We start from the raw sequence: 57671 nt of genomic DNA on the forward strand, positions 1-57671 counted from the left end.
GCTAAAAATCCACTATTCTTTTATATAAAAACAAGATATGAAGAAGATAGCTTACAAAATCGTCCAGAAAAAATTTACTTAAAACATGATCTAGATGGGCACCATTATCTATTAATTAAACTTCCCTGGGCAGATAAGGTTTTAGAAACTGAAGAAAATAGCTTAACTCTAAATAATCATCACATCAGTGTTTATGAAAAAGAAAATGAAAAAATACCTCAGTTAAGTGAGTATCACTATACAGCTAATTTTACTGATCTTTTAGGCGAAACTTATTCACTGCATGTGTACTTCAATTCTAATGACTCACTTACAACCTTACCAATTCTTAGAAGAATCTCGGATTCAGAAATCGTTTTAACTCAATTAAATCCTACCTTAAAATCGTTAGCTATAGAACAATGTTCTTCCTTCATTTCTTCGATAAGAAATGATTTAGAACTAACCATTAAAGAACTTGAAAAAGTTTATTACACTATTGAGAAACAGGCTTCTGAATTATCAGACGCAAAAGACATTTCTAAGCGAACAGAATACCTAAACAAACTTTCAGAACTAAAATCTGCTGCCAAGCACTTAATTCCATTAGTGCCGCATTATAACTATGAAAAAACTGTAAAATTTATTGCAAAAATGGAACGGTCTGTTCAAGATTCTTTGGTAGAACAAACTAAACTAAAGAGCTTAAAAGAAGCTGAGGAACAGCCGAAAGCAAGCATGCCAGCTACTACAAAAAGAAAGAAAAAACATAAAAAAAAGAAGAAGAACCTACCCTCTGCACGGTTTAATAGAGAAGTAGATGAATTAATAAATTTTTATCAGACGCTAGTAAAGGGTGTTAATTTAAAACAAATATCTGACACAGACATTGAAAATGTTATGCAAATTCAGGAAAAGGCTAATGATTTATTTTTTACGTTATATGATAAATACCCAAATAATGTAGAAATATTACATAGGTTACGCCTGATAGATACCAAAATTAGAAAGCTAGGTGAAAGTATGCTTGAAAAATTACTTTTAGATGGCCAATTTACCCAAGCAGCAAAACTTACTTTATTTCATAGGAACTTTAAAAAAGAAAAGTATGCTCGGAAAGCAATAGAAGAAAACAACACTGAGCTATTAGAATTTTTAGCTAATTACTGTGGCCTAAAATTGCAACAACCTATGACTACAGCATCCAAAGCCCAACCTATGCTTAGATTTTTTCATGATAGCTTCATTAACGCTCTTAATACATTCGCTAAAGAAGAGATTGAAGAGGACGAAGAACAAGAAGAAAGTGATGATGATATAAGCCCAGAACTAGAAATGGTTGCAGAATTATTTCAACAAGAATTTGAGAAAAACCTCAAAAAAGAATTAAGTTTTTTCGCTGCCCCAAAAGCTCAGCCAAAAGGCAAAAAAATTGCTCAAAAAGAGGAAAACTGTCTTATCATGTAATCAAAATTTTTAATATCACTGTAGTATATTAGGCGGATACCGTGGTTAAGCCCTGGTTGTTCCCCACAAAATTGCTCATAAAATACACCGAAGAGGTTGATTATGAGAAGCAAGAGAGGCAAGCAAGGTAATAACGGAAAGGAAGGCTTGTAAGGATAAGTCAAGCTTATACTTCAAGACTTGGCGTCCTAAGAAGACAAGAGATAGAGCATTGCATTTGGCAGACTGGGCAAACAAGAAAAAACCAAGGCGTGCGAAATCCAGCGTCAGTTACAATAATAGGATGTACCCCAGCGGGTAAGAGCGCGCACAAACGCTTTAAAAAAGCACGATGTGTCGCTTGATGATTATGCTTTGAGGCAGGGTGACATTCTTTATAAAGGACAAATCCACGACCTGACAAAGACAACATCGCACTTAAAACATAAAGCCTTATTAAGGAGCAGATACAGCTCCAATCAAATATAAATCCATGGCCGACTTTGGCAAGATAATACCTGACCGGATAGATAACGATAAATTGAAAAGGCTTCTCGATGCAAATGCCAATTGCCCAATAACCTACCCATCTTCTTAATGCTTCGAACCTTAATTGAGTATAGATGCCATGCAACTCTTCCTGACCTTTCTTTTTTCTTGCAATCCTTTAGATGCTAATTTTCTGTCTATCTTTCAGGGTCAAGCCACGGTATTTCCAGAAAGTAAAAAAAGACAGATTACCTGAATTTACCAGCAAGCATAGGTTGGCCACTCAGCCCAATATTGGTTTAAAGGGTCTTTAATAAACACTTTAAAACAACAGCAGGCTTTAAATTTTACAAAGAATCTCCGCTTTTATTATAGATTTACTATCTTAACTCCACCTTCACGATTACCTATAATTAAAGCAAAATGCTCTATTATATCTGCAGGACTTTTTCCTTGTAGTAAACTTTCTCTACTTTCATTTGAAACTATTTCTTCAAATAAAGAATTTAGTAAGTTATATTGCTCTGTTTCTTCTCTGGTGAAATTTAAAATATACTTAATAAATCTTGCACTTTTAAATACAGGTTGAAAATCCCTAATTAAGCTTATTAATAAATTTATATCACTACTTTGTACAATATTAATGACATCATTTATATCTAAAGTGACAGGTTTAAATAATGGGTTGGAAAAAAACTGGTTACATCCATAGTGGGTTGAATAAAATTTCCTATCTTTATTTTCTACATCAAATTGTTTTAAGAATTGGACTTGAGAAATAGCTTCTATAGGTAAGCAAAAACCACGATGAAAATTAAACTCTGCGCCACAAGAAAGTATTTTTCCTATATTATTAAATAAATGAATCATTTCTTCATCTGAAATAGCATCTAATTGAGCGTAAATAATTTTCATTAGCTTAGGCAATTTTTCTATGTGTCTAAAAAATTGCATTACAAAAAATTTCTCTGTGTCTTTAGCAGGACCATAAAATAGAGTCTGTCCAAAATCCTTTTCTATGACCTCTTCTTGGATATTAAAATGTAGCTTTTCTTCTATAGAAAGCCCATTATAAGGCTCTAAATACTTTCCATTATAATTATAATGAAGTACATATTGTTCATTTTCTAAGACAAATTTAACACCGCACGCATTACGGTAAATTTTTAAATTAATATTACCAATAGGTAATACCTTAGAAAATTCTTCAGGTATGCTATAACAAGCAAACATTGCGTGATCTTTTGCAGTAGTACATGTGTCCCTGAACTCTTGATTATCAGGTTTAGTGGTCCATAAAAGATCATGCTCTTTAACAAACATTTGACCTTCAATACAATGCCTAGCTTTTAAGAGTTTTTTAAAATTAACTGTAATTTTTGCTGGAGGATATTTTAGACTTCCATTTTTTAATGCCGTACTATCAATATCACCAATACCAAAGCAAACAGTATCATAATCTGCAGGTTCTGTTTCACTATTTAGTGCCGATCCTATAAAAAACATACGATTTTTTTCAATGAATTTTCGACTATAAATTGCAGAATCTAACATTAAATCAAGATAAGCCTGATTTGTAATGTGATTTAAATAAGTAATAAAACTTACATGATCAAGATTTTTCAAAATCCTTAGTAGCAACTTTCGATCTATATTCTTAGGAATGAAGATATCCTTTACAAAGCTTGTATAAGGATATTCTCTGGTGTGAATATATTCTCTTTTTTTAGCATGAAAGAAACCTTGAATGGGTAATATAGAATTTGTTAACTGCTCTTTAGCATCAAAAACGTCGTGTAAATATTTTGACTTCATCAAAATAAAACTCAAGAATAAAAATTATGCAATTTTATCTTAAAATACATTATGCATCAAATTTAGACTTCACGTAAAATATTAAATCAATATTGGGCCACTCGGCCCGAAGAATCCTCACCTTTATTTTACCCGATGATCCCCATCTATGGCGTTGAAAATGTTGTAGAGCGATATGAATCTTATATATTTCCTAAGCACTTGGCAGCCTAAAAAGAAAAAGCCAGCAAGCGTAGCCTGGGTGTAGGCCCAAAGGGCCGTATCCAGGTTTATCTTCACCATGCCTACTCCCCAAACTCCCTTTAAACACCATCCCCCAATACTGTTGCAATACTCCCTTCTGAACCTAACGATGAAACTGGAGGGCCATTCTTTATCACAAATTACATAGCCATGTTTAACAGGGTTAAAGTGGATATAATCGCTATAGACTTACAAGTCTGATTCATCACGTACTCGATACTACCAAAACCGGCGTTGCTATAAAGGATAATTTTGTTTCATTTTTCGAAATGCCTCACCCAGCAGGTTAATATGGCGAGTTAATAATTGTAATTTTCGTTTTCTCAAGGTAAGAGTAAAAAATAAGCGCCAGGCGTAAAATCTCTGCGAAAATAAACCATCATTGTTTATGAAATTGGGTTTCCTGTGAATGGAATTTCATAGAGATTTGGTTGAGCTATGGAAGTAAAATGAAAACCTGGGATACGGCCCTTTAGGCCTACTCCCAGGCTACGCTGGCTAAAATGACTGTTTTAATGGCTTGTATGAGAATTGCTCATTATCATGAATGCTATGATTAGAAAAAAACAATGCTGGAGTTTTGAGCAAACTCAACTGTCCTGAGTTTTTAGCTCAAGACAGTTGCTACGAGTTTATAGTAGATATAACCTCAAACAACAGCCTATTAGTAAAAGATTTTCAGCTCTTCTTTTTCTATAAGATAAAAACTCGAATTGGCGTTATTTTGGTGTTTTTCGGGATGCAGTCTCTTTTGCATCTGCTATTTTATCCTCACTTTTATCAAAGAAAGCACTTGTATTTAGAGAATAATTTTGAGGTGTCTTTGACATTTGATAGGTTTTAGCAGCAGATTTTACCCGTAACATATCTTCCTCACTAACATTTTTTTCGAGTTCTTCAAATACTTCCTGGTTACATGGACAACCAGCTTTAATAAGCCTCAAAACAATTTTAGTTTTTCCTAATTCAGCTGCTAGTTGAATCGGTTGAGCTATCTCCTCATCACTGTCGTCAGCGTCAGAACTTAGTTCGCTGTCTTGGTTAGATTGATCTTGGCTCGATGGCTTGCTATCTTTTTTCATACTTTGTATATTTTCATCCGTATAAAATAGAGGTATGCCGTGAGAAATAAACGATTCAATACACTCCATTGAATCCACATTAATTGCTGTATGTAGTGCAGTCTCATCTAACTCATCCAATTTATCTGGGAAAAATCCGCAATCGAGGATGTCATTAACAAGAGCTACATTTTTCGCTTTAACGGCTTCGTGTAAGATAGTACCTCCTCCTATTAAACAATGAGGATTAGCGCCATATTTCAATAATAGATCCACAATGTTTTTATCATATATAGTAATGCAGCGCTCTAGTGCATAATTTAATTCAGCTTGACTCGGTTTGATGTCTGGAATTGAAAGCATCATTTCTAGTAATAATGTATTACCTTTTTCAACGGCCAAAGCTAACGGCCGGCCAAAAAGTCCCTTATTTTTATTCCTAATATTTATATCAGCACCCTGCACCAATAAAATTTTAACAATTGAAAGATCGATTTCATTGCTATTGAGTAAAATTAAAAGAGGGGTATTGCCTTTAAAGTCCTTAAAATTTGGATCTGCACCATTTTCTAATACCTGCTGAATAATGCTCCCTTGCCGCATGAATAAAGCAGCTAATAGCCAGCTTTGTGTTGGGCTTCGTTTATTACCTGGGTGAAAACTTTGTGCTTTTTCTTTAGTGACTTGATGAATCTTAATAAGACTTTCTGATTTATTAAGTTGTGCAATTAATTTATTAGCCTTATCCTTTTCTAAATCTGTTACAAAAATTTGGGTAGAAAAATATGTCGTTTCCATATTGAGCGCTAAACTCAAATTAATACCCTTGGCTATTTCTTCAATATTCGCGCTAGAATATACGACTTCAAAATCGGCATTCATTATTTGCCATAGGTTTTTCTCAGGATCATGGGTAAGTGTTATAGCGTGAGAAGCGCTTCTTAAAATAAAACCGATTGGATGGTGAATGTCAGCATTATTTACAGCTAATTTAATTTGAGTAAGATATTCGCTTATTTCATCTAATGAATAAGCACCTGAAAAATCATCTATAGCTATTAATTTTTTCCATTCATTTTCCTTTAATCCATCAATCATTTCATGAAGAAGTGGGGGGAGCATTTCCTCAGGATGTCTTTGAGTATATTTCTTATTTACATTTTCCGGGTTTTGAAATTGCGTTAATAAAATCAAAAGCTTGTCTAAATACAAGTACATTTTTTCATCAGAATTTAAACTATCATTATTTTCTGACTTCTCTTTTGCTTGCGTTATTAAATCTTTTAGTTGTTCAACCTCGGTAGTCTTTAAAAAATTAATCAGCTCTCCGAATCGCTCACTTTGACCAGCCAGGCCATATAATAGACCAGCCACAGCAAATCCAAAGCACATTCCTTCAATATCACCAGCGTCTAATGGATAATCTAGTTCTTTAATAATGTTGATTAGCCATTGATGTCCAAATAATTTCGGTAGTTTATTTAAAGAATACATCTCATTACATATAGGTTAATTTAAATACATATCATTATCCTAATAACTACAATCTTTTCATTTTCATCCTAGATAATACTTAATTATGTATCATAATAATACATGTTGTAAATAAATAATCCATACAGACTTTGGTTATTAGACGATCAATTAGATAATTATTTTGTATAAATGTTAAAAGGAAATATCGTCTTAAATTTATATTCCTCATACTTATACAAAGTATAAAATATGATCATTAAGACAATATTAATTTCAGTCATTATTACAATTTAAACTTACTCAGCCAGCATAGATCACTTCTCCCATCCCAAGCGCCTTGCGATTAAGTTTTTCCACTTACTTTTTAAAAATATAAACCAGTGTAGCCTGGGAGTAGGCCCAAAGGCCGTATCTCAGGTTTACATTCACCACACCTACTCCCCAAACTCACCTTGAACACCATCATATTCCCAATTTTCTTGCAATACGCCCTTTTGAACAGAACAATGAAACTAGAGGGCCATTATTTATTACAAATTAAATAGCCATGTTTAGCCGGGTTAAAGTGGATATAATCGATATGGACTTGCAAGTCTGATTCATCACGTATTCGATGCTCCCAAAACCGACGTTGCTATAAATGAAAACCTAGGATACGGCCCTTTGGGCCTACTCCTAGGCTATGCTGGCTGAATTTCTGCTAGATTTAATATTAATTTAATAAATATGATCTAAAATAGTACAATAAGTTATATATTTGGAAATTATATGTTTGATTCGTATCGTAATAAATTAAGGGGCATTATCCAGAAAAATCCCACGATTGATGGTAGGAACTGCTTGTTTGAACTTTGTATGCGCCTGATTACCGCTTCGCATAATATAACTAATAGTGAAATTCTTAAACAAAAATTTATAGATGAGCTTAGTGAGATTATTGAAGTAAATTTAAAGGATATTAAGAAGGAAGAATTAATAACGATTAAACAAGAAATCTCAAATTGGCTTGATAATACAGATAAACCTATTCCTTCTAAATTAATGGAAGCTTTAGTAAAGGGAAGTCCTGAAGAAACAATGGACGATTTAGTAAAGGGAGGTCCTAAAGAAACAAAAGATAATTTAATTATTCAATTAAATAGAATAAAAAAGGCTACTATTTCTGCTGACGATAAGAAATTAGACTCAAAAAATACCTCTACACCTCTTCGAATTAGCTTTTTAGGGGGTAGCGCTTCAGGAAAAACAGAGCTTATTAAACAATTATCAAACCAGGTTAATCCTGAACTAAATCACGCCTTTACTAAAAACCATGAACCTACTATCGGTATAAGCCGATATCAAGTAAAAAATACACGGGAGGCTTTTGAATTTTATGATATACCTACTGAGGAAAGATATAATAGCTTTGTAGATGCTAATCTTAAACAATCGAATGCCGATTTAGTTGTTGTTTGTGTAGATAGATTTAATAATCTATCACTTGAGGGTAATAATGGTAGTTGGGGGGCTGAGCAATATATTCAGAAAGTTCGGCAAGCTGCAAATAAAGGTGCAGAAATTATCCTTGTTCAAACTAAAACAGATTTAGAAGCTTCAGGGCAAGATAAGACTTGTATTACTGAAGAACAGATTAGAGCATTTAAAGAAAGATACGACATACAGGGAATTAAAGTTAGTGCGAAAACTGGAACAGGTATTACAGAATTATATTCTTATCTGACTACAAGAAGAGATAAAAAAATGGCAAATCTTCTTACTGAAGAAAAACAACTTTTAGAGAAAGTACGAGATAAACACAGTATACTATTTAATAAGGATAGACAATGCTCTTTTTTTGGAAGGCTTTACCGCACAGAAGTAAAAGAAACCTGGACTCTAGAGCAATATATTAGCCATGCAATGGATAAAAATAATAGAACTAGAGAAGTATTATGTCAAGACCTTAAATGGCTTGATAAGCACGGTAAGATAACTAAAGAAGCACCTGAAATAGTTCGAGAAATATTTAACAAGCTAACTGAAGAAAAAGAATCTAGTAATAGAGTATCTTATAAGTAGAGCACCTGGTCAAACCAGAACAAGCGTAGGTTGGGCCACTCGGCCCACAATATTTACTCCCCAGCTATCACCTGAGTCTCAGCGAGCCTCTCACTACTTCAGTCACACGGTAGTTCACCGCTTTTTCTATCTCTTAAATTCACGTTAAAAAAATAAGTAGCACCGCATACGTATGCTCGTCTGTAGCGCATTGTTGAGCTCTGTCTATTCCGTTGGGTTTGAATTTATAGACTTTGGGTTGAATTGACAAGCTTTTGTTGGGCCAGGGGGCCAGCCTACGAGTTTATATTAGATCTAACCAAGTGCTCTATTTAAAAACTATAAGATTTATGTTTTAACTTTAACCTAATAAATTATTTATAGATCAACTTATGACACATTTATGCCACAACTTAGCAGGCGTAGCCTGGGAGTAGGCCCAAAGGGCCGTATCCCAAGTTTACATTCACCACGCTTCCTCTCCAAACTCACCTTGAACAACGTCACATCCCCAATTTTCTTACACTACGCCCTTTTGAACAGAACAATGAAACTAGAGGGCCATTATTTATTACAAATTAAATAGCCATGTTTAGCAGGGTTAAAGTGGATATAATCAATATGGGCTTGCAAGTCTGATTCATCACGTATTCGATGCGCCCAGAACCGACGCTGCTATAAAGGATAGTTTTGTTTCATTTTTCGAAATGACTCACCCAGTAGGTCAGTATGGCAAATTAATAATTTTAATTTCCGCTTTCTCAAGGCAAGAGTAAAAAAATAAGTACCATCAGGCATAAAATCCCTGCGAAAATAAACCATCATTGCTTATGAAATTGGATTTCCTGTAAATGGAATTTCATAGAGATTTGTTAAATCTACGAAAGTAAAATGAAAACCTGGGATACGGCCCTTTGGGCCTACTCCCAGGCTACGCTAGCTTTTCTATTTTGGTCCATATCTCCTGTAATTACTTAGCGTGTCATTGGTTTTCCTCCGTTTCTTACTTCAATGGAAGTTTACAAATTTAATCCAAATTTGAGACCTTAAATTGAGAACACGCCATATCCTTTATTAAAATATTTTAAACAAGTTAATTTTTTCTTAATGTTAACCACTTACAATGTGATTAATTTATAACATTTGGTTATTAATTATGGTAGAAATATCATTTGGACAAGCAATTTTACTTATAATTGATTATTATAAAAATCAAAAAAATATGGACTTAAAAAAATTATATCTTGATGGTATAACTTCAAAAAATGACTTACAATTAATTCAACATTTATTAAAAAAAACCAATTTAAATCAGCAGTACAAAATTTCAATTAATGCTGAAATAATCAATGAAGATCCAACCAGAAGGTATTTTGAAACCCATTTAGCCTTTGAAACACTTTTAACTTCTATAGATAAAATTGATTTAGATGATCTCACTCTTTATTATGATGCATTATACAAACTAATTCCCCAAGATGATCAAATTAAATTTGATAATTATCTTTGTGGCAAGGTTCCAGCATACGATAATCTTATAGCAAACGAATATATGGATGCTTTCTATAAATTAGCATCAAATAAAAGCTATCGTGCTTTTTCTGAAAATGAAAAAAATAAGTTATCTTTAATATTTAGATGTGCATGGATAGGCACATTATTAGCTAAATTACCGGAGATACCTCTTAATGTATATAATGTAGGTTTTTTTTCTGAGCAACAACGAGGTCGACTGATAAAAGTAATCGAAGCGTCTGCTGAAACTCATGGAAAAAACTTCCAAGTTGGTTACTATTCCAATCATTTTGGATTAATGAAAAGTTACATGCCTGTACCTAAAAATGACATCATTTTTACCAAAAAAGGATTTCCTTTTATTAGGCCACCTGATAGAGTCAATTTTGATTTAAATGCTGCTTGGCCGAAACAAAATTTTTCGTCTCTAGTTCATCCATTTTCATGTTCTATATCTGGAACAATGCTATGCCAAATAAGATGCTTAAAAAAATTACAAGAAAATGGTCAATTACCTTTTCATAATTCAGATAAATTTATCCCCTTCTTACAATGCTTTATTTCTAGTTTATTATTCAATAGCGGCGGCCATAGTTTCAATGAATTTTTATCAGTTTTAAAAATACCTAAAATAATTGAAGAATTTGATTTTATTGATGATTTTCCAAAAATAAATATTATAACATTATTATTTAATAACAACGAATTACAATTTAATAGTGCCTTAAATAATACTATAGTTTATACAAAAGCTTATCTTGCAAAAAAGCAAATGCACTTTGAACTATTGGAAAGGCCACAAATAAATTAACTTTTATTTTAGATATTTATTATCTATAACTTTAATTCTTAACTTCCTGATACTTTTACGATTTATAAATAGTGTAATTAAAAATTTATTTTTATTAAATGGGCGTGCTCTCATTTCATTTAAGCCAAATATAGGAACAAGCAATAAAAACCATAACCTTAAAATTATGGGCTAACTTTTCAAGCCCGGTAAAAATGCTACGACACGTTTAAGTCCTGCAAATAAATTTTCAACCCCAGCCATCAATTGAGTCTTGACGAGCCTCCCCCTACTCTAGTCCTTTGGTAGTTCGCTGCGCTTAATAAATTGACGCAAACTAGAGTATTGCCAGTCAATGGTATGGGTAACGTAACCATGCTTGACCGGGTTGTAATGCATGTAACTGACATGATGGATGTAATCCTGCTCATCCCTAATTAAATGCTCCCAGAATCTTCTTTGCCTATCCCTCGCTCGTTTTTATTTCTGCGACTTTGATTGATGGCCTCGATAAGTCTTATTTGTTTTGAAAACTCACCATTAATTAAGTTCCAGCGTATCGAATAATTTGAATCGCCTGCAGGCAAAGTCATAATCATATGGGGATGGTTTGGCAGGATGACAGCGGCATTTATTTTATAGGGATGATTTCGTCTTACTTTCTGTAATGACGCTTTTAAGGTATTTATTTCATTTATTAATAAATTGCTTTTACTATTTTTTAAATTAACTGTAAAAAAATAAGTGGTACCACATGCGTATGCTCGTCTATATCGCATTGTTGGACTCTTTTTATTCCTTTGGGTTTTGAATTTATAGAATTGGGGTAGAATTGGCAAGTGTTAGGCCAGGTGGCCTGAGGGATCCTCACCTTTTTCTATCCATGAGGATCCCCCAATTATTTCGTTGAATATCCTCGATATTGATCTGAAACTTGATACGTTTTCTGATAACTTGACAGCCTAAAAAGAAAAAGGATAAAACACGCCGATGGCGATAAGAATTAGCCTGAAAATCATAGTGTAATTTAAGTTTTTCAGCAGTATATCCAACAATCCAGGCAATGAAAGTGGCTAGTGCAGCAAGTAAGAGCCAAACGATATAACGCTTCACGTTAAGTGTGACATTTTCATTTAAACTCAAGCCATAGTATTGGCTTTTAGTATCGCGAAAGCTTTCTTCGATGGTCATCCTCAGTTTGTAATAGTTAATGATAAGTTCTTCGATATGATTTCCAGTTAAAGAAGACGTGAGGATCCAAGGCTCACTATGACTTTTAGCCTGCTTACGTGATTGCTTATTGGTTAAGATTTTTCCGGTTTTACCGCGATGCTTTCTTCTCTTGGCTGGTTTTTTGTAAAGATATATTTTTGTGGTCAAGGGATTTGTTTTAGCAACAATGACCGAACCGGCTGCTTGTGGTTTACTGGTGGCGTGCTCAAACAGCGCCGATAGGGGCTTAAAACCTGTTCCGTCATCATAATGAACAGCGCCATTTAAGCGGCCTATATAATTCCATCCTAGGGCAAGAACTGCTTTAAACCAGGGATTCTTAAATCCCGCATCCGTAACAATACAGGGTTTAGAGTCAACAGATACTAGTGATTTTAGACGAGAAAGAAACGTTTGATGGACCTTCGTATTGCCTTCTTTTGATTTAGGGTGCACTTCTTCATAAACCGTGATACTCCGTCCTTGTGCAGCCAAAGAAGCTCTCAATAAACAGTGTTCTCCTGCCCTAGTCAAATGACTGCCAGGGATACTCGACCAGTCCACTATCAAAAGAGGTGTCAGCAGGCCGCTCATTGCATGGTGACTAATCGCTCGATAAATCGCTATAGATTGCGTTTGATAAAATGGATTTCCTAAAAATCTATCAACACGATTTATGCCAGAACATTCTTTCCCCTTTATTTTTATATGCCTTCCTAATAAAGTAAGTTTAAGCGCTTTACAGTCTATAACTCCCTCTACCAATATAGATAAAGTAGTTATTCGGGTTTTATGAATTGTAGCTTTTAATAATTGATGTACAATCTTGGAAACATGCATCGCTTGACCTTGGCTTAGTGTTATTCGCAACAACATAAGATCATATCTCGCTTTGCATGTCATCTATTTTCAAAAAAAAACTGAGGATACCTCAGGCCCGGTGGCCCAACCTACAAGATCATATCAGATCTAACCAAGTGCTCTATCTAAAAAGCACGTCAAAAATGTTTTAATTTTGAACTAAAAATATAATTATAGGGCGATTTATAAACACATTTATGTCATAATTTAGGTAAAAACCAAGTACTCTAGAGTAGCAATTTAATAGTAACTTATTGATTTTAATATATAAAAATGGCGCGCTCGGAGGGACTCGAACCCCCAACACCTTGGTTCGAATCCGAAGGCTTTAATTTAAAAATATTTATTTTTCAATAACCTGCGATGCATGAAATTCTTGAAAAACAGCGTAGTGCTGCCACAGATATGCCACAATTTATGACACAAATGAAGCTTTAAAGAGAGTGCTCATACTTATTAGGTGTTACTATCCTGGCTCAATAATTGTATCAAATTAGGATGTACAAATAACTTTTCTTTACCAACCGCAATTTCTTTTAGAATTCCAATTTCACATAATTTCTTTAGATAAACAGAGCCCGTTTGACGCTGAGCAATTCCTGCTTCAACAAGGTTATGAATCCGACAATAGGGTTGTTCAAAAATAATATGAATTAATTCTCTGCTATAAATTTTTGGCAATTTCTGGCGAGCAAAATTTATTGTATATTCTATTAGCTTCCGGATTCCATCAATTTTGTGATAAGTAAATTGAGCTGTTTGCTTAACTGCCTCTAACATATAAAGTATCCACTCTTCCCACTTATTATCCGTAGTTACAAGATTTATTAGACGATAATATTCTTTTTTGTGACGCACAATATAGTGACTAAGATATAATATAGGAAGTGAAAGAAGTTCTTTTTCTAATAGAAATAAAATATTTATTATACGGCCTGTTCTTCCGTTACCATCCAAAAAAGGATGAATGGCTTCAAATTGATAATGAGCTACTGCCATGCGAATAAGTGGATCTAAATCATCTTCCTGATGAAGAAATTTTTCCCAATTAGATAGTAAATCTCGAATATGATTCTCACCCACCGGCGGGGTATAAATTGTTTCCCCTGTCGTTAAATTGGTAATTGTTGTACCTGGTATTCTTCGTACATCCATTTCCTTATGTTTTATTATTGAACAAAGCGTTGTGGCTATTCCAGCATTTAATGGTGTATTTTGTAGTAATTTAAAACCATGATAGAGGGCTGTCCGATATCGCAATGCCTCTTTAGTTGCAGAATCAGCATGACTATCTACTTGTGAAAATTGAAATAATTTATCAGTAGTGGTCATAATGTTTTCAATTTCAGAACTGTCTTTAGCTTCTAATAAAGGCAATGTGTTAATTAATAAATTTTGATTAGGCAACAACTCACCAGCTTGTTTAAGCTCAGCCAAAGCAGCTCTAGCCGAGATACAGGCTTTTAATATACGAATATTTTCAATTTCAGCGTTAGGTGGTAAATAAGGAAGATCATTATAGGGTTTATTAGGATCAAAATTCATGTTTAAAAATTGTTAGATTATCGACATATTATTAGTATATGTTGATTTCATCGACATATCTATAAAATATGTCGATGAATTTCTATTTTTTCGACATATGTACTTCTTGTCAATTTATAAATAAAGACCATTTCCTTCTACAGCTGAAGCGCCAAGGCTGGGACTCTATGTGGAAGTAAAATGAAAACCTGGGATACGGCCCTTTGGGCTACTCCCAGGCTACGCTGGCTATAATCTACGAATTTTTTGCTACTACTTTTGCATCCTCTTGCTGGGACAAAGGATGCTCATCAACACTATTTGCTGCCAAGATTGGATTTACAGTAGGTAAATCTATCTTCTTTGCCCGCTTAGAGTCTTCGGTTAAAGGTACTAGAGGGATATCATCTGCATTAAAGTCAGAAGCAGGTTGTCTTGAAGTCTTTCCTTTGGTAGTAGCGTTCTTGCTCGCTTGCGGCATTGAGCGTTGATTATTGGTTCTACCAGTGCGTTCACTCGCAGAGGGTGTTCTTGTTTGCGCTAAGCTTTGATTATTGGTTTTACCAGTGCGTTCACTAGTAGAGGGCATTCTTGTTTGTGGCATTGAGCTTTGATTATTAGTTTTACCAGTGCGCTCACTAGTAGGGGGCGTTCTGGTCTGCGGTATTGAACTTTGATTATTGTTCTTATCAGTGCGTTTCTTACTAGCATCAGCCGCTTTTGATTGAGACACTGAGTTTTGATTATTGTGAGGCATATTCGCCTGATTTTCATCTTTACTCGTTTTACTTGCCCAATTTTTAATAGCTGCAATACCTTTTGAAACACCTTCTTTAATAGCAGGAAGACTAGCACCAATTGTAGCGCCCACAGCTGCCCCAATTAGTGTAGCACCTGGAATTGGAATGAAAAAACCAATAAATGCACCTACAGCTGCACCTAAGCCTCCTCGTTTCTTGACCTCAGGCGATGTTATTTTTTCAATTAAACTTTTCATCAATTCGGTATCTTTTGCACCGACAAGTCCACCAATCACGCCACCAATAGCTGTACCAATACCAGGAAAAAATAAAGATCCTATAAGAGCACCGACACCTGCACTACCTAAGGTTTTAAGTATATTCCCTTTATTATCCGATACCGTATTCTTTAAATCCGATGAGTTTTCAGCAGTTGCTGAACCTCTTTCACGTAATTTATTCCATAATTTACTAAATATGTTGGACTTATCCGCCATCTTAAACCTATTTAACAAATAGTTATCTATTTATTATATTATTTTTTTCGATTACGTGTCTTTGTAAGACAAAATATTACAATTTTTTATCAATTGTTGACTTAACGTGCTGTTACAAAACCATAAAAGTTGCCTAAACATAAATTCAGCAAGTGCAAGTCGGGCCACTCGGCCTGAAGTATCCTCAGTTTTTTGAAAATAGGTGACATGCAAAGCGAGATATGATCTTATGTTGTTGCGAATAACACTAAGCCAAGGTCAAGCGATGCATGTTTCCAAGATTGTACATCAATTATTAAAAGCTACAATTTAGGTAAAAACCAAGTACTCCAGAGTAGCAATTTAATTATAACTTATTGATTTTAAAGGATAAAAATGGCGCGCTCGGAGGGACTCGAACCCCCGACACCTTGGTTCGAAGCCTGATGCGTTAATTTAAAAATTATTATTTATCAATGGCTTGCGATGCATCAAATTCTTGAAAAACGGCTTAGAACTGCCTAAAACAGCGCAATACTGTCACAGTTATGCCACAATCTATGGCACAGTAATTTACTAATTATAAAAGAATTTTTTATCGATATGGAACAATAAAAAACTAAACTTAGCTTAGTATTTGTGTACAATTTATAATGCTTGTCCTGCAATTCTTGTTTCTAAATTAGTAGGAACTATAAATACAAAGGCTTTCCCAATTTTTTGCTTAATTAATAACCCTAACTCACCTAGTTCCAATAAATCAGTTCTTGCTGTTTGGTAGGTTATATTGTGGGATTGGCGATGAGTTTCAATTAAATATTGAGTCTTTGGATGCTTTAAAGCATGCATGATAAGAGCAATTTGTCTATGATTAAGCTGGTTTTTTAAAGATTGATTTGTATAGATTAGCTTCTCAGTTTCTCGAGTTTTTCTCCCTTTTTCATTTATAAATTCATGTAAATATTCAATCGCTTTTAAAATAATATCCAATTGTTGAATTGCAAAATAAGTTACATCGTTACTGTCTGTTTCTGTATGAAGGTAAGCTAAGGCATACCTAATTGGACTTTTTTTAATGATTTGAGATATAGAAATAAACTCCATTAACCAATAACCCTGATTAGCCATGGACCAATAAAATAATGCACGAGCAGTTCGTCCATTTCCATCTTCAAAAGGATGATCATAAGCTAGCATAAAATGTAGTAAAATCGCCTTTATAACTGGATGAAGAAAAAATTTATAATCATCTTCTTTAGAGTTGGCAAAATCGCATATTTTCTGAATTCGCTCGTCCAATTCATAAAAATTTGGCGGTACATGTAATATTTTATCTGTATTATCCCATATTCGAATATCGTCTGATTTTCTGAGACAACCAATTGCCTTGGGATTGTCTAATGTATCCTTAGTAAGAGTTCCTTGGAGTTCTAAGATAATTTCTTTCGTAAGAGGAATATCCCTAACCTCTCGTACAAATTGCATTGCCTCATAGTTATTGAAAATCATCCTCTCGCTAAGGTTAGTAGGTTTTCTCCTTGCTCGTAACATTTCTTTAGCAATCTGCCGTGTTGTAGATGCACCTTCTAATTGACTTGAAGTAATTGCCTCTTCAATCAAGGATTGAATTACATACGTATCCCTAAGATTTTTATTAATAGTTAATGTAGGGCTTTGAATGCTATTTCCAGATAAGCGATCAATTAAATGAAGTTTTTGTTGCATTATATCGGGAGTTGCTATCACAAAGGGATTTTTATATTTATCTTCAAATGGTAATTTTTTATATAAAGCTGAACGAGCAATCTTTATAAAAAACCACCATTGTTCCGATGTTAAATTCAGAGGAGGAGATAAATGTCTTATTTTGTCCCAGTGTAAATATTCTCCTTGTTCTGTCGTTGCTTGAATAGACCTTTGCGCCTCTATAAATATCTTTGTAGCAGAAGGATCCTTCATTAATTCTTTAATGCTTTTCTCAAGATTTGGGGGCGATAGAGGTATTTTCATTTTATTTTAAGTTAAATACTAATTTAGTAAATATTAGTAGATTATTAGTATTTAATAAATACTTAAATTACTAATTTATCATTTATTAGTAGAATATTAGTATTTAGCAAAAAGAGCGTATAAAACCTAAGCTTACAAAAGCCTTTAGCCACCAGCGTAGCCTGGGAGTAGGCCCAAAGGGCCGTATCCCAGGTTTACATGCACCACTTCCCCAAACTCACCTTGAACCCCATATCTCCAATTTTCTTGCAATACGCACTTCTGAACATAACGATGAAAACTAGAATAGAACCATTCTTTAGCTAAGAATACATATCCATTTTTAACAGATGGAATTTTAGAGTGGTTTGTTAAGCTATGGAAGGAAAATGAAAACCTGGGATAAGGCTGCTATGTCTTCGGAATAGACCCTATTGTGTGCCGCCTGTCCTTTAAGGCTATGTAGTTGATTGCTTAGTTGAATGACTTGCGCTTTGAGCATATCTAATACTTTCGTAAGCTCTCTTAGTTCTTTTTGTTCTACCGTGCTTGACTGATAAAGGCGCGGTGCCATTCGTTGACCAAATTGGGCGATGATTTTTGCATCAATTGTGTCGTTTTTATTGCGTGCCAGAATCGCTCTGGCAAAACTCTTAATTTGGAACGGATTAACGACACTCACCCGTATCCCTTTGTCTACTAAGAAATCAGCTAATCCTTCACTGTAGTGACCCGTGGCTTCCATACACACCCAAGGTGATATTGTATATTGCTCAAGCCAGTTAAGAAATGCTTTATATCCTTGTTTCCTATTAGGAAAAACAGCATGTTTATAGCGGTTATTGGTGCCTAGGGCGCTATCAAATTTCTCTTTAGCGATATCAACACCTACAAATTCATACTCACTCATGCTAATCTCCAATAGCTTTAAAAATACTTGAGGTTAGTTTATCGTTGACCAAGCTTGTGAATACAGGCTCACTTTTGCGGAGCGGCCTAAGATACTGTGCGGTCGATTGATAAATGGGGAGAAGGTCCTAATCTACGTGACAGGCTCTAAGCCTTGCCTGGATACAAGATCGCTTCTCCCATCCCAAGTGCCCTTGAGATTAAGCTTTTTCGCTTGCTTTTTAAAGATACAAGCCTGGGTGCAGGCCCAAAGGGCCTTATCCCAGGTTTACACTGACCATGCCTACTCTCCAGCACCTGGGACACCATCATACCCTAATTTTCTTGCAATACTCCCTTCTGAACATATCAGCAAAGAGAATGCCAATATAGTAGGGATAGATGTTACTTCAATTGCAAGGACGTACGGTCGGTATAAGGCTTTATAGACTCTGTACTCGTTTATATTTTCCATTTTGGCAAGTTAACGATAGAATCCTATTTTAGGCACAATAATAATTAACACTAAAGAGGTGCATGTGTCGGATGTCGTAATATATACAGCTAAGGATGGACAGGTTGAATTAGATGTTAACCTGGCTAACGAAACTGTGTGGCTTACTTTGAATCAAATGGTACAACTATTTGGACGTGATAAATCAGTTATCTCTCGACACTTGAGTAATATATTTAAAATAAATGAATTAGATAAAAATTCAGTTGTTGCAAATTTTGCAACAACTGCCTCAGATGGTAAAACTTACCAAGTTGATTACTATAATCTTGATGCCATTATTTCTGTTGGCTACCGAGTAAATTCTAAAGAAGGCGTTCAATTTAGAAAGTGGACTAGTAACATATTAAAAGAACATTTAATTCGCGGTTATACAGACAATGAAAAACGGTTAAATCAGCAAGGCATTCACGAGTTACAACAAACCGTTGAATTATTGCAGAAAACACTAATAAACCATGAATTGGTTAATGACCTAGGCCAAGAAGCCATTCAAATAATTTTAGCCTATACTAAAGCTTGGGATTTACTTTTAGCTTATGATGAAGGAAAACTCAAGTTACCAACAAAAGGCAAACAAACGTCATCCAAGTTAACTTATCTAGCAGCCTTATCAGCAATTGAGTCTTTAAAACAAGAATTACGTACGCGTAACGAAGCAACCGAATTGTTTGGTAAAGAGCGTGATGGTGGGCTGGATAGTATATTAAATAACATCGAACAAACTTTTGATAGCGAACCTTTATATGGCACACCAGAAGAAAAAGCAGCTCATTTGTTATATTTTATCATCAAAGATCATCCCTTCACTGATGGAAATAAAAGAATTGGAAGCTTTATGTTTTTGTTATATCTTAAATCACAAAATTTGCCGATTAAATTCAATGAAAATGGTTTAGTAGCACTTGCTCTATTAGTCGCAGAGAGTAATCCAAGTCAGAAAGATATCCTCATTCGATTAGTTGTTAATCTGCTAATTGATAAACCTTATTAGAACGATTAACCTTCCTAACTGCCTAAAAAAAACGGCGTAGCATGGGAAGAAGAAATTGTTAGAATGTGGCGTTTTACTAAAAATAACGGCATCACTGAGGGGTTTCATCGTAAAATGAAACTCATTCAACGACGGCTTTGAAAATTATCGTATAAGAGTGAAAGTTTTATGCGGTTGATTATTGTGCCCCCTAAAATGGAGAAGACCCGAAATAAATCCAACACAAATTAAACTCAGCTCAACCATTATAACCCTTATTTGCTTATTTATACTGGTTTATTCCTCTTTCATTCTCCAATTTTTAAGCACAAACTAGACACCTTTAAGCACTTTTTGTTGGTTTCGCGTTATGGGTGTAACGGCCAAATGAAAACCTAATGCGTGTAAAATGTCATTAGTATTTCTTAAATAGGGGTTGCCATTACTAGATATAGTTTTATATAGGCTATTTCTGCCTTTTAACGTTTTCTCTGATAATTTGGTCATGCCGCCATGGGCTTCTACAACATGTCGTAATGCTTCTAAAAATCCATCAATATCACCATCATCAAGTGCTGCATTTAAATATCCAGCTGCCTCAGCAGGATCTTTCAAGGTTTCCATTAAATAATCATGATAATTAATACTCTTAGCCATGATTCTCTCCTAAATAATCTTTTAGATATTCTTTTGCCAATTTTATGTCCTTACTCTGCGTTTTCTTATCGCCTGCACAAAGTAAAAGGACAATCACGTTATCCATTTCCGTATAATAAATACGGTATCCAGAGCCAAAATTAAATTTTAATTCGCTTATACCATCACTTAAAATTTTATACTCGCCTAAATTCCCCAGCATAACTCTAGCGAGACGCGACTGTATACGGTAACGCACCGCTGTATCCAACGACTCAAGCCATGAAATAAAAGGACAATCACCATTTTCCTTTTGATAGATTTGAATTGTTTTTCTTCTTATTTCTTTCATAAATTAATTGTATCCCTTAAGATACAAAATTGCAAGCAACCTACAGGTTTACATTAGATCTAACCAAGTGCTCTATCTAAAAAGCACGCCAAATATGTTTTAATTTTGAACTAAAGAAATATTTATAGGGCGATTTATGACACATTTATGCCACAATTTAGGTAAAAACCAAATGCTCTAGAGTAGCAATTTAATTATAACCGATTGATTTTAAAAGATAAAAATGGCGCGCTCGGAGGGACTCGAACCCCCGACACCTTGGTTCGAAGCCTGATGCTTTAATTTAAAAAAAATTATTTTTCAATAACCTGCGTTGCATCAAATTCTTAAAAAACAGCCTAGAACTGCCTAAAACAGTGTAGCGCTGTCACAGTTATGACACAATTTATGACACAGTAGTTTTATGATAAGAACCTTTAAAGAATTTCATTAAACTGCTATTAGATTTGTTCAAAATATTGAAAAAAAGCATCTCTAATTGATTAATATAATTATCATAGTTAAACTATTAGTCTACATATTGCCTTAAAAATAAACTGAATTTTAAATAATATTGCTCCAGGTGACGTCATACTCCAGTCTTGGTCAGATGAAAAAATATCTTACTGCTAAGCAATGTCTAGGCCTCATCCCACTTTTACTTAAGCGTTTACAAAAGTTTAAAGATAGTCCTATTGCTTCTCTAAAAATCATCTATCTTGGGCAGGAAGAAATCGTTACAATGTGCCGCTTTAATAAACATAGTTATTTTTCAGATAATATAGGTTAATTATGAATCAAGAAGAACTTGCGGCGCTATATAGTCAAACTATTAATGAGAATATTGAATTAATAAAAAATAATGCAGATATCAAAGAATTATCAATTAAAAAGCCAGAGGATCCTGATTCCTTGCTTCGCGGGTATACCATTAGCGAGTTAAATTGCCTAGCACTAGGCGAGGCATTAGCAAAGAATACAACTCTTACTAGCTTGGATTTATCAAGTAACAACCTGTCCCAGTCAAATGCCAAGTATATTTTTCAGGGGTTGATAAACAATAGAAGCCTACTTACTTTAAATTTGGCCCATAATGATAATTTAGATTTTAAACATCAAGATTTGGCCAAGATGTTAGAAGAAAATTGTGCGTTACAAAATATTAATGTCTTAACGTCAGCGAAGTGGGATTACTATAATCATAAAACTGAAAATGGCTTTGTATGTACCGAGTTTTTTGTTAAAGCTTTAGAAAAAAATGACTCTATTATTTCGTTAGAGATGGGAAATAATACATCAAAACAATATCAGTCTATTCTTGACCTTCATTTAGAAAGAAATAAAAAATTCTATCAAGCGTTATTGAGTGTAGAGCAATCACTAACAGCTTGCGAGAATAACCTTCAAAATTTGCTAACCGATTTTGATGAAAACAGATTAGCTTTGCAAATTAAGCGCTTAGATGACATATCAGAAAAGCTTTTTATTGATTATGCTAATAAGCGTCATGCAAAATTATTTGCCTTGCGCGATAAATTTTTGGCCTGTCAATTTAAATATGCTTGCATGGCTCAAGATTGGACTAAAGCTGATGAGTTACTTAAAGAAATATCTTCTCAACAAGAGAAATACAATTTACCTGAACTACTCTTTTTTTATACTGAAACGTTAAGTTCTCTTACCACAATGGATTCTTCAATTATGTCTTATGTGCGTCTGTCATTATTAGAGCCAATAAATGAAGGTTTTCCTGATGCAAAGCAGTTAGTTTTACGTTTATATGCTGCACTACTTAAACTTACTCCTGGTGAAAGTGAGTTATCACTACAATCGATGCAATTAAAGTCACCTAGTGCTTTTCAATCAATCTATCAATTAATTCAGGTATCACAAGATTTACCCTTATCCTGGCGAGCTCGCTTCCGGTATTTTGAAGAAAAAATGCATATCAAAAACCTAGAAAGTATTATTGAAAAGCAATCTGCTGAAATTAGTCATTTAACTCAATTGGTAACTGCGTTAGCAACAGCTGTAAAACAGAATTTAATGCCTCAAAGTAGTGAGAAAGAGGTAAAGCAAAGTGTCAGCCATTCTAATTTTTTTACAAAACCTATTTAGACCGAGACTGCCAAACACGCTGTTTTCTACAACTAAAACTTTATTAGTAGCTAATACAGTTTCGGGTAGGCCAGGAGTTTCATCCTAATTAAAATCAGTTACATAATTTATTAAAAATTCTAATGGCATTAAATAGCCTGTTTGCTTGCAAACAGGCTACACTTCTAAAATTTTATGACACATCTAGGCCACAATTTGCGTAACACAAAGCGTTGGTTGTCCCCGCAAATGGGAAAGACCCGTCAAATGGTATCACTGAAGGCTTCCATCGTAAGATGAAGCTCATTCAACGACGTGCCTATGGCTTTAGAAATTTTGAAAACTACAGAACCCGTGTTAAGGTCCTCTGTGGGTGATTAAAGCTGCCCCCCTAAATGGGAAAGACCCTTAAAAATTTTGAAAATTATCGTATAAGGGTCAAAGTGTTATGCGGTTGATTAATGTGCCCCCTAAAATGGGGAAGACCCAAAAAGCTATTCCTGTTCCACTCAATGATGATGTCATAGCTATTTTAAAATCGCGAGAGCTTCAACATCCTCAGTTTGTATTTACTTATCAAAATAAAAGGATTAATAAATGTAGCACTCGAGCCTGGTCTAAAGCTTTAAAACGTGCAGGTATCAAAAATTTTAGATGGCATGACTTAAGGCATACTTGGGCTAGCTGGCATGTACAAAATGGAACCAGTCTACAAGAATTACAGCAACTTGGTGGCTGGTCTAGCTTTGATATGGTATTACGTTACGCTCACCTTTCTGGTGATCATCTTCGTAATGCTGCAAACAGGATCAATAACTTAGGGATTGTTGTAGCAAATACTGCTTATGGCTCAGCGCGATAGAAAAGTGTTACAAATTTGCTACATCTATTTTTGTAATATATTGAGATTCTAACTAAGTACTTGATTTTAAATACAAAAATGGCGAGCTCGGAGGGACTCGAACCCCCGACACCTTGGTTCAAAGCCTGATGCTTTAATCTAAAAATACTTATTTATGAATAGACTGCGATGCATCAAATTCTTGAAAAACAGCCTAGAACAGCCAAAAACAGCGTAGCACTGTCACGATTATGTCACAATTTATGACACAGTTTTTTTATAACAGTATAAGAATTCTAGGAGTTGCGAAAAATAGAAAAATGAACGATAATTATCTCAAGAAAACCCGTCAAGGCTATGCTCATTTGAGTATCCTCAAACCGACGGGTTACTTTTTTATAATGTCTCTAAATGAGTAACAAACCATTTAAAACAATTGAGCAACAAATAGAGTTATTAGTTAAACGAGGTTTAATAATTAACAATGATACTGCTCATTATTTACAACATCTAAATTACTATCGCCTTTCAGGTTATTGGATTCCCTTTCAAGAGGATCTTAAAACTCATAATTTCAAAAAAGGGACTACCTTTTCAAGTGTTTTGAATTTATATATTTTTGATCGAGAGCTGAGATTGTTACTTTTAGATGTAATAGAACGCATTGAGGTTTCTGTTAGAACCCAATGGGCCTATCATTTTGCCGAAGATTACGGGCCAGAAGCTTATTTTAATTGTGAACTAAGTAAAAATAGATATTGGCATGCTCAAAATTTAATAATTCTAAAGAAAGATATCGAACGAAGTGATGAGCTTTTTATTAAACATTTCTTACCCGACAATCCGCCTATATGGGCTATTTGTGAAATAATCTCATTTGGCCTTCTTTCAAAATGGTTAAAGGATCTAAAACCTAGCAAAACCAGAAATAAAATAGGTAAAATTTATAACCTCGACTATTCTGTATTAATTAGCTTTATTGAGCATTTAGCTTATTTACGTAATTTATGCGCTCACCATAACCGGGTTTGGAATCGAAGGATGACTAAAACTTTAACTATTCCTATTTCAAAACCACATAACTTAATTTGTAATTTTGAGCAAGAAAGCTCAAATAATATAATGAAGGAAGCATCAAGAAAAATATATAATACTTTAGTAATGATAATTTACTTTTTAAGTATAATAAGTCCTAATAATCATTTTAAAAATAAGTTAATAGATCTAATCACCGAACATTCTATTGATGTAAAAATGATGGGATTTCCGATAGATTGGAAATCTCGCCCTATTTGGAAAATATAGTAGAGTAGCTACCACACGAACAAATTTTTAATGTAGGTCAAATTTGCCCTCTCTTGTCTTATCTAATTCTTCAACCTCAGTAGAGGCTAGCTCACTATGTCTTGTTTGAGCCATAGCATCTCTAAATCGCTGAGTAGGTTCTCGATTTACTAACGGCGTTGAGACTAAATTCACTCCTGCTTCTTGAGCAACTTGCTGAAAAAGTTGTTCTGGATTATCGCTAAATTTAGGATCGGCATAATATACATGGTTAGCTTTAGCATCCATGACATAGGATTCAACAGTTGCAGCAACTAACCCACTGGCCAAATCCTTATCATCGCTATCATTATTAATAAAGACGGTTTCTGTCATTTGGGTAGAAGGATCTATTCGTAAGTGTGAACTGATCCCACGCGCTCCGCCATTATGATAATAAAAATTTTCACCCATTGAATTCTTGCCCATCATGATGCCAGCTGAATAATAAATTTCTTCACCAGAGTACATTCTAACTTTTAAATTTTCCAAAAGAGATTCATATTCCGGCGACTCTTGAATGCGCCTCATAACCAAATAGGCAAATTTATCTAGTTCTGCTGGTGTTGCCCACATATTTGCTCCCGCGGGGCTAGAAGCAATTTTTATAGTTGTAGCAAATTGACTATTTGTTGCCGGATTTTTAGATTGAGGCTTATCTCTAGTAATGGTTATAGCATTAGGTGCTAAAATGAGTTCATTGACTACATCCCAATAATTTTGATGTTCGCTTACAGTTTTACCTTTATTTGCAGCTTTCTCAATCACCTTACCTAATACAACATAGCCCACATTACTATATTTAAAGCTACCCACGTTTAACGAATCCGGGTTATCAATAAATCTTACAAAACTATCTAAGGATTTGAATTGAGGATCTTCCTGATTTGGATCATTTAAAGCAATATTATATTTTTCAGTATAATTGCCCATACCTGCAGTATGCGTAAGTAACTGTCCCACGGTAACAGTTTGAAATTTCTCTTTATTTGGAAAACCTTCGGGTAGATAATCATATATCTGATCGGTCAATTCTAACTTACCATTCTGAATAAGTTGTAACGTAGTAAGTCCAGTTAACATTTTGCCGATTGAGCAAATATTGTGTGGTGTATCCATTTCAATATTCGGAGCGTCAGAACTGAGTTGCCCGTCAACTTTACCATTACAAGTAGAAATAACTACTTTTGAATCTTTGGTTACCAAAACACTACCCGTTAATTGACTTGCTTCCAAGAAGCTTTTTGTAATTGTATTCATATCACCCCTTACCCATGAAGGCGGACAAGGCTGATTTCCTAAGGATGATTTAATATCACGGATGATTTTCCAAGGGGGAATAGTTATTTCAGAGTCAAAAACAATCATTGCATAGTCATGTATATTTATTCCTCGAAGATCACTGAGTTCGCTGATAACTTTCACCTATAGATCCGCGGGATGAACTAATCTAGCGCCTAACAAATCTGACGCGCTGATATCGAGTGATTTAGTTGATAAATACAGTATTTTTCCCAATTCATTCACCTAAGAATCTTTACACATTATACCTATCGTCTAACTTTAGCTTAAATTCAAGAAGGCATGGCAATTCAAGGAAAGCTAACTTTCTATTTCCTATCCGTTGGGCCTTGGACCACGAATATTAAATGGCGTAGGAGCAGTTAATTTATTTTCCTCTGGCATAGTTTCTGCCGATTTACTAAAAGTAGATTGTTGACATTCATTTTGCTGCTGTTGCAAAGGAGCCGCTTTATTGGGCAGTAAATTCTTATCAATTAATCGTTGAATAAACAAATCATAATGTTGTGGATCAGAAATTTTTATGGAAAGAGTATTGCGATCTCGTGCAACTTTTATCGGCTCGACTTGCAGTTTTTTTTCAGTTAATTTGCTCTTAAAAAGTATCAATTCATTTTCGATTGCGTTAAATAATTCATCCTGTGCCTTTTGCTCCTCTTGTGATAATTCTCGGTTACTTCGAAACACTAGTGAGCCGCTCTCCATATCAAGAGCAATACTTAATAACGCATTAGGATCAGTAAATTTAAGCATTAAATCAGCACCATCTACCAAACTCCAAGGCACATTTTGAGTAAGAGATTGAGTAATTGAAGTAGCATTAGCAGTAATTTTTGGCATAGGTAATATGCTTTTTGCACACGATGTATCATCATTTGCAGTGCTATGAGAACTACCACTTCCTCCAGCTCCGTGGCCACAACAAATTGGTGAACCCATTGCACGACACATACCACAGGAGTTACTTTCTAATGCTCGTACCCTATCATCTTTTTTCATATCCGATTTTGAATCATAATTTGACATTTATTAAACTCATAGTATTCTCTTTCAAAAATCATAACAAAACAGATATATCATTTTTTTAAGTGATAAAATTTTTGCAGAAAATTTACATTTTACTCTTATAATGTACAATTTTATTCTTTTGAAGATTTTTCATAAATTTATGGTTAACCTTTTGGGTGTAGATAAGCTGCAATATCAAAATGCGCTAAAAACTAGATCAATAGGTTTAAATTCCCAGAATAAATTTAACTGATATAAATTATATTTTTCATAAAAAAATTTACAAGACAGCAAGCCTGGGAATAGGACCAAAGGGCCGTATCCGAGGTTCACCTTCTCTACACCTGCTCTCCAAATTCACCTTGAGCCCCACCATATTCCCAATTTTCTTGCAATACTCCCTTCTGAGCATAACGATGAAACTGGAGGGCGATTCTTTATCACAAATTACATAGCCATGTTTAGCAGAGTTAAAGTGAATATAATCGATATGGGCTTGCAAGTCTGATTCATCACGTATGCGATGCTCCCAGAACCGACGCCGCTATAAAGGATAGTTTTGTTTCATTTTTCGAAATGCTTCACCCAGTAGGTCAATATGGTAAGTTAATAATTGTAATTTCCGCCTTCTCAAGACAAGAGTAAAAAAATAAGTACCGCCAGGCATAAAACCCCTGCGAAAATAAATTACTGTGTTTATGAGGTTGGATTTCCTATGAATGGAATTTCATAGAGAATTAGTTAAGCTAAGAAAGTAAAATGAAAACCTGAGGCGCGGCCCTTTGGGCCTACTCCCAGGCTTGGCTATATTAGATATATTTTTTAGTCTTTCTTTTGCAAAGACTGCAAGTTGAGCAGTATGTATTTAAATTTTGAAACTATTATCACTAGCTTTATTGTAATCACTTAAATCTACTGGTTCGTTTTTTAATAAACTCTGTAAGTTACCTTTTCCAATTAGAGTCTCTAAGATCTCTCTACTTCTAGAGTTTTTTCCCTCTCTAGTTTTAATATGATCTAGCAAATCGTTAATAGTGAATGGCTGATTCGATTTAATAGCCTTATTATATTTTTCCATAAATTGAGAGGATGGAGTAAAACATAAAATTTTGCTTTTTTCCAAAGATGTTTTAAACCTTTCCAGAAAATCATTCATCAATTTCTCTGTATCTACACCAGTTATTAACTCAGCCTTTCCCTTCGTATCTACTAACGATTGTTTAAATTTCTGTGTTACCCCACTTTCACCGCCCTTTAAAGAGTTACTTTCTTGTAATTTACTAGTAGGGTGCTTGACTTTAAAATGATGGAAGATTTGCACTTGTTCTTCAAGCATCCGTTTGCACACATTGCCAAACTTTTTAGTGTCTTCTTGGCCATCTTGATCAGTCACAGTGCCTGTTTTTGGATTAATAGTAATTGACCTTGCTACTCCTGCATAAGTTTGACCTTTGATGGTATAGATACCATTTTTTTCATCCACACCAGTTACGTAGTTATGATAACCAGACGTATCTTCTAGAGGGTAACTATTTTTAGGGGGTTTAACCTTAGATGTTGGCACGAACACTGTTTGGGCCATTAAATCAGCACCTGAGCTCACACCCTTAGAAAGATTAGTATGATAAGTACCTGTTTGTGCTATAGGAGTAGGATACTTGACTTTAAAATGATGGAAGATTTGCACTTGTTCTTCAAGCATCCGCTTGCACACATTGCCAAACTTTTTAGTGTCTTCTTGGCCATCTTGATCAGTCACAGTGCCTGTTTTTGGATTAATAGTAATTGACCTTGCTACTCCTGCATAAGTTTGACCTTTGATGGTATAGATACCATTTTTTTCATCCACACCAGTTACGTAGTTATGATAACCAGACGTATCTTCTAGAGGGTAACTATTTTTAGGGGGTTTAACCTTAGATGTTGGCACGAACACTGTTTGGGCCATTAAATCAGCACCTGAGCTCACACCCTTAGAAAGATTAGTATGATAAGTACCTGTTTGTGCTATAGGAGTAAGGGGCTTGACTTTAAAATGATGGAAGATTTGCACTTGTTCTTCAAGCATCCGTTTGCACACATTGCCAAACTTTTTAGTGTCTTCTTGGCCATCTTGATCAGTCACAGTGCCTGTTTTTGGATTAATAGTAATTGACCTTGCTACTCCTGCATAAGTTTGACCTTTGATGGTATAGATACCATTTTTTTCATCCACACCAGTTACGTAGTTATGATAACCAGACGTATCTTCTAGAGGGTAACTATTTTTAGGGGGTTTAACCTTAGATGTTGGCACAAATACTGTTTGGGCCATTAAATCATCAGCACCTGAAACGACAACAGGTTTTGAAATAGAGACTTTTGCTTTACTCATAATCAAGAATACTAACTTTAATACTACATAATTATATTTTAGATTATTTATATTAATAAAATATTAAGGGGTCTTGTAAAATGGCTTTGCTACACGGTCATATTAGATCTAACCAAGTGCTCTATCTAAAAACCATAGAAATTCTGTTTTAAATTTAACCTAATAAATTATTTACAGAGCTATTTATGACACATTTATGCCACAATTTAGGTAAAAACCAAGTAATCTAGAGTAGTAATTTAATTATAACTGATTGATTTTAAATATAAAAATGGCGCGCTCGGAGGGACTCGAACCCCCGACACCTTGGTTCGAAGCCAAGTACTCTATCCAGCTGAGCTACGAGCGCAATGAATGCTTTGTGATGCTGCGTTTTGACCTATTGTCAACATGGTGGGCCGTATAGGATTCGAACCTATGACACAAAGGTTAAAAGCCTTCTGCTCTACCGACTGAGCTAACGGCCCAAAAAGGGTAAATTTTTTTCTTTAGGTTACCAAACATGGTGGGCCGTATAGGATTCGAACCTATGACACAAAGGTTAAAAGCCTTCTGCTCTACCGACTGAGCTAACGGCCCAAAGAAGGATGAGATGATACCCGATTAGGGCGAAAATTCAAGTATTTTGCTGAATTATTTCTATTTCTAATCCAAAATGTTTATTTTATTAAACTTACGTCTCGTTAATTTAAGAGCTATTTATTTTAAATTTAACTTTTGTGTCAATGCGCTATAGTTTAGAAGTTACTTAACAATTGCATACGCTTAAATTAATGGAACTCAACTAAGTCTTTACTTTGATAAAGCTCTTTGTTTGTTGCAAGCACAGTCCAATGCTCTTCTTTAAAAAAATTGCATAGAGTCATTAGCTTATCACTAGGAATTATTAATAATAGTACATCCATACCTAGAGCACCGCAGCCTTTTATTGCTAAGACATCAGGGTTAGTTTTAAATAATTTAAGTAATTGTAATGTCGTGGGTGCGACTAAATTTAACTTAGTCAACTCATGCTGATAGCTATTAATCGCTGTAATAAGCTTAGCGCTGTTATTTTCAATAAATGCTGTTTCTGCTTGCTCGACGAGCTTTGGAAGTTCATTAAGACTATTAGGAAGCTTGATTTCTTGTAAATGATGATGAGTAGCGAGTTTGTTACCTGTATGTAGCAATACAAACGAAATATCTTTAAAGGCCCAATCGTAACAGTGTAACTGGTTATTCTTTTGATCAATATAAACACAACCGTGCTGAGCTTGAGCAATTATATCGTAGCCGCTAGGCTTAACACCTTCGCCACGCCAAGCATGTTGGTAATAACCTGTTAGCAAGGCCTGCCCTTCTGCAGGTATTTTTTTTAAATAGCAAGAGGCTAGATAAGCACCAATAAATTGCGCGCTTGAAGCACCTAGACCACCACGCCCGAGATAGGGGTCTTGCCAATGAATCTGATTTAGAGTATGGCCAGATTTTACCCAAAAGCGGCCGGCAGGAGAATCAGGATGAATGGAAGAGTTTCCCCTCTCTTGCAGGGAAAAATTAAAGCATGGTTTTGTTGTTACAAGAATCGCCGGCGCCTGTGCAAGTGCTATGTATTCACCAACTAAAAACGTTTTTGCTGGAATTTGCCACTTCATTGCGCAAGCTGTGTCTGACGTAAAGAGGTTAAAAGTTCATAAGCATTGGTTAAACTAATACGCTTATTGATTAAAAGTAAATGCTGTAAACGCTCTTTTAATACAGGTATTTCTTGAGCAGTTGCCCCTGCCACAAGCAATAAATTATCAATATGCAGCTTCATATGTCCCTTGATGATACCATCGGTACAAAGTGCTCTTAATGCACCTAAATTTTGTACTAAGCCGACCGCAGCGATAATACGTGATAAATGATTAGCTGATTCAATACCCATCATTCTTAAGCAAAGTTTAGCCGTAGGATGCAAAGAAGTGACGCCGCCGACTGTCCCAACGACAATGGGCGCTGTTAATTGGCCTACCAATTGCCCATCACTGAATCGCCAACGAGTGATTGCTTGATAGCGGCCATTACGCGCGGCATAAGCATGCATGCCAGCTTCTACTGCCCGCCAATCATTTCCTGTGGCAATTAACACCGGATCAATACCGTTCATCACACCTTTATTATGAGTCGCCGCACGATAAGGATCTTGCTCGGCAAAGTAGGATGCCTCTTGTAAGCGTATACCTAATTCTTCATCGATATCATCGATAATAACTTGTGCGGTCGTTAACTTATGATCATTTAAATTCGTTAAAATACACATGGTGACTTGTTCACCCGTTAAATTTTCTATAGGCGTTTTTAAATATTCTAAAACTTGGTTTATGATATTAGCGCCCATGGCATCGCAGCTATTCATAGTTAAATGAATAATGGCCATATCACCACCATCTTCACGTAGTAGATGACGTAAGTGTAAATCAGCAACGCCACCACCTCTTCTCACCATGTTCATTGCAACATCTTGGTTAGCTTTTTCAATAAGAAATTGTTTATTTTTAGCGAAAATTGTAGATAGCTTCTTAAAATCATTCACTTTAGCTAATTGAATTTGACCTAAAATATGTTCGCCATCTACCCAAGTCGTGATGGTGCCTTGTTGTCTGATCCATTTGGCTGTTTTTGATAGCGCTGCGATAATGGATGTCTCTTCAACCGCTAAAGGAATAACATAATCCTTACCATCAATACAAAAATTAGTCGCAACCCCTAAGGGTAGCTGAAAATAACCGATTACATTTTCTATAAGTTTATCGGCAAGAGAAGTATCTTGAACGCCACCACGACTTAAATAAATTAAATCTTCAACAGTCAAGGCACCTAGCTGTAAAAGGCGCTCAAATCGTTCTTCTCGGCCCAAGCGCGAAAATCCCTGAAATAATTTTCCTGCTTGATTGCTTATAGGCATGTCTTCTCCCTTAATTCATGAAGTACCCGACTACCTGTACAAAACATGGCAACCTGCAGTTCATATTCTATCGTAGTCATTAAATCATACACTTGCTCTGCACTAATTAATGCAGCTTGCAGCATAGGCTTGGCAAAACCTACGGTTGTTGCCCCTAAAGCAAATAGTTTAGCAGCATCTAGCCCATGTCGAACACCGCCAGAGCCCCAAATTTCAAAATTTGGCTTAATAGATACTGCATTTAATACACTATTAACTGTATTTATTCCCCAATTTTTAAATGTTTCAGCTGCTTTATTTTGTATTGTGTTTTTAGAACGGCAACCCTCAATACGTCCCCAATGCGTGCCACCTAAACCACTCACATCAACTGCGGCAACACCAATATCATTTAAACGCGTTAATGTCGATTTAGAAAACCCACAGCCTGTTTCTTTAATAATAACTGGTAAGGGAAGCTTCTTGACCAGATTTTCCAACTGTTGCCAACAGCCTTTAAAATGAGGCGTTCCTTCTGGTTGCATAACCTCTTGCAAAGGATTGCAGTGAATAATTAATCCATCAGCATTGAGCACATCGGTCAACTGCATTACTTGAGATAAAGACACTTCCAATAATTGAGCAATACCTAAATTACTAAATAACGTAACATCAGGAAACTCTTGACGTAATAAATGCCATTCGTTTGCAGCCTGCTTGTCTGTTAATTCTCGTCTTTGCGAGCCCACACCCATGGCCCAACCGCTGTTAGCACAGGCTGCTAATAATGTACGGTTTATTGCAAGCGCGCCGTTATGTCCCGCAGTCATTGAGCTTACCAAAAAGGGTTTAGGAATTGATTTACCAAATCGTGTGCCAGCAAGCGTTATCTCATTAAAATTAAGATCAGGTAATGCTTCATGCTGTAGTGTTAGTTGATCTAGATTATTTAATTCAGATGCTTGATTATCTGGCAACAAAGCTAATTCAATGTGATCTTGTTTGCGCTTTTCAAATTGATTAAAGTTATCTTGCATAAGTTGCTAATAAACCTAAAAGTGGTTTAGATTTTATCACACTTATGTATTTTTTAAAAAATTAAGTTTGGCTATAATTTAATCAAATTTTTGAGGTTAATTAAATTGCTCATCCTAATTTACTTAATAAATGATAAATGTCATTTAAGCGGGTATTAAGTCTTGTAAAAAAATACATTAAATTAAAAAATCCTAATGCTTTATTATCTAAAGAAGCAAAGCGCTTAGGATCATTTACTACCGCTTTATTAAATTGTTCCATTAAGTTAGTTGGTGGTAACATCGGGCCATAATCCTCTTTTTTTAAGCGCTGCTTTAAAGTAATTAAATTAGCTTGCGTTGCTTCTACAGCCAGGTTAATGCGGCTATGATCCTCGTCTGTTAAGTAAGGCGCAATCCAGCGATAGGCCTCAATTAATCCTACGACATATTGTGTACAAAAAGCAGACTCAGTCATTAAAACATAAAAATCACGCTTAGTAATACGATGAAATAAAAACTCATAGCTAATCGTCAACGCTTTATTTCTTAACGCTTGAAAATCAGTATATAAGCGGTGGCTTGCGGCAATGGGATAAGTTTGCGAGTCTGTTTGAAATACTAAATTTAAAGCTTCTTGAATTTGCTCAATATGATTGACAAAAATATCAATGATATTCGTCTTAATCGGTAAAAAGAATCGACTAACTAAAATAGTAATTCCTGCGCCTAAGGCCGTATCTAAAATTCTCTCTCGCAAAAGCATTAAGTCCCAATTTCCTATTAAAGCAAATAGAAAAACCACAAACCCCGTTAGGCAAAAAACGCCTATTAAATGATAGGCAGGAAATAAATAAACAGTAAAAAAAATAAAAATCAATAAAATAAATAAAATCAGCGTATGATTGGGTGGAATAAGCCAATATAACATGGTCCCAAAACACCCACCTAGCACAGTCATACTCACCCGCTCTAAAGAACGCCTTAAACTGTCTGCCCAGGTCTGCATGGTTAAAGCCATTGCGGTTACCGCAACCCAATATCCCCTTTCTAATTGAAAAATATAGGTAATTAGTTCAGCAATAGCAATAGCTATGGCTGCTTGACAGCCTCGTTTCGTTGTATCTCTAACAGCCATTATTTTCTACCAACAAATGATCAATATGTTTATTAAAAATGTTAAAACTTAATTTAAGATTTAATATAGACATAATGATGGTGGGCTCAATGACTCGTTGTTGACTTAATTGATCAGCCAAATGGGTCATAGAAATGATTAGAGGTGGCCCATAAATAGAATGGTCTTTATTCATTTTTATTGAATTGAGTAACTCACTAAATTGCTTATTTATTGAGCCTAACGCTGACCGTACTGTATTAGACAAATGAAAACCATGTATTTTAAGAATACGATACGCTTCAATCATTAATATATACGCATGCACAAGCGCATATTGATGGGTTAAAATCTCATTAATTTTATCTTGCTGTTTAACTAACACAGCACTCTGTCCAATGGCTTGGTTAATATCGAGTAAATGATTTAAGTTATATTTAAGCTGATTAAATTTTTTTTCCTCAAAACGCCTTATAGAACTTCTTGCTAATAGATAACGCTCAATATCTAGCATACCTAAAGCCAATAATTGAAACAAACGATTAGAATTGTAAACAAAGAGATGCGCATAATTTTCTGGAAATATAAATAATAAAACGACAGCTGAGGTCATTAAAGCAACAGTAAGACCAGATAAATGTGAGGTTATCGCATGGCTAGTATTGACAGGAAGAATGGTTGCTAAAAAACACAACATCCACATCATCATTGGTGCTGTACTCGTTTGTAAATTAAAACGGCGAATATAATTTACAGCAAACCCTAATAAAATTAATACAACACCTTTTATATCGGATAAATCTCTTATTAATAATCCTAAGAGAAATAAATTAAAATAGAGCGCATCAAAGATAAGGACTTGTATTATGCGTCCTGAAAACGTTTTAGCAACGATTCCCTGCATAGAAAAACCACAGACTAACCCTGCAATTAACTTAGTAAAAAAGGGTTCTTGGTGTAAAAAAGAGAGGGTAATTAAAATTGCAAAAACAGTTTTTGCTGCATGCTTTAGTAGAAAATAGCCTGGATCAATATTCCATAGAAAAATTGGTATATTTCGAAAACGAATAAGTTCCTTCATAGTAAAGCTACCTCTAGTAAAGCACCCTTTGACTAATTACAGCATCTTTTATGTTAATATTTTTGCTGCAAAAAGGGATTCATATTATCCTAGGCTATTTTCTATCATAACGGTAATTATGAATAAGGTAAAACCAGTTGCTAAACTTGTCTTTGATGAAGAGCAAAATTGTTATCAATGCCAAGGGTCATGGTCAATTATTAATTTAGATGAATTACGTAATAATCTAAATCCTCACCTCAAATCAGATACTATTGTTATTAGTGGTGCAAAGCTTGATTATTTTGATAGTGCAGGTGCCCTTACTTTACATGATTTTGTTAGGTCGTTAAAAGAACAAGGAAAATCAGTGAAGCTCATTGATTTTTCTAAACAGCAAAAAGCATTATTAAAGTTAATCGATGATAAACAAGAAATTATTACTTATAAAACGCCTGCTGGGCACCATAATAATTTTCTCTACCGCACCGGGCAGGAAACGGTAAAAAAATTACAGCAAACCACAGGCTTTATTGCGCTTGTTGGCGACTTAGCGGTTAAACTCTTAGAAGCACTTAGACAGTGGCGCCGCTTTAGATTGCCTAGTATTGCGTCTAATATTGATACAACTGGCATTCAAGCACTGCCTATTATCGCGCTACTTTCCTGCCTTATTGGGGTTGTTTTAGCTTATCAAATGGGTTTGCAATTACAAACGTATGGTGCCAATAATTTTATTGCTTATTTATCAGGCATGGCAATCTTTCGCGAATTTTCACCTTTAATTACCGCCATTATTGTAGCAGGCCGGACAAGCTCAGCATTTACCGCGCAAATTGGCAGTATGAAAATCAATGAGGAAGTGGATGCTATCCTGACAATGGGGCTATCGCCTACTGAGTTATTGGTGGTACCTAAAGTAATAGCACTCCTTATTGTATTTCCTTTATTAATTTTTTGGTCTGATTTTTTTAGTATACTTGGCGCCATGGTCATGTCTAAGTGGAAATTAAACATAGGTTATTATGATTTCTTAGTGCGTCTTAAAGAATCTGTTGGCGTAAAACAGCTCCTGCTAGGCTTGTATAAAGCGCCTGCCTTTGCACTTATTACGTCTCTAGTTGGCTGTTTTCAAGGTTTTTTAGTGCAGTCAAACGCAGATAGTATTGGCACCCAGACCACAAAGAGCGTCGTACAAGCTTTATTTTTAATTATTGTTGCTGACGCTATATTTTCTATTCTTTATAGCTGGATGGGAGTTTAATGAATCAGCCTATTATTGAAATCTCAGGCCTTAAAAATTACTTAGGCGGCCAATGGGTGCACTCAGATGTTAATTTAACTGTCAATCAGGGTGAAATTTTAGCAATCATTGGTGGTAGCGGTAGCGGTAAAACCACTATTTTAAGAAGTTTATTGATGTTACTTAAGCCTACTGCGGGCACTTTAAAAATATTTGGTCAAGATTTAACAACCTTATCTTCACAAGAAGCATTTAAAATACGCCAGCGTTGGGGTATGCTATTTCAACATAGTGCGCTATTTTCTGCCATAACCGTGTTAGAAAATGTCATGTTTCCTATGCAAGAATTCACGGCATTACCTAGGGACTTTATGGAAGAATTGGCTATGTTAAAAATTGCTTTGGTAGGTCTACCTAAGGAAGCCGCTGGAAAATTCCCAGCAGAATTAAGTGGTGGTATGCAAAGGCGCGCGGCCGCTGCAAGAGCCATTGCTATGGATCCAGAGTTATTGTTTCTAGATGAACCAACAACGGGTCTCGATCCACACAGTGCTCGTTTATTTGATGACTTAATTGTGTTTCTACGTGATGCACTTAATTTAACAGTTGTAATGGTAAGCCATGACATGGAATCATTAAAGCGCATTACGGATAGGGTAGCTTTCGTTGGCGATGGGCAAATTCTAGCTGTTGAGCCCCTCAACGAATTAATGAAAAATCAGCATCCATTAATTGCTGATTATTTTGAGAAACTTTAAACTGTTTAAATTTACTTTAATCCCACTTCGAAGATGTGTAGAGCGTGTTTGGAAAAGGCCTTAAAGACAAGCAAACACGGGAACTGGGGTAACGTGATTAATTTAAATTTAGACCAACTTTTTATTGGAGTAACTTTTGGAAGCAAAAACCAATTACACCATAGTGGGCTTAGCGGTTATCATTTTAACAAGTGCCCTAGTTATTGCAGCTGTTTGGCTTTCAGTTGGCTTTGATAAGAAAAAACATGCTATTTATGCTGTTTATGTTCATGAAGGCGTTTCGGGCTTAAGTGAAGAATCACCGGTTAAGTATAATGGTGTCACTGTAGGTAACGTGGCTAAAATTGAGTTAAGCAAATTAGACCCACAAGAAGTCAAATTATTATTAAGTATTGTTGAAGACACGCCTGTTACTACAAGTACAACGGCAACACTAATTACCCAAGGAATTACCGGAACAACTTATGTTGGCTTGTCAGCAAATTCCTCAGACTTAACACCTTTAAAAAAATTACCCCAGGAACCTTATCCTATTATTCCCTCAAAACCTTCTCTGCTTAATCAGCTCGATAAAGTTATTAAAGATGTTTCTGAAAATGTTAATAGTATTAGTTTACAACTTAAAGCAATTTTAGATAAAGAAAATGCCACAAATTTAAAAAAATCACTAGCTAACATTGAATCCTTTACAGATACGTTAGCCAAGCAAAATGAGCGTATTGCCAGCAGCTTAAAGAGTTCAGATATTTTCTTGAAAAACATGGCTGAGGCAAGCAAGCAGTTTCCGCAAGTCATTAAAGATTTAAAGCAAGGCATGAATAAATTAACCAGTGAAGTCAGCCAAGCGAGTCAAAGTATTACATCAACCATGGACTCCGGGAAAGAGACAATTGATAAAATTTCCCAGCAAACTATTCCTTCAGCACTTGCCTTACTGCGCCGTCTCAATGCCATTGCTGCAAATCTTGAAAAAGTAAGTGCCCAAATGCGTCAAAATCCGTCAGTTATCATTCGCGGTACAACTGGACCAAAACCTGGTCCTGGAGAATAAATGTGATTAAAATTAACTTTTTAACTTTGGGTATGTGCTGCTTGTTAGCTGCCTGCTCGCCTGTTAAACCAACCATTACTAATGAATATAAGTTAGATACTTTTAGTGAAAAAAAATTAGCTAATCATTATTCGAATTTATCTCTTTTGGTTGCTGTACCCGAAGCAGTAGCAGGTTATGATACGCAAGACATGCGCTATGTAAATAAACCTTATGAGTTAAGCTCTTATGCGCATAATGCTTGGGTTGATACACCAGCAGAAATGTTATTGCCTTTAATTCTACAAAGCTTACAACGCTCAGGCTATTTTTATGTGGTGGCCTCAACACCAGTTACCGAGAATACTGATTATCGGCTTGATACCCAATTAATTGAATTAGAACAGAACTTTTTAACTAAGCCCAGTCGTATTGACTTAACTGTTAAAGTAGTATTAACTCATGTACCCGATAATCGAATTGTTGCTTCGCAATTAATTAGCGAGCATGTGAATTGCCCATCAGACACGCCCTATGGCGGTGTTATTGCTGCAAATCAAGCAACAAGGCTTTTCACAGCGCAACTGGTTAACTTTGTTATAACACATGCAAGAAATGACAAACGTAGCGCAGGTTCGACATAAGCGCTATGCAATTATGTCGCTAAACGAGCGTTATTTCTAAAACAGCATAGTTTATAAGAGATCCAAATTAACAAAGATTAGTCGATATAAAATTAGCTATTTTTTCGACCAAGCTTATATAAATAGGTAACAACAAAGCATAGCGAAATTGTTAAAACAATTATACAATGAGCCGCCATTTGGCGCATAAACGCGGGTTCTGAATAAAAATCTTGAAGCTCAATAAGGCTCTATGACGCATATTAGCCTTCGCTTTTATAGGATTATTATCCAGAACTCGTATTTCAATAATGTTTAAAAAAAATTCGATAAAGGAGAAAAAAGGATGAAAGCTAAATCGTTTTTAAAATTGGTGGGCCTGGTAGCCGCAAGCATCGTCCTGCTGGCATCCTGCTCAAAGAATCCGAACGGTGCAGGTGGTATGGCTTATGATGATGGCGACATGGCTGCACATGGTTTAGGGCAATTTAAACGCTTCCCAGGGCAAGCTCCCGGCGAATCGTATACAACCCAAGCGCCTCATAACCAACTTTATCTCTTTTCATATGATGATAGCAATTTTGCGCCAAAATACATGGCATCTTTAAATGCCCAATCTGACTATTTAAAATCACACCCTGGCGCGCGCGTATTGTTAGCTGGACATACTGATGAACGTGGTAGCCGCGAATATAACGTCGCTTTAGGTGAAAGACGGGCGAATACCGTAGCGGAACTGATGCGTATGGCCGGCGTAAACCGTCAACAAATCCGTATTGTTAGCTATGGCAAGGAACGTCCTGCAAACTTTGGTCACGATGATGCATCGCATGCACAAAATCGTCGTGTAGAATTCATTTATGAGGCAACCCGATGATAAGATCGCCCAAGGGCTTTTTAATTATCTGTTTTACTTGTCTTCTACCTTTTTGGGCGCTTGCAGAAGCGCCAGTTGTAGATGACAGTGAAAATTTTGTGATCCTTGATGAAGGACAGGCGGCTATGGAGCAGCCTGTTGCTAAGGCTCAATTGAATGATAACGAACCTGAAGAAGAAATTGCCCTGGCACAAGATAATGAAATGGGCCAAGTTGGCGGCAATGTGGAGTTACTGGATAAGTTAAAAGGCCTTCAGCAAGAATTACAAGAATTACGGGGTCAATTAGAAGTTCAAGCTCATGAATTAAAATCATTACAGCAGCAACAATTATCTTTTTATAAGGATATTGATGCTCGCATACGAACAACTACTTCTAGCCCTTCTTCTGCTAATAAGATCCTTCAGACAGAACCCACAGCTGATCTATCGATTGGTGAGCCTGCGCCCATCACGAATAAAGATGCAAATTCTAAACCGACTAAATCTTCCTTCTACACAGAGGGGCAACCTAAAGCCAACCAGGCTCCTACAAGCTCAGTAGGTAGTGCTACTCGCAATCCTGCTGATGAACAAATCAGTTATCTGGCTGCGTATGATTTGGTAAAAAATAAGCACTTCGATGAAGCATTATCCGCTATGCAAAATTTTGTAGCAAAATATCCGCAAGGAGGCTATACTGCAAATGCACATTATTGGCTAGGTGAGCTTTATATGGTTAAAAAGAATTACTCCAATGCCATTGGGCACTTTCAAACGGTATTAAATCGTTTCCCATCGTCAAGCAAAACAGCTGCTTGTTTATTAAAAATTGGCTATGCACTAGCCGCTTCAGGCCAAGAGGTAGAAGCGAGACAGCACTTACAAGAAGTAGTTAAAAATTATCCGGACACCCCAACAGCTGAGTTAGCAGCCGCAAAGTTAAAGTCAATCAGTATGTTATGAACGTAAGAAGTACTAAATTACGCATTACAGAGATTTTTCACTCCATTCAAGGCGAATCAAACACAGTCGGGCTACCGACCGTGTTTGTTCGCTTAACAGGATGCCCGCTGCGTTGTCAATACTGCGACACCGCTTATGCCTTTAGTGGTGGTGAGCTCATTGATATAGAAACTATTTTAGCTCAAGTAAGCGCTTTTGAATGCCCTTTTGTGTGTGTAACCGGTGGTGAGCCGTTAGCGCAACCTAACTGCCTCGCTTTGTTAGAGAAATTATGTGATGCGGGTTTTAATGTTTCTTTAGAAACAAGTGGGGCTCGCGATATCGCCAATGTTGATCAACGAGTTACCATTGTCATGGACTTAAAAACACCTGACTCTAAAGAATGCAGTAAAAACTTAATAAGTAATTTAGCTTATTTAAAGAAGACTGATCAAATTAAATTTGTTTTGTGCAGCCGAAGCGATTATGAGTGGGCTTGTCATATGCTCAAAGAATATCAGCTTCCTGAAAAAGCCTTTATTCTTTTTTCGCCAAGTTGGCAAGAATTAGATGCAACTAGCCTTGCTAATTGGATTATTAAAGACTGTCTACCTGTGCGCTTTCAATTACAGTTGCATAAGATTCTCTGGAATGATGCGCCTGGACATTAGCTCATTTAATTTAAATAATAGTTAAAGCTAAGCTATTTTAAAACAAGGAAAAACTATGCAGTGGTTTGCTCAGGCGCCTGCCAATATCGCGCTTATTAAATATATGGGTAAAAAAGATAGTGCACTTAATATACCAGCTAATCCTTCACTTTCTTATACTTTAAATAAGTTATTAACCAATGTGACTTTAGAAACCCATCCGGGGCGAAAAGACGTTTGGGAACCTTTACATATCCCTGGCGCTTTGCCTTTTGCGCTCTCAGAGAAGGCCCAAGAACGTTTTTTAAATCATTTAAGCTTTTTAAAAGATCACTTTGGTTATTCTGGATCGTTTATTGTGCGATCTTCTAATAACTTTCCCCATGGCAATGGATTAGCCAGCTCTGCGTCAAGCTTCGCTGCTCTAACCATATGTGCAGTTCGTGCTATTTGCGAATGCCAAAATATTTCTTTACCCGCTATTGAAGAACAGGCACAACTAAGTCGCCACGGTTCAGGCTCATCTTGCCGCTCATTTTTTTCTCCTTGGGCATTTTGGGAAGAAGAAAAAGTAGGACCCATTGAATTACCTTATGATAATTTACATCATCAAGTCATTATTATAAGTCATGATGAAAAACAAATTCCTTCAAGCCAGGCGCACCAACTAATTAAAACAAGCCCTTTATACCTTGATCGCCTTAAACGAGCCTGTGAGAATTTGCAGGAGTTATTGTCTGCACTTAACTCAAAATCGTGGAGCAAGGCTTACGACATTTGTTGGCGAGAATTTCAAGACATGCATCATTTATTTACCACTTGTGATAAACCTTTTACTTATATGACTGAGAATACTAAACTTGTCTTAAAAGATTTACAAAACCTATGGGAACGCCATGGTGATGGTCCGATTGTAACTATGGATGCAGGCCCAAATATTCATCTGCTTTATAGGCCAGAGCAAACCGACATGGCTCTACAATTTAAGCGCGATTTTTTAGTTGGTAATTATGATGTTTTGTAGTTTCGTAACGTCAACGCATGGTAAATGGATTCTGGCAGGTGAGCACGCTGTTTTACGTGGCCACGGTGCCTTGGTCTTTCCAGTTAAAGGAAGAAAACTGACTTTAACCTATTGCCCTTCCACTACCGAGCTTCATGCCGATTTTTCGGGTGCTAGCAGTCATGATATGCACCTATTATTCTGGCCAGTATTAGAGCGAGGACAAAAGCTTTTAGGTCATTCAATTAATCGTTTAACTGGCCACTTTCACATTGAATCTAATATTCCTATTGGCGCCGGTATGGGTGCTTCAGCAGCCCTTTGTGTCGCTGTAGCAAGATGGTTTTCTACTCAGAAATTATTAACTTCCGATCAACTATTCTCCTTTGCAAGAGAGCTTGAAAATTTATTTCACGGCCAAAGTAGTGGCTTAGATATTGCCGGTGTCGCGGCTACAGCAGGTGTTTATTTTCAGCAAGGGCAGACTGAGCCAATTCAACAAACTTGGCAGCCCCAATTGTATTTATCCTCTTGCGAACAAGTTGGTCTTACCCTGCATTGTAATAATCAAGTAAGCAATCTATGGCAAACCAATGAGGCCTATGCTCGAAATATTGATGAAATGATGCAGCAGGCTGTTCACAAAGCTAGAAAAGCTTTAGAAAGCGCCTCTGCTAAAGATGGTCTCGTATTACTGCAAGAAGCCATACAAGAAAGTGCTGATTGCTTTAAAGCTTGGGGGCTTGTAAGTGAAAATTTATTTCAGCATATGCAATTATTACTGCAACAAGGCGCTTTAGCCGTTAAACCAACTGGCTCAGGCGGTGGTGGCTATGTCATTAGCCTTTGGAATAAAGAACCACCCCCCTTACCTTTTGAATTAATTCCTGCCTAGTGGATACTATATTATTAAATAGCAACCTCAGGCAGAGAGATTGAGACTCAATGAAAGTAGCAGTTGAGCGATTATAACTAAGTTATTCAATAAACTGGTAATAAGTTTCCTCATTTTTGACCATACCTAGTTCATAACGTGCCTGTTCTTCTAATGCTTGATCACCGCTTTTCAATTCTAAGATATCGGCTTCTAACACGTGATTACGTGCTATTAGGTTTTCATTTTCCTTTTTTTGCTTAGCAATTTTGTCTTCTAAGCGGTACCAGTGCAAAATACTGCCGTCCCCTAACCATAGCTTATACTGTAAGCCTAATAATGCTAAAAGCAGGATAATGACAACTGGTCGCATAATGCTAGTCACCTAAAGTAGTATGTTAAATTAGTATATGCTTCTATAATCAATAAAGCGATTATATGAAATCATTCGCTAAATATCGTTTTACCAGGGTAAGTGAGTGTAGGTACTAATTCCTGAATTCTCAAAAGCTGGTTGTATTTGGCTACTCTATCTGTTCTACATAATGAACCTGTTTTAATTTGCCCACAGCCCGTTGCTACAGCTAAATCAGCGATGAAAGTATCTTCAGTTTCACCAGAACGATGTGACATCACACAGCGATAGTTATTGGCATGTGCTAATTGAATGGTTTGCCTGGTTTCAGTTAACGTACCAATTTGGTTAGGTTTAATTAAAATTGCATTAGCAACTTGCTGGTTAATGCCTTCTTGTAAAATTTGGGCATTGGTAACAAACAAATCATCACCCACTAATTGCACGCGATCGCCTAACTCAGCTGTTAATAAACGCCAGCCAGTCCAATCGCTCTCATCTAAGCCATCTTCAATACTTACAATAGGATAAGCAGCAACTAAATCTTGATAATAGGCAATGATTCCAGCACTATCTAGTCGTTTATTGTCAGAAGAAAGGTAATAATAATGATCACGATATAATTCAGACGCAGCAACATCCAAAGCAAAAACCATGTCTTGACCTAGTTTAAAACCTGCCTGTTCTATCGCTCTTGCTAATATATCTAAGGCATGTCGATTAGATTTTAAGTTTGGCGCAAACCCACCTTCATCACCGACCGCGGTATTTAATCCATATTGTTTTAATACTGATTTTAAAACATGAAATGTCTCGGCACCCATCTGTAAGGCTGTAGAAAAATTAGCAGCACCTATAGGCATTATCATAAATTCTTGAATATCAACATTATTATCTGCATGTGCCCCACCATTTAACACGTTCATCATGGGTACGGGCATTCTCATTGACTCACCTTTATGCAATGCTTGATATAAAGGCTGCTGGGATGCGTGAGCATAAGCACGCGCCGCAGCTAAAGATACAGCTAAAAGGGCATTAGCACCTAGACGTGACTTATTTTCAGTATTATCTAATTCGCGCAACTTAGTATCAATTTCTTCTTGATAGCTAACATTACATCCTTTTAGTGCTTCATTAATTTCAGTATTTATATAATGAACTGCCTTAGTCACACCCTTGCCAGCGTAACGATCTAGGGCACCATCACGAAGTTCGCAAGCTTCTCTTGTTCCAGTTGAAGCACCAGATGGCACACTAGCCCGTCCTATCAAACCATTAACCAGGGATATATCTGCCTCAACGGTAGGATTTCCACGGGAATCTAAGATTTCACGTGCTTTAATGTTTGCAATTTGCATGGTCTGACCTTTAATAATAGAATTCTAGGGTTTTTCTTTTAAAAGCAAAATAATAACAACTATTCTGCCCTATTAACACAATCCTGATTAAAACAGTAGAATTACAAGCTCGGTCTAGCTATAATCGAACCAACACGACTTAGGTTAAACCACTATGGGAAGCATCTTTAATATGTTTGGGCCATCACCTATTAGGCCTATTGAACAACATATGCGTAAAGTGCATCATTGTGCTAAACAGCTTTATCCTTTTTTTACAGCTGTACTTAAACAAGATTGGCAAACGGCTGATTCTATTAAGCAGAAAATTATAGATCTTGAAAAAGAAGCGGATGTTATTAAACGTGATTTAAGATTACATCTACCTACAGGTCTTTTTCTTCCTGTATCCCGCACTGATCTTTTAGAATTATTAAGTGCCCAAGACAGGATTGCCAATACAGCCGAAGATATTGCCGGCTTAATTGTTAGTCGCCAAATGAAAATTCCCGCTCAAATTTCCGCTGCCTTCATGACTCTTTTAAATCGCTGTTTAGATGCATCTAAGCAAGCGTGCAAAGCCATTAATGAACTTGATGAATTATTAGAAAGTGGCTTTCGCGGTAGTGAAGTTAAAATTGTTGAAGAAATGATAATGACACTTGATGAAATTGAGCACGATAGTGATAAAAAACTGTGGGATATTAGGCATTCAATTTTTGAGTTGGAAAATGAAATTCCGGTAATTGAAGTTATTTTTCTTTATAAATTAGTCCAATGGATTGGTGATCTAGCAGATCATGCTCAAACAGTAGGTGCTCGTCTTCAAATTCTTATTGCCCGGTAGTTAAAATCCATGGATTATCCTTTTATTTTACTTTTAATCGCGTTAGCTCTTTGTTTTTTAATGACTTGGGGTGTGGGCGCAAATGATTTAGCGAATGTGATGAGTACCACAATGGGCTCAAAGGCCATTACGGTTCGCCAGGCAATGATTATTGCTATTATTTTTGAATTTGCTGGTGCCTTTCTCGGTGGTAGTGGCGTTACAGAAACGATGCGTGACGGCATTATTAACAGTAGCCAGCTTCTGGACCAGCCTTTAATTCTTATCGAAGGTATGCTAGGCGTTTTATTAGCTTGTACTATTTGGATGAATCTTGCTAGTTATTTAGGTGTACCTGTATCGATTACCAACGCCTTAGTAGGCTCAATGGTAGGATTTGGAGCAACTGTTCTAGGCAGCCATGCTATTCATTGGGAACAAGTTTATCGTATTGCCATTAGCTGGGTAACTTCACCTTTTATCGCTGGTATTACCGCTTATGCTTTATTTACCAGTATTCAGCAAGTTATTTTTATTAAAAGCGACCCTTTAGAAAAAGCGAAGATGTATGTGCCTATATATCTTTTTTTAGTGGGCTCTATTTTATCATTTATCACGGTATTTAAGGGATTAAATCACTTTGATATTCATCTCAATCTCAAACAAGATTTAGCTGTTACTTTGGCGACCAGTATTACTATTACCATCATTGGCATGATCATTATCAAGCGTATTCCTGAAATGGCTAAAATTAGGCGACGCGAGCGCTTTATTCAAGTGGAGAAATATTTTGCAGTGCTCATGGCATTAACTGCCTGTGCTATGGTTTTTGCGCATGGCTCTAATGATGTCGCTTTAGCGGTTGGCCCTTTGACTATTATTTATACTTTAGTAACAGCACCACACCAGTCCCTAGCGTTAGATAATTACCCAGCTTGGATCATTTTTTTAGGCTGTTTTGGTGTGGTTTCAGGTCTTTTAATGTATGGCCGCAAAGTCATTGAAACAGTCGGTAGCTCCATTACCGCGTTAACGCCAAGCCGAGCTTTCGCAGCGACCCTAGCTGCTGCTACTACCGTTGTGGTTGCAACGAGTACCGGGATTCCTGTTTCAGCAACGCAAACATTAGTGGGTGCGGTATTAGGTGTTGGTCTCGCTCGTGGGATTGGCGCCCTTAATTTAATCGTGATTCGTAACATTTTTATGTCATGGATATTAACGCTACCCATGGCATCTTTGTTAACTATTTTAGCCTATAAATTATTACATGCCTTAATTGGATAAATTTAAATTATACAAGCCATAATAGCAGGATAATTAAAAATCCTGCCAAATCTCACCCTCAGTACGTTCAGCATCGGCATTATCACGCAATTTAGCAATTCGCTCATGCTTTTTAATTTCTACTGACTGCGAGTATGATTTTTGATGATCTTTATCAAATTGATAAAAAAATTTATCGTAAGGGCTAATATAAGCTTTGTCGATATCTTGTGAACTCATAGATTATCCTAAAACAAAATTATATCTATAATTTTATCGGGTTTTGCAGTAACTTACCAATTTATATGTAAAATTCTTATGAGGTTTTCATGTCTATTAAAAAAGCAGAGCTGCATGTCCACTTAGAAGGAACCATTTCACCTGATTTAGCTAAAAAATTAGCTGCGCGTAATCAGGTATTTTTACCCGAAGAACGCATTGATTATAATAAAAATCGTTATGTTTATAGTGATTTTTTAGATTTTCTAAAAGCATATGATGTTGTTGCTGAGGTAATAAAATCTCCTCAAGATTACTATGATATTACATTTGACTATTTAAAATCTACCGCAGAGCAAGGCGGGATTTATGTAGAAATGATGTACTCACCTGACCATGCTGAACAAGCAAGTGGCATACCTTCAAGCGAGCATTTGCAAGCTATTCAACAAGCAATTGATGATGCTGAAGAAAAATTTAATATTATCGGCCGTATTATTATTACAGCCGTGCGTCATTTTGGCGCTGAATCGGCTGAAAAAGTAGCCAAACAAGCCTTAAAAGAACAGGTGCCTTGTCTCGTTGGGTTTGGGCTTGGGGGTGATGAATTTAATTTTCCACCTAAATTGTTTCAAAAGGCTTACAAAATTGCCGCAGACGGTGGCTTATTATGTACAGTGCATGCGGGAGAATTTGCACCTGCCAGTGGCATGATTGAAGCAATGGATTATTTACCTATTCAACGTATTGGCCATGGCGTTATGGCGATTCACTCACCAGAAACGATTGCAAGACTTAAGGATAAAAATATTGCTCTAGAAATTTGTCCAACGAGCAATATTGCCTTAGGCCTTTTTAAAGATTTAAAAAGCCATCCCCTTATTCCTTTAATGGATGCAGGTATTACGGTCAGTTTAAATTCAGATGACCCACCTTTCTTTGGTACCAATTTAGGTAATGAATACGAGAAGGTACAGCAACTGTATCAATTTTCCCAAGAGAAAATGCATGACTTTACCCGCATGGCAATTAAAGCGGCTTTTCTAGATGAGGCAAAGAAAAAACAATTACTGCAAGCAATCAATTAAAAAATAATTTGTCTTGTTAAGATAAATGCAATAAAAAGAGATTTTGAAGGCGACTTATGACGTGGTTGGGCATCTGCCAATAAGCCTGGTTAACATTGGGAGAAAATTTTAAAAAGGATTTTATCATGACAATCCTGTTAGCGCAGCCAGAGCGAAACAACCTACGATGTAAGTGAAGCTATAGTGTGGGTATGCGGTCAATAATGATTTTTTTGTTTCCGCTCAATGCGGAAATAAAAAAAATTGCTGTATCAGATTAGGGATATGCCTTCCTGTGAAGCGCGCTACTTTTCTCTAATTAGAGCCTAATAGAGAATGATTATAAAATGTATGAAAGCTTCCTTGCTTCTCTATATAAAAACCAGTGAATAAAGTTGATAATGCCGCGGTTTTAGCTTAATTATCAGCGTTGCTGCTTTATTGTAGTATTAGGTTGCTCCAATTCATTGTCTATGGATACAAGCCAATCTACATGGGCATGAAATTTAGGTCCTAGGGAACGATTATAATCCGAAGGAATAACAGTACCTAAACGTTTTTCTTCATATAGTGTAGAATTTTCAGAGAACACCTCGTATCGATTGGGGCAATTACTCCGACCGCCTTGAAAAAAAACGGTACCTACCCATTTTGCTTTAACACGATCAAAGATTGCTCCTGCGGTAGGATCCATACATACATCGGTATGCTCAAAGTCCCATATTCGTAAATAGACATGAGTTGGATTATCGCCTTTCCTACCAGATGCCCACACATCAATATATGCATTATATAATTCATGTTGATAATTATTTAAAAGGTAGGTAATGGTCAAAGCTACAAATTCACCACAGTTTCCCATATTATATTTTTCAATGTACTTTTGTTTAATCAAAAGAATTTTTTCATCAGTAAACCCTTTACCTGATTCCAAATTTCTTGGAGTTATAGATGGATCAACTTGTTGACAAGTTTTCAATATAGACGTTCGCATTGTTCGTATGCGTTCATTTATCTCATTAATTTCACTAGGTGTAGAGGTACGTTTAGCAGCTGAATTAGTAATGATGGAGTTAGAATAATTCATTGCCTCCCTTAAAATATCTTTTATGTTTGTCATTCTGTACTCCTCTCAATTAGCTTTTACTGAATAATAATTATTCAATATGTGTATTAAGAGGCAATTAATGCATCAAAGGGATTTTTTTATGGGTATATTGATTATTTCGTTTTATAACGACGATTTTATGAAAAATTTCTGTTTCAAATTGTTCAGTGAATGTGTATCTGATTAAATCAAGTAATGGTTGGATGGACTTGTGCAAAAAAGTCCAAACTCTGTTAGGGCCAATCAGTGGCATAGCCCAATCTAGATTTTTTTTGGATTATATTTAGCCATCTTAAGCATCTGAAATTTTGTCTCTAAATGTGACTCACTCCTAACCTCTCGGGAGGTTAAACGAAGGAACTCAAAAATACAGGGATCATGAACCGTTAGGTTATTTTCTTTATTTAATCGAGATGTGGGTGCTAATTCAGATAATTTTTTTTATTATGGGAAAGACCTATTCTTTCAAAATACAGTCTTTCAATTTGTTACGTAGGATTGACGATGTGACATGTGGGTTATCAAGGCGGCGTTTTAATATTTTTTTAAATTGCTCCTGCAATCCCTTTGCAAGTTTTTTCCATTCTTTAGGTGCCAAAGTAACTCATAGCGCATCGATATCAACTTTTACAGATTTAAAAGGAGAAGATAAGCGATGCTCAACTAGCTTAGCCAATTCATTATCATCAAGTAATTCCATCATTGACTCAAACTTTTCAAATTCTATTATAAAATGAAAAGAAAACTGCGATAATCAAAACTAACAGGCCAAGCGTACGGCGAAAATAATTCACGCCACTTGTTATCTCTAACCACGCCCACGTAAAGATAAAACCAAAACTAAGCATCTGTAAAAGATGATGAATCCTGGGTTGATTATCGCTCCAAAAAAAATCCAATGCTGCGAATATAAACCAAAAAATCAGCGGCCCATTAGGCATCTGGAATAATACGATTCGGTTTTGCTTGTCTTTAAAAAAATCAAGGAATTTATACATTGTAATTCTCTTATTAAAAAAATACGTAGACCGGATAAGTTATGGGTTTTTAAATATGGCTACTTAATCTAATTACAGAATTGATTAGACTCATCAGCGGATTTCTTTAAGCAACGTTATATACACCCTGCTCTCTAGTAACTATATTCACTTAATTACTTAAGCTGTTGCAATATAAATCATGGGTGGCTTGTTCTGCAAGCTTAGCTATTACCTCATCAGCTACTTTTTGTACATCTATTTTAGGATACCATTCATCGTCAATACAAATTTAACTCGACTTCTTGTAATTCAATAGGAAAGCCCAATCCTTCATAAATATAATTTTTCAATTTTTTAGACTTCATAGCCTTACTCCAACTAGATTCTAATAACCGTAATAATGGGCATTAAATCGTTAGTAAACGTAATAATCACTCGTAACGGTTTACCATCTATATCACAACCTTCAATACAATATTTCCAATCTTTGGCTATTTCCGAGATAGAAATAGGTTCATAGGTGTCCTTTTTCTTATTTTACTATCAAAATAGTGTTCCAAAAATACTCCTAAAACTATTTGTCTCAAAACTTTCATCTTTTTAAGTTTTTGGGGCAAACAGATGTGTTAAGGATAGCAAATGAAATTTGGATACGCTCGTGTTTCCCCTAATGATCAAAGCCTAGACATTCAAATTCAAAAGCTAAAAGATGCTGGCTGTGATGAAATTTTTAGTGAAAAAGTAAGCGGGGCAAAAATGATCGTAAGGAATTAAATCGTTTATTAGGAAAACTTCGACAAGGAGACACGGTTTGTGTCGTACGTCTAGATCGGCTTAGTAGACGAATGATTAGACTAGCAGAAATGATAATAAGGGTTTGACTGCCATCACTTAATTTCATGATATCTCGTCCTAAGGATAGGATTTAAAAAATTTATTTTATAGACTTATAAATTAAAACCTTTAAAAAGGTGTTTTAATTTTAGTTATGTTTAAAATTAATCAGAGCGTAATTAAGATAAATAACTATTTTCTCTAAGTGAGTTGCAAACTCATTACTCACAACTTATATTCTCTGGCTAATTTATAATAAAAGAGAGCCCACATGTATAAATATGGCATTAAATCTCCCTGCCTATTTACAAATCCTCAACCCCAAAAGCTAGACCTGATGCAAATAATGCCAAAAGCCGAATTACATGTTCATCTTGAAGGAACAATGTCACCTGAGCTAGTAAAAAAAATGAGTGAAGCTTATCAGGTTACCTTATCACCCTTATTATTTTCAGAAGATGGCAAAGGCTTTACATGGACAAATTTCCTAGAATTTTTACAACAATATGATGAGATTAGTAGTGTAGTGAACTGTAAACAAGCACTGACACAAATAACTTATGAATATTTAAAACTTAGTCACGCGCAAGGCTCTATTTATACTGAGCTTACTGTATCTCCAGATCATCTGTCTCGATTTAAAGTTCCCTATATAGAAACAATTAATGCGGTAGAAGAGGGAATAAAAAAAGCTCATCAAGAATTTGGAATAGAATCGCGCATTATTGTTGTATTAGTAAGGCATCTCGGTCAAAAAACTTGTGAACAATTGGTTGAGCAGGTTATTCAAAATAAACATGATTATGTCTGTGGTATTGGTTTAGCAGGTGATGAAATCAATTTTCATCCAGAGCTATTTGTAAATGCGTTCAAAAAAGCAAAAGAGGCAGGATTAAAATTAACGGCCCATGCTGGTGAGCTTACAAATTCAGATAATGTACTACAAGCTATTGAATTATTAGGCGTGCAACGGGTTGGACATGGTATTCATGCAGCTTTTGATAAAAACTTATTACAAGTGGTAAAAGAACGAGGAATCCATCTTGAAGTATGCCCAACAAGTAATCATAAATTACAAACTAAGGCATACTATCCTCAAGAGTATAAAGACCTAGAGCATCCATTAACTATTATCCATGAAGCTAACGTGAGTTACTCGCTAAGTACCGATGATCCACCATTTTTCAACACGACTTTACAGTCTGAATATGATTATGTTAAAAATTTATTAAATCTTGAACCTAAAGATTTACTTAAAATCACTCAACGCGCTATTGAACACAGCTTTGCTCCTGAACCACTCAAACAACAGCTGTTAGAAAAAATTAATGCTTTTGCTATCGAGCATGCTTTGGATGTTGAGACTACAATGTCTTTTAGATATTAATTTAATAAGCTCTTAGTTTACTAATTTTATTAACTATAAGTTTGCTGAAATAATGAAGATGAAGGGTAGTAATACTAGAGACTATTGAGAATTGCTGCAGCAATAAGCTTATTTTGGGGATATAGAATTTACTCAAGGTTAAATGCTTGATGCATTAGCAATTTGAATAAATCAGAATGAGTTCCTGCCCTTTCAAAGATAATAAAGTCTTTATCTAGTTTATGAATAAGCAACGAGTCTGACTCTACTAGATGGTACTCACGACAATTAATCTATTTACCTATTAGACTGTGATCTTGATACTTAATTGGAAGCTTTTCTTGCCTAAGCAACATCTCTAATTTTCCGCAACTGGTTAGTCCAGTAATCACACTTAATTAGACTATTTGAAGGCCTCACTCTATGCCCCATTATCCTAAAAACTATTAATTATAATTATTTGCATGCATTAACTAATATAAATTAATACATAATATAAATCTTTCCTTCATTATCGTTTATAAGCTAATATTGCCATCGTATTAGCAAACCGATATATTTCTTCCGTTACTATAAACTGCTAGCTTAAGGATTGATGTACAATGAAGTTATCTGCTCAGGAAAAAATGAAGCTACTAGATATAAAGTCTCGTTATATTGCTGCTATAAAACAACGCTCTCCACATTCTTATAAATTTGATGCAAATGTCGCCTGCTTGCGAGAAATTGAGGCTCTTTGTAAAGAGTTTCAATCACTATGCATACCCTATTATATTAAAATAGAGAAATTAGGCTCAAGATTAGAGGATGCTAAGTGTAATATTTTTGTATTAATAAAAGCGAAACATAAAATAAGTCAAGCTCAAGGAGCTCTTAAAGAAGCTAGCTCAATTTTATTTGATAAAGAATTTTCTGAATTAATGACACAAGAGTTTGGAGACAAGCCAATAAAAGGTTTAAGTTTTGATGAAAAGGAAGAAACTAAAACAACTTATAAAGCTGGTTTTTTCCAGAAAAGAGACGAGGTTCATATAAAAAATTATATTATTAAATTTTCAGACGATACTGCACTTACTTGGCATACATTAGACATTGAAGAAGAAATGAATCAAGCAGAAATTTTATTTAATGACAAACTTAAACAACTTAATACCTCACCGCAATTTAATTATTAAATAAATTCTATCTACCTAGTTCATTCAGCCTTGTGCTTTAACTAGGTAGATTTGATTATAAAATTAATCAAGCTTATAAGCTCTATTCAAGGGCAAGATTTAACTTACTACCGTCTATTTTAGAATTATAAAACTCTTTTTCGGTTCTAAGATCGCTACCGAATGCTTATTTTGAAATCTAGCCACAACGTAGAGCCTCTATTTTTTTAGTTTATTTTTTGAATTCGAGGGCTTACTTGAAGTTTTGTATGACTTATCTGATTTTCCACGTGCTTCGTCAGGATGCACCGAATTGTGCTCATCTTTACGACGTGCATCTTGTGACTCGTTTTTAAAATCTTTAGTATGGGGCATTTGATATTCCTTTCAATAATTTTATCCAAACCTAAATTTAAAGTTAGATGGATTTTTATTAAATTACAAATTAGGTCTAATCATTTGTCACTTAAACCAATCATTATAATTAATGCTAAAGTTCATGGCTGGAATTGAAAGATAGTTATTGTAGAAATCAAAGATGAAGGCAAACGATGCCTGTATTTAGTTTATTCTCTGCTGTAGTCATGGTAATTTATAAATAATGCATCTCTAAGGACAGCATAGTAAATAAAAGGAATTTAATGAATAGAATGCTCTCTGTTATTGGAATGATGCTTGTTATCACTTTAGTACACGCAGATTTAGCCAGGTGGACATTTAAACCTCTAACTGCAACCAAAATTACAGTTCCTGCAAATGATACGGCCACCATAAAATATCAAATTACAAATCAATCCATAATCCCTTATAAGCTTGCGATGAAGCCTATTATTGGCGTGAAACAAATAACTACAGCAGGTTACTGCCCTAAAAACTTTGTATTAGGTTATAAAGAATCTTGCATTCTAAATTTAACCATTAATGGACGTGCTTTGTCGGGAAATATAAAAGGAGGCCCTGTAGTATGTAGCCAATGTATTTGGAGTAAATGCTATAAGCCAAGCCTTAATGATGTTCTAAGAATTACTAAAGGACCGGCTGCAAACTATACAATAGGCGGCGCTGTTTTTGGTCTTCATGGGCGCTTGATTCTAGTAAATAATGGCCATGATAAGCTTATCCTAAATACAGATGGGACTTATACTTTTCCTAAAGCCTTATCGCCTGGGCGTTCTTACGCGATCACAATAAAAAACCAACCTCGTAATCAGACCTGTACAGTGAGTAATGGCAATGGCGTAGTCACTAAGGCTAACGTGGCCAACATCGTCGTAAATTGTTCTACTCATGTTTATACAGTGGGAGGTAGTGTTTCGGGTTTAGCCTCTTCTGAATCCCTTGTACTCCAAAATAACGGTAGCGATACGTTGACAGTAAATAGTAATAGTTCTTTTACATTTATTGAGCCAGTAGCCCAAGGCGCAATTTATGATGTTACGATATTACAACAACCTAAAACTCAACGCTGTACGCTAGCTAATAAGAGAGGAAGAATAAAGACGTCTAATATCACCAATGTGCAAGTAACTTGTGCAACTAAGGCATATACTGTTGGTGGAAAGGTCTTAAGTTTAGACGGTACAGTCGTATTGCAAAACAATGGGATGGATGATTTGTCTATTCATAATAATGGCCCTTTTACCTTTCCTACTCCAATCACCAAAGATGCAACCTACCATGTCACGGTGCGCCATCATCCAGAGACACAAAATTGTAAAGTAACTAATCCCAGTGGCACTATAGGAGAAGCGAATGTTCGCAATGTTGGGATAACCTGTACTACAAATACTACGGCGTTAACTATGAGTGTTAATAAATTAGCATTGAGTGCTGCAGGAATCATTGAATATGGTATCAATGGAGCACCCAATTCTGGTTTAGCTCGGATAATTACCATTGAAAACACAGGTAATTTACCTGCTACCAATTTCACCGTTAACTTGCCTGCCTGGCCAGAAGGTACCACAAGCACCACCACTTGTGAAAATATTCTTACAGCAGGTGATCATTGTATCATTACCATTATTCCAGGTAATACAGCCACCTCAGATGGCACGAATCCCTGTTCGAGTGGAACAAGCCCTATTCCAGGAATAATCCGAGTAACAGCTGATAATGCGAGCGCTATATCTAGCGAGGTTGTAGTATTAAACTATGGTTGTATTTATCAAGGCGGCTATGTCTATGCTTTTGATGATTCAACGGCAGATACTCAAAGTGTTGGTGGCAAGGTCGTTACCCTAGCAGACCAAGCTCCCCCTCATCCTAATGGGGTTATTTGGAGCTCCAATGGTAATGGGAATACACCTGATGATGCCGCCTACGATAGTATCTTTGGTGTTTCAAATAGGTCGACCCCGTCAGCACCTATTCCTAATATTGGACAAGTAGCTGGTCAAAATGCATGCAATGGAAGTCAAGACGGGGCATGTAATACGGATAACATTTATCTTTTTTATCAAAATAATGCTAAAGGTGCGCCTATTGATCCGGCCTATTATGCAGCAGCCTATTGTAAGCAAACTATTAATGATTATAGCGATTGGTATTTACCAGCAATGTGTGAAATGGGTTATGGCGATGCTATCTGTGGTACTTCAAGCACACCTACCTTGCAAAACATACAATCCAGTCTTGTAGACAATGGCCTTATTTCTCTCTTAGGTTATTATTGGAGCTCTACTCAAACTACACATGGCCCACAGTATAGCGCTTGGTACCAATATTTTGCGCCTGATGGTAAAAGCGTGCAGCTCTTTGTCAGTAAGTTTAATCGACTTGGTCTACGTTGTTCTCGGCATTTAGACTCTGTTTAAACATTCATATTTCTTATTTTAAAGTTAATAACCTATTTATTTTTTTTTACACTATCTTCTTTATGAATTGCTTCCTTGCCGGATTTAGTACTTTTGACTTTTACTTTAGGATTATCTTTAGATGCTCTATATGTTTTGCTCCCTAATTTGGTATCTTTGGTAAGCTTTTTTTCAACAGTACCTTTAGTTTTTCCTTGCGGAGAATCCCAAGTTACTTTATCCCCTTCTTTAAGTTTACTCATATTAACCTTTTAATTTCCCAGTTTTTAATGTATTTAATTATGAAGTAAAAGCCGTTATTTAATGTGCCAAATT

Annotated in this window: 50 protein-coding genes, 3 tRNA genes and 4 pseudogenes (2 of these 57 cut by a window edge); 27 read left to right on the forward strand and 30 right to left on the reverse strand. The window is 35.7% G+C overall.

Annotation, left to right across the window (positions count from 1 at the left end; translation table 11 throughout):
* On the forward strand, window positions 1-1446 hold the 3' portion of the coding sequence (locus tag DYE47_RS11610) for a hypothetical protein (RefSeq protein WP_115303444.1). 3 nt of this gene lie to the left of the window's left edge; only the last 1446 of its 1449 coding nucleotides appear in the window; the start codon falls outside the window, past its left edge; its stop codon occupies window positions 1444-1446.
* Window positions 1447-1612: 166 nt separating this feature from the next.
* Here DYE47_RS11610 and DYE47_RS11615 read toward each other — a convergent pair whose 3' ends face one another.
* Together DYE47_RS11615 and DYE47_RS11620 are read right to left on the reverse strand one after the other, a co-directional pair.
* Complete coding sequence (locus DYE47_RS11615; RefSeq protein ID WP_115303445.1) at window positions 1613-2059, reverse strand: hypothetical protein; 447 nt, start codon at window positions 2057-2059, stop codon at window positions 1613-1615.
* A 224-nt stretch (window positions 2060-2283) separates the two neighbouring features.
* Window positions 2284-3729, reverse strand: a complete 1446-nt coding sequence (locus DYE47_RS11620; RefSeq protein ID WP_115303446.1) for a hypothetical protein — start codon at window positions 3727-3729, stop codon at window positions 2284-2286.
* A 740-nt stretch (window positions 3730-4469) separates the two neighbouring features.
* Between DYE47_RS11620 and DYE47_RS16620 the strand changes: the two are divergent.
* Window positions 4470-4575, forward strand: a pseudogene (locus DYE47_RS16620) (IS110 family transposase); the annotation flags it as partial.
* Window positions 4576-4691: 116 nt separating this feature from the next.
* Here the strand turns inward: DYE47_RS16620 and DYE47_RS11625 are convergent.
* Window positions 4692-6527 (reverse strand): ankyrin repeat domain-containing protein, encoded by a 1836-nt coding sequence (locus DYE47_RS11625; RefSeq protein WP_115303447.1) that lies wholly within the window; start codon window positions 6525-6527, stop codon window positions 4692-4694.
* Between the two features lie 750 nt (window positions 6528-7277).
* Between DYE47_RS11625 and DYE47_RS11635 the strand changes: the two genes are divergently transcribed.
* Both DYE47_RS11635 and DYE47_RS11645 read left to right on the forward strand, forming a co-directional pair.
* Window positions 7278-8570 (forward strand): ADP-ribosylation factor-like protein, encoded by a 1293-nt coding sequence (locus DYE47_RS11635; RefSeq protein WP_115303448.1) that lies wholly within the window; start codon window positions 7278-7280, stop codon window positions 8568-8570.
* A gap of 1135 nt (window positions 8571-9705) precedes the next feature.
* Window positions 9706-10875 (forward strand): hypothetical protein, encoded by a 1170-nt coding sequence (locus DYE47_RS11645; protein ID WP_115303449.1) that lies wholly within the window; start codon window positions 9706-9708, stop codon window positions 10873-10875.
* Window positions 10876-11291: 416 nt separating this feature from the next.
* Here the strand turns inward: DYE47_RS11645 and DYE47_RS11650 are convergent, their stop codons facing one another.
* The 6 genes from DYE47_RS11650 to DYE47_RS11675 all read right to left on the reverse strand — a co-directional run bounded on the left by DYE47_RS11650 (window position 11292) and on the right by DYE47_RS11675 (window position 18566).
* Window positions 11292-11633 (reverse strand): REP-associated tyrosine transposase, encoded by a 342-nt coding sequence (locus DYE47_RS11650; RefSeq protein WP_242604192.1) that lies wholly within the window; start codon window positions 11631-11633, stop codon window positions 11292-11294.
* Between the two features lie 88 nt (window positions 11634-11721).
* Window positions 11722-12942, reverse strand: a complete 1221-nt coding sequence (locus DYE47_RS11655) for an IS4 family transposase (RefSeq protein WP_165482036.1) — start codon at window positions 12940-12942, stop codon at window positions 11722-11724.
* Between the two features lie 441 nt (window positions 12943-13383).
* Window positions 13384-14472, reverse strand: coding sequence for a protein adenylyltransferase Fic (gene fic / locus DYE47_RS11660; RefSeq protein WP_115303451.1), 1089 nt, complete (start codon window positions 14470-14472; stop codon window positions 13384-13386).
* 235 nt (window positions 14473-14707) lie between these two features.
* Window positions 14708-15688 carry a DUF456 domain-containing protein gene (locus tag DYE47_RS11665; RefSeq protein ID WP_115303452.1) on the reverse strand — a complete coding sequence of 327 codons (981 nt, stop codon included), beginning with the start codon at window positions 15686-15688 and terminating at the stop codon, window positions 14708-14710.
* A gap of 627 nt (window positions 15689-16315) precedes the next feature.
* Window positions 16316-17626, reverse strand: coding sequence for a Fic family protein (locus DYE47_RS11670; protein ID WP_207385179.1), 1311 nt, complete (start codon window positions 17624-17626; stop codon window positions 16316-16318).
* 406 nt (window positions 17627-18032) lie between these two features.
* Complete coding sequence (locus DYE47_RS11675; RefSeq protein WP_115303454.1) at window positions 18033-18566, reverse strand: IS110 family transposase; 534 nt, start codon at window positions 18564-18566, stop codon at window positions 18033-18035.
* Window positions 18567-19083: 517 nt separating this feature from the next.
* On the opposite strand from DYE47_RS11675, the gene DYE47_RS11680 reads away from it, so the two are divergent.
* Window positions 19084-20052, forward strand: a complete 969-nt coding sequence (locus DYE47_RS11680; protein ID WP_115303455.1) for a virulence RhuM family protein/type II toxin-antitoxin system death-on-curing family toxin — start codon at window positions 19084-19086, stop codon at window positions 20050-20052.
* 42 nt (window positions 20053-20094) lie between these two features.
* A pseudogene (locus DYE47_RS11685) lies at window positions 20095-20230 on the forward strand (transposase); the annotation flags it as partial.
* 134 nt (window positions 20231-20364) lie between these two features.
* Here DYE47_RS11685 and DYE47_RS11690 read toward each other — a convergent pair.
* Both DYE47_RS11690 and DYE47_RS11695 read right to left on the reverse strand, forming a co-directional pair.
* Entirely contained in the window at window positions 20365-20688 is a 324-nt protein-coding gene (locus DYE47_RS11690; RefSeq protein ID WP_115303456.1) for an addiction module antidote protein, read from the reverse strand.
* Entirely contained in the window at window positions 20681-21019 is a 339-nt protein-coding gene (locus DYE47_RS11695) for a type II toxin-antitoxin system RelE/ParE family toxin (protein WP_115303457.1), read from the reverse strand. Before DYE47_RS11695 ends, DYE47_RS11690 begins: the two co-directional genes overlap by 8 nt.
* Window positions 21020-21790: 771 nt before the next feature.
* Here DYE47_RS11695 and DYE47_RS11705 point away from each other — a divergent pair.
* The 4 genes and pseudogenes from DYE47_RS11705 (at window position 21791) to DYE47_RS11720 (ending at window position 25241) form a co-directional block, all read left to right on the forward strand.
* The gene (locus tag DYE47_RS11705; protein WP_115303459.1) at window positions 21791-23116 is read left to right on the forward strand and encodes a leucine-rich repeat domain-containing protein; all 1326 of its coding nucleotides are present in this window, start codon (window positions 21791-21793) and stop codon (window positions 23114-23116) included.
* 242 nt (window positions 23117-23358) lie between these two features.
* Window positions 23359-23472, forward strand: a pseudogene (locus DYE47_RS11710) (transposase); the annotation flags it as partial.
* A 77-nt stretch (window positions 23473-23549) separates the two neighbouring features.
* Entirely contained in the window at window positions 23550-23957 is a 408-nt protein-coding gene (locus DYE47_RS11715) for a tyrosine-type recombinase/integrase (RefSeq protein ID WP_278043847.1), read from the forward strand.
* A 390-nt stretch (window positions 23958-24347) separates the two neighbouring features.
* Window positions 24348-25241, forward strand: coding sequence for an Abi family protein (locus DYE47_RS11720; RefSeq protein ID WP_115303461.1), 894 nt, complete (start codon window positions 24348-24350; stop codon window positions 25239-25241).
* A gap of 27 nt (window positions 25242-25268) precedes the next feature.
* On the opposite strand, the gene DYE47_RS11725 is transcribed toward DYE47_RS11720, so the two are convergent.
* From DYE47_RS11725 to DYE47_RS11780, 11 genes are all read right to left on the reverse strand, one after another.
* The gene (locus tag DYE47_RS11725) at window positions 25269-26684 is read right to left on the reverse strand and encodes a serine hydrolase domain-containing protein (protein ID WP_131750070.1); all 1416 of its coding nucleotides are present in this window, start codon (window positions 26682-26684) and stop codon (window positions 25269-25271) included.
* 192 nt (window positions 26685-26876) lie between these two features.
* Window positions 26877-27587, reverse strand: coding sequence for a hypothetical protein (locus tag DYE47_RS11730; RefSeq protein WP_115303463.1), 711 nt, complete (start codon window positions 27585-27587; stop codon window positions 26877-26879).
* 847 nt (window positions 27588-28434) lie between these two features.
* Window positions 28435-29943 carry a hypothetical protein gene (locus tag DYE47_RS11740; RefSeq protein ID WP_115303464.1) on the reverse strand — a complete coding sequence of 503 codons (1509 nt, stop codon included), beginning with the start codon at window positions 29941-29943 and terminating at the stop codon, window positions 28435-28437.
* A gap of 272 nt (window positions 29944-30215) precedes the next feature.
* Window positions 30216-30292, reverse strand: a tRNA-Arg gene (locus tag DYE47_RS11745).
* Window positions 30293-30334: 42 nt separating this feature from the next.
* Window positions 30335-30410: transfer RNA gene (locus tag DYE47_RS11750), tRNA-Lys, on the reverse strand.
* A 36-nt stretch (window positions 30411-30446) separates the two neighbouring features.
* Window positions 30447-30522, reverse strand: a tRNA-Lys gene (locus DYE47_RS11755).
* A 191-nt stretch (window positions 30523-30713) separates the two neighbouring features.
* Window positions 30714-31580: a hypothetical protein gene (locus DYE47_RS11760; protein ID WP_115303465.1), complete on the reverse strand. Its 867-nt coding sequence runs from the start codon at window positions 31578-31580 to the stop codon at window positions 30714-30716.
* Window positions 31577-32875 carry a hydroxymethylglutaryl-CoA reductase, degradative gene (locus DYE47_RS11765; protein WP_115303466.1) on the reverse strand — a complete coding sequence of 433 codons (1299 nt, stop codon included), beginning with the start codon at window positions 32873-32875 and terminating at the stop codon, window positions 31577-31579. Before DYE47_RS11765 ends, DYE47_RS11760 begins: the two co-directional genes overlap by 4 nt.
* Window positions 32866-33891, reverse strand: a complete 1026-nt coding sequence (gene fni / locus DYE47_RS11770; protein WP_115303467.1) for a type 2 isopentenyl-diphosphate Delta-isomerase — start codon at window positions 33889-33891, stop codon at window positions 32866-32868. The genes DYE47_RS11765 and fni overlap by 10 nt, the downstream gene beginning before the upstream one ends.
* Window positions 33892-34000: 109 nt before the next feature.
* Window positions 34001-35008, reverse strand: coding sequence for an FUSC family protein (locus tag DYE47_RS11775; protein ID WP_115303468.1), 1008 nt, complete (start codon window positions 35006-35008; stop codon window positions 34001-34003).
* A complete protein-coding gene (locus tag DYE47_RS11780; RefSeq protein ID WP_115303469.1) occupies window positions 34998-36068 on the reverse strand; it encodes a hypothetical protein in 1071 nt (356 codons plus the stop codon). The genes DYE47_RS11775 and DYE47_RS11780 overlap by 11 nt, the downstream gene beginning before the upstream one ends.
* A gap of 118 nt (window positions 36069-36186) precedes the next feature.
* On the opposite strand from DYE47_RS11780, the gene DYE47_RS11785 reads away from it, so the two are divergent.
* From DYE47_RS11785 to DYE47_RS11825, 9 genes are all read left to right on the forward strand, one after another.
* Complete coding sequence (locus DYE47_RS11785) at window positions 36187-37311, forward strand: ABC transporter permease (RefSeq protein ID WP_115303470.1); 1125 nt, start codon at window positions 36187-36189, stop codon at window positions 37309-37311.
* A complete protein-coding gene (locus DYE47_RS11790) occupies window positions 37311-38048 on the forward strand; it encodes an ABC transporter ATP-binding protein (RefSeq protein WP_115303471.1) in 738 nt (245 codons plus the stop codon). The genes DYE47_RS11785 and DYE47_RS11790 overlap by 1 nt, the downstream gene beginning before the upstream one ends.
* A 136-nt stretch (window positions 38049-38184) precedes the next feature.
* On the forward strand, window positions 38185-39099 hold the full coding sequence (locus tag DYE47_RS11795) for an MlaD family protein (protein WP_115303472.1): 915 nt from the start codon (window positions 38185-38187) through the stop codon (window positions 39097-39099).
* A 2-nt stretch (window positions 39100-39101) separates the two neighbouring features.
* Entirely contained in the window at window positions 39102-39722 is a 621-nt protein-coding gene (locus DYE47_RS11800; protein ID WP_423202353.1) for an ABC-type transport auxiliary lipoprotein family protein, read from the forward strand.
* A 325-nt stretch (window positions 39723-40047) separates the two neighbouring features.
* Entirely contained in the window at window positions 40048-40578 is a 531-nt protein-coding gene (gene pal, locus DYE47_RS11805; protein WP_115303473.1) for a peptidoglycan-associated lipoprotein Pal, read from the forward strand.
* Window positions 40575-41522, forward strand: coding sequence for a tol-pal system protein YbgF (ybgF, locus tag DYE47_RS11810; RefSeq protein ID WP_115303474.1), 948 nt, complete (start codon window positions 40575-40577; stop codon window positions 41520-41522). The genes pal and ybgF overlap by 4 nt, the downstream gene beginning before the upstream one ends.
* Window positions 41519-42172 (forward strand): 7-carboxy-7-deazaguanine synthase QueE, encoded by a 654-nt coding sequence (queE, locus tag DYE47_RS11815; protein WP_115303475.1) that lies wholly within the window; start codon window positions 41519-41521, stop codon window positions 42170-42172. The genes ybgF and queE overlap by 4 nt, the downstream gene beginning before the upstream one ends.
* 55 nt (window positions 42173-42227) lie before the next feature.
* Window positions 42228-43175, forward strand: coding sequence for a diphosphomevalonate decarboxylase (locus DYE47_RS11820; protein WP_115303476.1), 948 nt, complete (start codon window positions 42228-42230; stop codon window positions 43173-43175).
* Window positions 43165-44049: a mevalonate kinase family protein gene (locus DYE47_RS11825; RefSeq protein ID WP_115303477.1), complete on the forward strand. Its 885-nt coding sequence runs from the start codon at window positions 43165-43167 to the stop codon at window positions 44047-44049. The genes DYE47_RS11820 and DYE47_RS11825 overlap by 11 nt, the downstream gene beginning before the upstream one ends.
* Window positions 44050-44131: 82 nt before the next feature.
* Here the strand turns inward: DYE47_RS11825 and ftsB are convergent, their stop codons facing one another.
* Both ftsB and eno read right to left on the reverse strand, forming a co-directional pair.
* Entirely contained in the window at window positions 44132-44401 is a 270-nt protein-coding gene (gene ftsB / locus DYE47_RS11830) for a cell division protein FtsB (RefSeq protein WP_115303478.1), read from the reverse strand.
* A gap of 71 nt (window positions 44402-44472) precedes the next feature.
* Entirely contained in the window at window positions 44473-45744 is a 1272-nt protein-coding gene (gene eno, locus DYE47_RS11835; protein WP_115303479.1) for a phosphopyruvate hydratase, read from the reverse strand.
* Window positions 45745-45898: 154 nt separating this feature from the next.
* Between eno and DYE47_RS11840 the strand changes: the two genes are divergently transcribed.
* Together DYE47_RS11840 and DYE47_RS11845 are read left to right on the forward strand one after the other, a co-directional pair.
* Window positions 45899-46570: a TIGR00153 family protein gene (locus tag DYE47_RS11840; RefSeq protein ID WP_115303480.1), complete on the forward strand. Its 672-nt coding sequence runs from the start codon at window positions 45899-45901 to the stop codon at window positions 46568-46570.
* 9 nt (window positions 46571-46579) lie between these two features.
* Window positions 46580-47833, forward strand: coding sequence for an inorganic phosphate transporter (locus tag DYE47_RS11845; protein WP_115303481.1), 1254 nt, complete (start codon window positions 46580-46582; stop codon window positions 47831-47833).
* 33 nt (window positions 47834-47866) lie between these two features.
* On the opposite strand, the gene DYE47_RS11850 is transcribed toward DYE47_RS11845, so the two are convergent.
* Entirely contained in the window at window positions 47867-48052 is a 186-nt protein-coding gene (locus DYE47_RS11850) for a CBU_0585 family protein (protein WP_115303482.1), read from the reverse strand.
* Window positions 48053-48141: 89 nt separating this feature from the next.
* Here DYE47_RS11850 and DYE47_RS11855 point away from each other — a divergent pair, with 89 nt between their 5' ends.
* Window positions 48142-49119, forward strand: a complete 978-nt coding sequence (locus DYE47_RS11855) for an adenosine deaminase (protein ID WP_115303483.1) — start codon at window positions 48142-48144, stop codon at window positions 49117-49119.
* Between the two features lie 403 nt (window positions 49120-49522).
* Here the strand turns inward: DYE47_RS11855 and DYE47_RS11860 are convergent, their stop codons facing one another.
* Window positions 49523-50218, reverse strand: coding sequence for a hypothetical protein (locus DYE47_RS11860; protein WP_115303484.1), 696 nt, complete (start codon window positions 50216-50218; stop codon window positions 49523-49525).
* A gap of 1607 nt (window positions 50219-51825) precedes the next feature.
* Here DYE47_RS11860 and DYE47_RS16505 point away from each other — a divergent pair.
* The 3 genes and pseudogenes from DYE47_RS16505 to add all read left to right on the forward strand — a co-directional run bounded on the left by DYE47_RS16505 (window position 51826) and on the right by add (window position 53407).
* On the forward strand, window positions 51826-51960 hold the full coding sequence (locus DYE47_RS16505; RefSeq protein WP_242604190.1) for a recombinase family protein: 135 nt from the start codon (window positions 51826-51828) through the stop codon (window positions 51958-51960).
* Window positions 51961-51992: 32 nt separating this feature from the next.
* Window positions 51993-52067 (forward strand): annotated as a pseudogene (locus tag DYE47_RS16510) (hypothetical protein); the annotation flags it as partial.
* Window positions 52068-52291: 224 nt separating this feature from the next.
* Window positions 52292-53407, forward strand: a complete 1116-nt coding sequence (gene add, locus DYE47_RS11880) for an adenosine deaminase (protein ID WP_115303486.1) — start codon at window positions 52292-52294, stop codon at window positions 53405-53407.
* A 128-nt stretch (window positions 53408-53535) separates the two neighbouring features.
* Here add and DYE47_RS16625 read toward each other — a convergent pair whose 3' ends face one another.
* Complete coding sequence (locus DYE47_RS16625) at window positions 53536-53679, reverse strand: type II toxin-antitoxin system YafQ family toxin (protein WP_115303487.1); 144 nt, start codon at window positions 53677-53679, stop codon at window positions 53536-53538.
* Between the two features lie 309 nt (window positions 53680-53988).
* Between DYE47_RS16625 and DYE47_RS11890 the strand changes: the two genes are divergently transcribed.
* Complete coding sequence (locus tag DYE47_RS11890; RefSeq protein ID WP_115303488.1) at window positions 53989-54561, forward strand: hypothetical protein; 573 nt, start codon at window positions 53989-53991, stop codon at window positions 54559-54561.
* A gap of 198 nt (window positions 54562-54759) precedes the next feature.
* On the opposite strand, the gene DYE47_RS16200 is transcribed toward DYE47_RS11890, so the two are convergent.
* Window positions 54760-54915 carry a hypothetical protein gene (locus DYE47_RS16200; RefSeq protein WP_165482035.1) on the reverse strand — a complete coding sequence of 52 codons (156 nt, stop codon included), beginning with the start codon at window positions 54913-54915 and terminating at the stop codon, window positions 54760-54762.
* Between the two features lie 266 nt (window positions 54916-55181).
* Between DYE47_RS16200 and DYE47_RS11895 the strand changes: the two genes are divergently transcribed.
* Complete coding sequence (locus DYE47_RS11895) at window positions 55182-57356, forward strand: hypothetical protein (RefSeq protein ID WP_115303489.1); 2175 nt, start codon at window positions 55182-55184, stop codon at window positions 57354-57356.
* A 32-nt stretch (window positions 57357-57388) separates the two neighbouring features.
* Here the strand turns inward: DYE47_RS11895 and DYE47_RS11900 are convergent, their stop codons facing one another.
* A complete protein-coding gene (locus DYE47_RS11900; RefSeq protein WP_115303490.1) occupies window positions 57389-57598 on the reverse strand; it encodes a hypervirulence associated TUDOR domain-containing protein in 210 nt (69 codons plus the stop codon).
* Between the two features lie 54 nt (window positions 57599-57652).
* Window positions 57653-57671, reverse strand: the 3' portion of a protein-coding gene (gene pdeM, locus DYE47_RS11905) for a ligase-associated DNA damage response endonuclease PdeM (protein WP_160149898.1). It continues 659 nt past the right edge of the window; only the last 19 of its 678 coding nucleotides appear in the window; its start codon lies beyond the right edge, outside the window — the gene reads right to left on this strand; the stop codon is at window positions 57653-57655.

It is taken from the genome of Legionella beliardensis (assembly GCF_900452395.1).
Taxonomy (GTDB): Bacteria; Pseudomonadota; Gammaproteobacteria; order Legionellales; family Legionellaceae; genus Legionella_C; species Legionella_C beliardensis.

Excerpts from the sequence above, each read along its gene's own strand:
- DYE47_RS11620 (WP_115303446.1), bottom strand. The coding sequence starts at position 3,729 with ATGAAGTCAAAATATTTACACGACGTTTTTGATGCTAAAGAGCAGTTA.
- DYE47_RS11625 (WP_115303447.1), bottom strand. The coding sequence starts at position 6,527 with ATGTATTCTTTAAATAAACTACCGAAATTATTTGGACATCAATGGCTA.
- DYE47_RS11635 (WP_115303448.1), top strand. The coding sequence starts at position 7,278 with ATGTTTGATTCGTATCGTAATAAATTAAGGGGCATTATCCAGAAAAAT.
- DYE47_RS11645 (WP_115303449.1), top strand. The coding sequence starts at position 9,706 with ATGGTAGAAATATCATTTGGACAAGCAATTTTACTTATAATTGATTAT.
- DYE47_RS11650 (WP_242604192.1), bottom strand. The coding sequence starts at position 11,633 with ATGCGATATAGACGAGCATACGCATGTGGTACCACTTATTTTTTTACA.
- DYE47_RS11655 (WP_165482036.1), bottom strand. The coding sequence starts at position 12,942 with ATGTTGTTGCGAATAACACTAAGCCAAGGTCAAGCGATGCATGTTTCC.
- fic (WP_115303451.1), bottom strand. The coding sequence starts at position 14,472 with ATGAATTTTGATCCTAATAAACCCTATAATGATCTTCCTTATTTACCA.
- DYE47_RS11665 (WP_115303452.1), bottom strand. The coding sequence starts at position 15,688 with ATGGCGGATAAGTCCAACATATTTAGTAAATTATGGAATAAATTACGT.
- DYE47_RS11670 (WP_207385179.1), bottom strand. The coding sequence starts at position 17,626 with ATGAAGGATCCTTCTGCTACAAAGATATTTATAGAGGCGCAAAGGTCT.
- DYE47_RS11675 (WP_115303454.1), bottom strand. The coding sequence starts at position 18,566 with ATGAGTGAGTATGAATTTGTAGGTGTTGATATCGCTAAAGAGAAATTT.
- DYE47_RS11690 (WP_115303456.1), bottom strand. The coding sequence starts at position 20,688 with ATGGCTAAGAGTATTAATTATCATGATTATTTAATGGAAACCTTGAAA.
- DYE47_RS11695 (WP_115303457.1), bottom strand. The coding sequence starts at position 21,019 with ATGAAAGAAATAAGAAGAAAAACAATTCAAATCTATCAAAAGGAAAAT.
- DYE47_RS11705 (WP_115303459.1), top strand. The coding sequence starts at position 21,791 with ATGAATCAAGAAGAACTTGCGGCGCTATATAGTCAAACTATTAATGAG.
- DYE47_RS11720 (WP_115303461.1), top strand. The coding sequence starts at position 24,348 with ATGAGTAACAAACCATTTAAAACAATTGAGCAACAAATAGAGTTATTA.
- DYE47_RS11730 (WP_115303463.1), bottom strand. The coding sequence starts at position 27,587 with ATGTCAAATTATGATTCAAAATCGGATATGAAAAAAGATGATAGGGTA.
- DYE47_RS11740 (WP_115303464.1), bottom strand. The coding sequence starts at position 29,943 with ATGAGTAAAGCAAAAGTCTCTATTTCAAAACCTGTTGTCGTTTCAGGT.
- DYE47_RS11760 (WP_115303465.1), bottom strand. The coding sequence starts at position 31,580 with ATGAAGTGGCAAATTCCAGCAAAAACGTTTTTAGTTGGTGAATACATA.
- DYE47_RS11765 (WP_115303466.1), bottom strand. The coding sequence starts at position 32,875 with ATGCCTATAAGCAATCAAGCAGGAAAATTATTTCAGGGATTTTCGCGC.
- fni (WP_115303467.1), bottom strand. The coding sequence starts at position 33,891 with ATGCAAGATAACTTTAATCAATTTGAAAAGCGCAAACAAGATCACATT.
- DYE47_RS11775 (WP_115303468.1), bottom strand. The coding sequence starts at position 35,008 with ATGGCTGTTAGAGATACAACGAAACGAGGCTGTCAAGCAGCCATAGCT.
- DYE47_RS11780 (WP_115303469.1), bottom strand. The coding sequence starts at position 36,068 with ATGAAGGAACTTATTCGTTTTCGAAATATACCAATTTTTCTATGGAAT.
- DYE47_RS11785 (WP_115303470.1), top strand. The coding sequence starts at position 36,187 with ATGAATAAGGTAAAACCAGTTGCTAAACTTGTCTTTGATGAAGAGCAA.
- DYE47_RS11790 (WP_115303471.1), top strand. The coding sequence starts at position 37,311 with ATGAATCAGCCTATTATTGAAATCTCAGGCCTTAAAAATTACTTAGGC.
- pal (WP_115303473.1), top strand. The coding sequence starts at position 40,048 with ATGAAAGCTAAATCGTTTTTAAAATTGGTGGGCCTGGTAGCCGCAAGC.
- ybgF (WP_115303474.1), top strand. The coding sequence starts at position 40,575 with ATGATAAGATCGCCCAAGGGCTTTTTAATTATCTGTTTTACTTGTCTT.
- queE (WP_115303475.1), top strand. The coding sequence starts at position 41,519 with ATGAACGTAAGAAGTACTAAATTACGCATTACAGAGATTTTTCACTCC.
- DYE47_RS11820 (WP_115303476.1), top strand. The coding sequence starts at position 42,228 with ATGCAGTGGTTTGCTCAGGCGCCTGCCAATATCGCGCTTATTAAATAT.
- DYE47_RS11825 (WP_115303477.1), top strand. The coding sequence starts at position 43,165 with ATGTTTTGTAGTTTCGTAACGTCAACGCATGGTAAATGGATTCTGGCA.
- ftsB (WP_115303478.1), bottom strand. The coding sequence starts at position 44,401 with ATGCGACCAGTTGTCATTATCCTGCTTTTAGCATTATTAGGCTTACAG.
- eno (WP_115303479.1), bottom strand. The coding sequence starts at position 45,744 with ATGCAAATTGCAAACATTAAAGCACGTGAAATCTTAGATTCCCGTGGA.
- DYE47_RS11840 (WP_115303480.1), top strand. The coding sequence starts at position 45,899 with ATGGGAAGCATCTTTAATATGTTTGGGCCATCACCTATTAGGCCTATT.
- DYE47_RS11845 (WP_115303481.1), top strand. The coding sequence starts at position 46,580 with ATGGATTATCCTTTTATTTTACTTTTAATCGCGTTAGCTCTTTGTTTT.
- DYE47_RS11850 (WP_115303482.1), bottom strand. The coding sequence starts at position 48,052 with ATGAGTTCACAAGATATCGACAAAGCTTATATTAGCCCTTACGATAAA.
- DYE47_RS11855 (WP_115303483.1), top strand. The coding sequence starts at position 48,142 with ATGTCTATTAAAAAAGCAGAGCTGCATGTCCACTTAGAAGGAACCATT.
- DYE47_RS11860 (WP_115303484.1), bottom strand. The coding sequence starts at position 50,218 with ATGACAAACATAAAAGATATTTTAAGGGAGGCAATGAATTATTCTAAC.
- DYE47_RS16505 (WP_242604190.1), top strand. The coding sequence starts at position 51,826 with ATGAAATTTGGATACGCTCGTGTTTCCCCTAATGATCAAAGCCTAGAC.
- add (WP_115303486.1), top strand. The coding sequence starts at position 52,292 with ATGTATAAATATGGCATTAAATCTCCCTGCCTATTTACAAATCCTCAA.
- DYE47_RS11890 (WP_115303488.1), top strand. The coding sequence starts at position 53,989 with ATGAAGTTATCTGCTCAGGAAAAAATGAAGCTACTAGATATAAAGTCT.
- DYE47_RS16200 (WP_165482035.1), bottom strand. The coding sequence starts at position 54,915 with ATGCCCCATACTAAAGATTTTAAAAACGAGTCACAAGATGCACGTCGT.
- DYE47_RS11895 (WP_115303489.1), top strand. The coding sequence starts at position 55,182 with ATGAATAGAATGCTCTCTGTTATTGGAATGATGCTTGTTATCACTTTA.
- DYE47_RS11900 (WP_115303490.1), bottom strand. The coding sequence starts at position 57,598 with ATGAGTAAACTTAAAGAAGGGGATAAAGTAACTTGGGATTCTCCGCAA.